This is a genomic window from Streptomyces sp. NPDC049577 (genome assembly GCF_040675635.1).
Taxonomy (GTDB): domain Bacteria; phylum Actinomycetota; class Actinomycetes; order Streptomycetales; family Streptomycetaceae; genus Streptomyces.
In genome coordinates this window covers 1-48402 of record NZ_JBFAPH010000010.1, presented here as the reverse complement: position 1 = coordinate 48402, position 48402 = coordinate 1, and the positions used below count along the sequence as shown (strand labels likewise).

Annotated in this window: 38 protein-coding genes, 1 tRNA gene and 1 riboswitch; of the genes, 29 read left to right on the top strand and 10 right to left on the bottom strand. The window is 72.8% G+C overall.

Going from position 1 to position 48402, the window contains the following annotated elements; translation table 11 throughout:
- Together AB0K09_RS02820 and AB0K09_RS02815 are read left to right on the top strand one after the other, a co-directional pair.
- Positions 1-1916: SUKH-4 family immunity protein (locus AB0K09_RS02820; RefSeq protein WP_366063437.1), on the top strand; the 1916-nt coding region annotated here is incomplete at its 5' end.
- 207 nt (positions 1917-2123) lie between these two features.
- The gene (locus AB0K09_RS02815) at positions 2124-3014 is read left to right on the top strand and encodes a cellulose-binding protein (RefSeq protein ID WP_366063436.1); all 891 of its coding nucleotides are present in this window, start codon (positions 2124-2126) and stop codon (positions 3012-3014) included.
- Positions 3015-3145: 131 nt separating this feature from the next.
- On the opposite strand, the gene AB0K09_RS02810 is transcribed toward AB0K09_RS02815, so the two are convergent.
- Positions 3146-4891 carry a lytic transglycosylase domain-containing protein gene (locus tag AB0K09_RS02810; RefSeq protein ID WP_366063435.1) on the bottom strand — a complete coding sequence of 582 codons (1746 nt, stop codon included), beginning with the start codon at positions 4889-4891 and terminating at the stop codon, positions 3146-3148.
- A 518-nt stretch (positions 4892-5409) separates the two neighbouring features.
- Here AB0K09_RS02810 and AB0K09_RS02805 point away from each other — a divergent pair.
- From AB0K09_RS02805 to mfd, 5 genes are all read left to right on the top strand, one after another.
- A complete protein-coding gene (locus AB0K09_RS02805; RefSeq protein WP_366063434.1) occupies positions 5410-6198 on the top strand; it encodes an ABC transporter ATP-binding protein in 789 nt (262 codons plus the stop codon).
- The gene (locus AB0K09_RS02800) at positions 6195-8756 is read left to right on the top strand and encodes an FtsX-like permease family protein (protein WP_366063433.1); all 2562 of its coding nucleotides are present in this window, start codon (positions 6195-6197) and stop codon (positions 8754-8756) included. The genes AB0K09_RS02805 and AB0K09_RS02800 overlap by 4 nt, the downstream gene beginning before the upstream one ends.
- A gap of 146 nt (positions 8757-8902) precedes the next feature.
- Complete coding sequence (locus AB0K09_RS02795) at positions 8903-9262, top strand: hypothetical protein (protein WP_366063432.1); 360 nt, start codon at positions 8903-8905, stop codon at positions 9260-9262.
- Entirely contained in the window at positions 9255-9518 is a 264-nt protein-coding gene (locus AB0K09_RS02790) for a hypothetical protein (RefSeq protein ID WP_366063431.1), read from the top strand. The genes AB0K09_RS02795 and AB0K09_RS02790 overlap by 8 nt, the downstream gene beginning before the upstream one ends.
- 137 nt (positions 9519-9655) lie before the next feature.
- Complete coding sequence (gene mfd, locus AB0K09_RS02785) at positions 9656-13189, top strand: transcription-repair coupling factor (RefSeq protein WP_366063430.1); 3534 nt, start codon at positions 9656-9658, stop codon at positions 13187-13189.
- A 19-nt stretch (positions 13190-13208) separates the two neighbouring features.
- On the opposite strand, the gene AB0K09_RS02780 is transcribed toward mfd, so the two are convergent.
- Positions 13209-14666, bottom strand: coding sequence for a DUF2079 domain-containing protein (locus tag AB0K09_RS02780; protein WP_366063429.1), 1458 nt, complete (start codon positions 14664-14666; stop codon positions 13209-13211).
- A 191-nt stretch (positions 14667-14857) separates the two neighbouring features.
- Here AB0K09_RS02780 and AB0K09_RS02775 point away from each other — a divergent pair, with 191 nt between their 5' ends.
- The 12 genes from AB0K09_RS02775 to AB0K09_RS02720 all read left to right on the top strand — a co-directional run bounded on the left by AB0K09_RS02775 (position 14858) and on the right by AB0K09_RS02720 (position 28088).
- Positions 14858-15490: a SurA N-terminal domain-containing protein gene (locus tag AB0K09_RS02775; protein WP_366063428.1), complete on the top strand. Its 633-nt coding sequence runs from the start codon at positions 14858-14860 to the stop codon at positions 15488-15490.
- Positions 15491-15574: 84 nt separating this feature from the next.
- Entirely contained in the window at positions 15575-16540 is a 966-nt protein-coding gene (locus AB0K09_RS02770; RefSeq protein ID WP_366063427.1) for a nucleoside triphosphate pyrophosphohydrolase, read from the top strand.
- Positions 16541-16609: 69 nt separating this feature from the next.
- A complete protein-coding gene (locus AB0K09_RS02765) occupies positions 16610-17059 on the top strand; it encodes a DUF6479 family protein (RefSeq protein WP_366063426.1) in 450 nt (149 codons plus the stop codon).
- Between the two features lie 70 nt (positions 17060-17129).
- Positions 17130-18398 (top strand): cytochrome P450, encoded by a 1269-nt coding sequence (locus AB0K09_RS02760; RefSeq protein WP_366063425.1) that lies wholly within the window; start codon positions 17130-17132, stop codon positions 18396-18398.
- 119 nt (positions 18399-18517) lie between these two features.
- Positions 18518-19552 carry a transglycosylase family protein gene (locus AB0K09_RS02755; protein WP_366063423.1) on the top strand — a complete coding sequence of 345 codons (1035 nt, stop codon included), beginning with the start codon at positions 18518-18520 and terminating at the stop codon, positions 19550-19552.
- Between the two features lie 261 nt (positions 19553-19813).
- Positions 19814-20005: riboswitch (cyclic di-AMP (ydaO/yuaA leader) on the top strand.
- Positions 20006-20009: 4 nt separating this feature from the next.
- Positions 20010-20741 (top strand): transglycosylase family protein, encoded by a 732-nt coding sequence (locus tag AB0K09_RS02750; RefSeq protein ID WP_366063421.1) that lies wholly within the window; start codon positions 20010-20012, stop codon positions 20739-20741.
- A gap of 224 nt (positions 20742-20965) precedes the next feature.
- Positions 20966-22246 (top strand): phosphopyruvate hydratase, encoded by a 1281-nt coding sequence (gene eno, locus AB0K09_RS02745; RefSeq protein ID WP_366063419.1) that lies wholly within the window; start codon positions 20966-20968, stop codon positions 22244-22246.
- A gap of 105 nt (positions 22247-22351) precedes the next feature.
- A complete protein-coding gene (locus AB0K09_RS02740) occupies positions 22352-22834 on the top strand; it encodes a septum formation initiator family protein (RefSeq protein ID WP_366063418.1) in 483 nt (160 codons plus the stop codon).
- Positions 22835-22870: 36 nt separating this feature from the next.
- Positions 22871-23398, top strand: coding sequence for a DUF501 domain-containing protein (locus AB0K09_RS02735; protein WP_366063416.1), 528 nt, complete (start codon positions 22871-22873; stop codon positions 23396-23398).
- A 41-nt stretch (positions 23399-23439) separates the two neighbouring features.
- Positions 23440-24381 carry a Ppx/GppA phosphatase family protein gene (locus AB0K09_RS02730; RefSeq protein WP_366063414.1) on the top strand — a complete coding sequence of 314 codons (942 nt, stop codon included), beginning with the start codon at positions 23440-23442 and terminating at the stop codon, positions 24379-24381.
- A 338-nt stretch (positions 24382-24719) separates the two neighbouring features.
- Complete coding sequence (locus tag AB0K09_RS02725) at positions 24720-26099, top strand: NAD(P)/FAD-dependent oxidoreductase (RefSeq protein ID WP_366063413.1); 1380 nt, start codon at positions 24720-24722, stop codon at positions 26097-26099.
- Between the two features lie 675 nt (positions 26100-26774).
- Entirely contained in the window at positions 26775-28088 is a 1314-nt protein-coding gene (locus tag AB0K09_RS02720; RefSeq protein WP_366063412.1) for a cyclopropane-fatty-acyl-phospholipid synthase family protein, read from the top strand.
- A gap of 73 nt (positions 28089-28161) precedes the next feature.
- Here the strand turns inward: AB0K09_RS02720 and AB0K09_RS02715 are convergent, their stop codons facing one another.
- On the bottom strand, positions 28162-30681 hold the full coding sequence (locus tag AB0K09_RS02715) for an FtsX-like permease family protein (RefSeq protein WP_366063411.1): 2520 nt from the start codon (positions 30679-30681) through the stop codon (positions 28162-28164).
- Positions 30682-30717: 36 nt separating this feature from the next.
- A complete protein-coding gene (locus AB0K09_RS02710; protein ID WP_366063409.1) occupies positions 30718-31500 on the bottom strand; it encodes an ABC transporter ATP-binding protein in 783 nt (260 codons plus the stop codon).
- Between the two features lie 404 nt (positions 31501-31904).
- On the opposite strand from AB0K09_RS02710, the gene AB0K09_RS02705 reads away from it, so the two are divergent.
- Both AB0K09_RS02705 and AB0K09_RS02700 read left to right on the top strand, forming a co-directional pair.
- A tRNA-Leu gene (locus tag AB0K09_RS02705) sits at positions 31905-31987 on the top strand.
- 185 nt (positions 31988-32172) lie between these two features.
- A complete protein-coding gene (locus tag AB0K09_RS02700; protein WP_366063408.1) occupies positions 32173-33069 on the top strand; it encodes a Bax inhibitor-1/YccA family protein in 897 nt (298 codons plus the stop codon).
- A gap of 63 nt (positions 33070-33132) precedes the next feature.
- Here AB0K09_RS02700 and AB0K09_RS02695 read toward each other — a convergent pair whose 3' ends face one another.
- A complete protein-coding gene (locus AB0K09_RS02695) occupies positions 33133-33363 on the bottom strand; it encodes a DUF4287 domain-containing protein (RefSeq protein WP_366063438.1) in 231 nt (76 codons plus the stop codon).
- Positions 33364-33461: 98 nt separating this feature from the next.
- On the opposite strand from AB0K09_RS02695, the gene AB0K09_RS02690 reads away from it, so the two are divergent.
- Positions 33462-33788 (top strand): hypothetical protein, encoded by a 327-nt coding sequence (locus AB0K09_RS02690; protein ID WP_366063407.1) that lies wholly within the window; start codon positions 33462-33464, stop codon positions 33786-33788.
- A gap of 19 nt (positions 33789-33807) precedes the next feature.
- On the opposite strand, the gene AB0K09_RS02685 is transcribed toward AB0K09_RS02690, so the two are convergent.
- From AB0K09_RS02685 to AB0K09_RS02675, 3 genes are all read right to left on the bottom strand, one after another.
- On the bottom strand, positions 33808-34560 hold the full coding sequence (locus AB0K09_RS02685; protein ID WP_366063406.1) for a hypothetical protein: 753 nt from the start codon (positions 34558-34560) through the stop codon (positions 33808-33810).
- A 309-nt stretch (positions 34561-34869) separates the two neighbouring features.
- Entirely contained in the window at positions 34870-36090 is a 1221-nt protein-coding gene (locus AB0K09_RS02680) for an acetyl-CoA C-acetyltransferase (RefSeq protein WP_366063405.1), read from the bottom strand.
- A gap of 42 nt (positions 36091-36132) precedes the next feature.
- Positions 36133-37179, bottom strand: a complete 1047-nt coding sequence (locus AB0K09_RS02675; protein ID WP_366063404.1) for an SGNH/GDSL hydrolase family protein — start codon at positions 37177-37179, stop codon at positions 36133-36135.
- Between the two features lie 233 nt (positions 37180-37412).
- Here AB0K09_RS02675 and AB0K09_RS02670 point away from each other — a divergent pair, with 233 nt between their 5' ends.
- The 3 genes from AB0K09_RS02670 (at position 37413) to AB0K09_RS02660 (ending at position 41309) form a co-directional block, all read left to right on the top strand.
- Entirely contained in the window at positions 37413-38807 is a 1395-nt protein-coding gene (locus AB0K09_RS02670) for a cystathionine beta-synthase (protein WP_366063403.1), read from the top strand.
- A 244-nt stretch (positions 38808-39051) separates the two neighbouring features.
- Positions 39052-40401 carry an acyl-CoA synthetase gene (locus AB0K09_RS02665; protein WP_366063401.1) on the top strand — a complete coding sequence of 450 codons (1350 nt, stop codon included), beginning with the start codon at positions 39052-39054 and terminating at the stop codon, positions 40399-40401.
- Positions 40402-40457: 56 nt separating this feature from the next.
- On the top strand, positions 40458-41309 hold the full coding sequence (locus tag AB0K09_RS02660; RefSeq protein ID WP_366063400.1) for a MurR/RpiR family transcriptional regulator: 852 nt from the start codon (positions 40458-40460) through the stop codon (positions 41307-41309).
- 59 nt (positions 41310-41368) lie between these two features.
- Here AB0K09_RS02660 and AB0K09_RS02655 read toward each other — a convergent pair whose 3' ends face one another.
- Positions 41369-42739: an esterase gene (locus tag AB0K09_RS02655; protein WP_366063399.1), complete on the bottom strand. Its 1371-nt coding sequence runs from the start codon at positions 42737-42739 to the stop codon at positions 41369-41371.
- A 202-nt stretch (positions 42740-42941) separates the two neighbouring features.
- On the opposite strand from AB0K09_RS02655, the gene AB0K09_RS02650 reads away from it, so the two are divergent.
- Positions 42942-43550 carry a hypothetical protein gene (locus AB0K09_RS02650; protein ID WP_366063398.1) on the top strand — a complete coding sequence of 203 codons (609 nt, stop codon included), beginning with the start codon at positions 42942-42944 and terminating at the stop codon, positions 43548-43550.
- Here AB0K09_RS02650 and AB0K09_RS02645 read toward each other — a convergent pair.
- Positions 43534-44901, bottom strand: coding sequence for a diaminopimelate decarboxylase (locus AB0K09_RS02645; protein WP_366063396.1), 1368 nt, complete (start codon positions 44899-44901; stop codon positions 43534-43536). The two genes, AB0K09_RS02650 and AB0K09_RS02645, sit on opposite strands and share 17 nt — an antisense overlap.
- 151 nt (positions 44902-45052) lie before the next feature.
- Between AB0K09_RS02645 and hutU the strand changes: the two genes are divergently transcribed.
- The 3 genes from hutU to AB0K09_RS02630 form a co-directional block, all read left to right on the top strand.
- Positions 45053-46717, top strand: a complete 1665-nt coding sequence (gene hutU / locus AB0K09_RS02640; protein ID WP_366063395.1) for a urocanate hydratase — start codon at positions 45053-45055, stop codon at positions 46715-46717.
- Between the two features lie 110 nt (positions 46718-46827).
- The gene (locus AB0K09_RS02635) at positions 46828-48015 is read left to right on the top strand and encodes an allantoate amidohydrolase (RefSeq protein ID WP_366063394.1); all 1188 of its coding nucleotides are present in this window, start codon (positions 46828-46830) and stop codon (positions 48013-48015) included.
- Positions 48006-48402, top strand: a 397-nt coding sequence (locus tag AB0K09_RS02630; RefSeq protein ID WP_366063393.1) for an amidohydrolase family protein, incomplete at its 3' end; no start/stop codon positions are given. The genes AB0K09_RS02635 and AB0K09_RS02630, both read left to right, overlap by 10 nt.

Below are 48402 nucleotides of genomic sequence, written 5' to 3'. Positions count from 1 at the left end.
GCCCGGCCCTCTCCGGCTCCGACACGGACGACACCCCGCCGCCGGGCGTCCGCCCCGACGCCAAGACGGAACTGATGCCGAGCGGCAGCGCGCTGCCGCGCACGGCGATCGCGCCGGCCCTGGACGCCGCGCTGGGCGGCCCCGCCGCTCCCGCTCCCGCTCCGGGGACGCCGGGCGCCGCCCCCGGCGTCCCGGGTGCCCCGCCGGCCCCGGGTGCGTACGGCTACCCGCAGGGTCCGGGTGCCTCCGCCGCCCCCGTGCCCGGTTTCCCGGGTGCGCCGAACGGTCCGGGCGCCGCCCCCGGCGCCCCGCCCGGCACTCCCGGCTTCCCGCAGGGCCCCGGCGCTCCGGGCGCTCCCGCCGCGTACGGCTATCCGCAGGCTCCGGGTGCGCCGGTTCCGCCGGCACCGGTTCCTCCGGCACCGGGCCTTCCCGGCGTCCCGCAGGCCCCGGGTGGCCCGCAGTCGCCGGCGGCCCCTCAGGGTCCGGGCACCCCCGCCGCGTACGGCTACCCGCAGGGTCCCGGTGGCCCGCAGGCGCCGGGCGTCCCCGCGCCCGCCCCGGCCCCCGGCGTCCCGCAGCCGCCGCAGCCGCCGGCCCAGCCGCAGGCGACCCGGCAGGCGACCCCGCAGGGCGACGCCCACCACGCCGCGACCGTCTTCGCCACCCCCGAGGCGATCGGCGCCGCGGGCCGTCCCGCGGCCGGTGTGCCCGCCCCGCCCGGGCCTCCCGGTGTGCCCGGCGCGCCCGCCCAGCCGCAGGCGACCCCGCAGGCGACCCCGCAGGCGGCCCCCCAGGCGCCCGGCGGTGTGCATGCCGCCGCGACGATGCTGGCCGGCGGTCCGGGCGTCCCGCAGCCGCCCGGCGTCCCGCAGCCGCCCGGCGTCCCGGGCGCACCCGGCGTGCCCGGCGCGCCGCCGGCGTCCGGTCTGCCGACCGTCGGTCCCGGCTACATGGCGGTCCTTCGCTACCGGGCCCAGGACGGGTCCGAGCAGCAGCTCATCCGCCGGAGTGCCCCCGGCACCCCGCACCCGGAGTGGCAGATCCTGCACGAGCTGCGTGCGCTCGGCGTGCCGCCGCAGCAGGTGCTGGAGCTGCACACCGAGCTGGAGTCGTGCGACCTGCCGGGCGGCTACTGCGCCCGCATGGTGCGGGAGACGTGGCCGCAGGTGCGGGTCAGTCACACGGCCGCCTACGGCCGTGACCACGCCACCCGTCAGCAGGGCGTGCGCCACCTGGTCGAGCACCAGGGTGAGTTGCACCAGGTCGCGGACGGGCCCGCGCGGCCCGCGCCGAACCGGGTGCCGCTGCCGCCGCCGGGGCAGGTGCCGCCCGCGCCGGCCGTGGCGCCGGACGTGATCGGGCGGGAGCTCGCGGAGTCGTTCGGTCCGCAGGGCGTGTTCCGGTTCGACCAGCGGGCCGTGTCCCGGCAGGGCGTGCCGGACATCGTCGCGCAGACGCTCGTCTGGGCGGGGCTGCCGGTCGACTTCGGGCCGTTCTTCTGGGGGCAGGCGCAGCCCGGGCGGCCCGTGCCGACGCTCGCCGAGCTCGCCGCCGAGCGCGGCGTGACCCCGGCGCCGGACGCCGGTTCGTATCTGGTCATGGGCAGCGACTACGGGCGCCAGCTGTGCGTCCAGTACGGTACGGCGCACATCGTGGCGGTTCCGCTGGAGGCCGGACCCGACGGGCGGCCCTCCGCGCCCCAGTTCGTCAACACGAGCCTTCCCCAGTTCGTACGCTCTTTGGCGCTGCTCGGAAAGATGTGGCGCTGGCGCTACGGGCTGACGCCGGAGCAGGCCGGGCGCTGGACCGTGGATTTCCAGGACCAGCTGGCCGCGCTGGACCCGGCGGCCCTGTCCGCGCCGGAGAATTGGTGGGCCGTGTTGCTGGAGCAGATGTGGGACGGTCTGTTCTAGCGGCCCGCCGACGTGTGGACGGCAGTAGGGCGCTCGACCCGTGGACGGCGGGACGGGCGCCCTGCGCCGTCGTTCGGCGGGTGCCGCTGCCGCAGGGTGGGCGGAGTGTCGTGTCACGGGCGCTTCGCTCGTCCGGGAATGATGTACGCCGGACCGCGTCGCATACCGGATTTCCGGATATAAGGGGCTACAAGGATGAGTTCATCGGTGTCTCCTGACGGTTTCGCTGTTGTCCGAGGCCGTGGCTACCGGCCTGAGCAGGTCGACCGCGCGGTCGCGGAGATCGCTCGCCAGCGGGATTCCGCGTGGGAGCGCGCGGCACGGCTGACGGTCCTGGCGCGGGAGATGGAGGACGAGGTCCGGCGCCTCGCCCAGGTCGTCACCAAGCTGCCCCCGCAGACGTACGAGTCGCTGGGGCCGCGTGCCCAGGGCCTGCTGACCACTGCCGAGCTGGAGGCGGCCGGGCTGCGGGAGCGGGCCGAGGCCGAGGCGGCGGAGCTGCGCGAGGCGGCCGAGGCGTACGCCCGGGAGACCCGGGACGCGGCGCACGAGCGGTCCGTGGCGGTGCGGGCGGAGGCGGAGGAGTGGGCCCGGCAGGCCCAGCTCGCCGCGCAGTCCGTCGCCGACGAACTGCGGGCCACGGTGCACCAGGAGGTCAAGGAGCTGCGTGGCGAGTCCCTGGCCGCCCTCAAGGAGATGAGGCAGCGCTCGGCCATGATCCTGGCCGAGCAGGAGAAGGACCACGCGGAGCGCTGGGACGCGGCGGGTCGTGAGATCGCCGAGCGTGAGGCGGCGATGGAGGCGCGCGTGGCGGCGCTGGAGGAGTACGCGCGCACCGCCCTGAGCGAGGCGCAGCGCCGGTACGCGGACACGGAGGAGTCCGCCCGGCACGGTCAGGAGGACGCCGAGGCGCAGGCGGCGGCGGTCATCGCGCAGGCGCGGGTGCGTGAGGAGCGCATCGTGCGCGACACGGAGCGGGTGCTGCGCGAGCACGAGGAGCGGCGCGAGGAGTTGCGCTCGCACATGGCGCATGTGCGGCACAGTCTCGCGGCGCTGACGGGCAAGCCGGTCGTGGAGGACGCGGGAGCGGAGGGCTAGCCGGATCGATGGCTCTTCACCCGGGCTGCGGGCGGTCCGGCACCGCCGGGCCGGTCGCGGCGGGCTGAGCGCCGTTGCGGCGGGGAGAGGGTCCGGGGGCAAGCCCCCGGACCCTGCGGACCCCGGCCTCGTCAGTTCTTCTTCGACGTCGCCTTCGGGGTGGGGGCCGGGGTCGTCGCCGGCGTCGTCGGCGTCTTCGCCGCCGCCGGCGTCACCGTCAGCGTGACGTCGAGGATCTTGCCCTCGGCCGTCGTCAGGCGGAGCAGGAACGTGCCCGCCTGCTGGTCCGCCGTCAGCTGCGGCACGCTGATCAGCCCGTCCTCGTCGGCCGCCGGCAGGGCCAGGGTCCGTACCGGCTTGCCCGCCGCGTCCTTGAAGTACGGGCCCACGCCGGCCGGCAGGGCCGTGCCGTCGGAGGCGAGGACGGTGGCGGTCGCCTTCGTGCCGGCGACCGGCTTGCCGGACTTGCCGAGGGCCTGGACGACGAGCTTCTGGGCGAAGGCGGTGTTCGCCGTCGCCGTCAGCGGCTCGCCCTTGCCGGGCCGGACGAGCTTGTCGGCCGTGGGGGCCTTGACGGTCGCGGCGAAGTCCACGCCGATGTTCTTGCCCTCGACCTCGGCGCGGATCGTGAAGTCGCCGGCCCGGTCGCCCGCCAGGATCTCCGGCGAGACCGCCTCGCCGTTCTTGTCCACGGTGAGGGTGGCCGTGCGCTTGCCGTCCTCGAAGCGGGCGCCGGTCTTCAGGCCGATGATCTCGAACGTGATGCGGGTGCCGGCCGGGGCCGGCTTGCCGGCGGTGTCGAGGGCGCGCACCTTGGGCCGCTCGGCGAACGTCTCGCCGGCGGTGGCCTCCAGCGACTCCTCGCCGACGCGCTCCAGGCGGTCGACGACGGGCGTCGTCGGCGGCTTGGGCGGCTTCGGCTTGTCCGTGCCGTGGTCGCCGCCGCCCGGCTTGCTCGGGGTGGTCGGCGTCGTCGGGGTACGGGGCTTGCTCGGGGTGCTCGGGGTGCTCGGGGTGCTCGGCCGGGAAGGCGCCGGCGTCGTGCCCGGCCAGGAGGGTGCCGGCGAGGTGGGGGTCGGGACCCCGGTGTCGGGGAGCGAGCCCGCGCCGCCGTGCTGGTAGGTGCGCATCCAGGCGACGACCGCGTTGACGTACTCGCGGGAGGGGTTGTAGCTGAGGATGGCCTTGTCGAGGTCGCCCGCGTCGTCCATGTTCCTGTTGCCGGCGCACAGGTAGCGGGCGGTGGAGGCGGCGGCGTCGAAGATGTTGTTGGGGTTGGCGACGCCGTCCCCGTTGCCGTCGGTGCCGAAGCTCTGCCAGGTGGAGGGGATGAACTGGGTGGGGCCGACGGCGCGGTCGTACTGCGCGTCGTCGTCCCAGCGGCCCTGGTCGGTGTCGGTGACGGTCGCGAACTGGCCGCCGGTCAGGCGGGGGCCGAGGATCTTCCGGTCCGTGGAGCCGTCGGCGTTGAGTCTGCGGCCCTCCATCGTGCCGTGCTCGGACTCGACCTTGCCGATGCCCGCGACGAGCTCCCACTTGATGTGGCAGCCCGGCCAGCGGGAGGCGGCTATGCGCTCGGCGTTGCGGTAGGCGGCGAGGGCGGTCGCGGGGATGCCCGTGCTGCCGTCGGGGGTGTCGCCCGGCGTGCTGCCGGGGACCGTGCCGCCGGGAGGGGGAACCAGATCGGGAAGGGTCAGGTCGGGGGTGCCGTGCGGCCGGCTCTGCGGGTTGTCCGGACCGGGCGAGGGGTCCGTGCCGTCCGCGGCGTTGTGCGGCGGGCTCGCGCCGACCGCGGCGGTGGTCAGACTGGCGACCAGAAGGGCAGTGCACAGTCCCTGACGGGAGACGCTGGCAGCGCGAGTACGGAGTATCTTCACTGAGGCTGCTTCCTTCGGAGACCGGCGGCCGTGCGAAGGGGGGCGCATCAGTCTCCCCCCTCGGCCATAAGACCGAACACTAATTCCCACCGACCCCAATTGTCTTGCCCGGGGACCGGCTTCACGTCTTCTTCGCCACGCGTTCCCCCGCACGAGGCCGCCCCCGAATCCGCGCGCGGACGCGTATCGCGGTTGTGGTTGACGCGGCGTAAGGATGCAGCCTCTACCCCGAGACGGAAGCGGCTCTTCGGGCCCCGTCCCCTAGGGGACGGGGTGTGCGTTCTCCTCCTCGCGTTTCGTACCGCAGCAGGAGGGGCGGCGCCTCCCCCGCTGCCTAGCCTTTTACCGGCGGCTTACGGGCGGCCCGGGGCCGGTGGTGGGGCTGGCCCCACCCCGAAGACCCGGGCGGGCACCATCGCGGCCGCCCCCCGGTTCCCGCAGGCTTGGAGCCCCAGGAGCCGTCACACCGTGTGACGCACTGACGTAATGCACTGACATAAGGCATAGGAGAACTCACCGTGACAACGGCGGTATCGATTCCCAGGACCGGGGGCAGCGGAGGGCATGCCGGCGTCGCGGCGAGGGCCCGGCAGGTCGTGAAGGCGTACGGGTCGGGGGAGACCCGGGTCGTGGCGCTGGACCACGTGGACGTGGACATCGAGCGCGGGCGGTTCACGGCGATCATGGGGCCGTCCGGCTCCGGCAAGTCGACGCTGATGCACTGCCTGGCCGGGCTGGACACGGTCACGGCCGGCCAGATCTATCTGGACGAGACCGAGATAACCGGCCTCAAGGACAAGAAGCTCACCCGGCTGCGCCGGGACCGCATCGGGTTCATCTTCCAGGCCTTCAACCTGCTGCCGACGCTCAACGCCCTGGAGAACATCACGCTCCCGATGGACATCGCGGGCCGCAAGCCGGACAAGGAGTGGCTGGAGCGCGTCGTGGAGACCGTCGGTCTCTCCGGCCGGCTGAAGCACCGCCCGAACCAGCTCTCCGGCGGTCAGCAGCAGCGTGTGGCCGTCGCCCGCGCCCTGGCCGCCCGTCCCGAGATCATCTTCGGTGACGAGCCGACCGGGAACCTGGACTCCCGCGCCGGCGCCGAGGTGCTCGGCTTCCTCCGCCGCTCGGTGGACGAACTGGGGCAGACCATAGTGATGGTGACGCATGACGCCGTCGCCGCCTCCTACGCGGACCGCGTGCTCTACCTGGCCGACGGGCGCATCGTCGACGAGATGCGCGACCCCACGGCCGAGGCGGTCTTCGAGCGCATGAAGAGTTTCGACGCCCGGGGACGGGTGTCGTGACCGTCCTCAAGACCTCCCTGCGCAACTTCCTCGCGCACAAGGGGCGCATGGCGCTCTCCGCCGTGGCCGTCCTGCTGTCGGTCGCGTTCGTGTGCGGCACGCTGGTGTTCACCGACACCATGAACGCCACGTTCGACAAGCTCTTCGCCTCCACCGCCTCCGACGTGGCCGTCCAGCCGAAGAAGGACGACCACGCGCAGGAGACGGGCCGGCCGCCGGCCGTCCCCGCCTCCCTCAAGGAGAAGCTCGCCGGGGTGCCGGGCGTCGCCGGCGTCGAGGCGCGCGTCACGAGTCAGATGCTCACCGCCGCCAAGGCCGGGAACAAGAGCATCAGCCCCGACTCCGGGGCCCCGACCGTGGGTGCGAACTGGACCGAGAGCGAGAAGAAGTCCGTCGAGCTCACCAGCGGCCATGTGCCGCACGGCCCCTCCGAGGTCGTCCTCGACGCCGACACCGCCCGCAAGCACGACCTGACGACGGGCGACAAGCTGCGCGTCATGACGGCGCCGGGCGACTTCTCCGTGACGATCGTCGGCATCGCGACGTACAAGACCACCAACCCGGGCGCGGCCGTCCTCTACTTCGACACCCCGACCGCCCAGGCCCGGCTGCTCGGCAGCACCGACGCGTACACCGGCTACGGGCTGACCGCCGCCTCCGGCGTCAGCGACGAGCAGCTGAAGAAGAACGTCGTCGCGGCCGTCGGCTCCGGCTACACCGTGCACACCGCCGCCGAGACCAAGGCCGAGAACAAGGAGAGCATCGGCTCCGTCCTCGACGTGATGAAGTACGCGCTGCTCGGCTTCGCCGGCATCGCCGTGCTCGTCGGTATCTTCCTCATCGTCAACACCTTCTCGATGCTGGTCGCCCAGCGCACCCGTGAGATCGGCCTGATGCGGGCCATCGGCTCCAGCCGCCGGCAGATCAACCGGTCGGTGCTGGTCGAGGCGCTGCTGCTGGGCGTCGTCGGTTCCGTGCTGGGCATCGGCGGCGGCATCGCGCTGGCCGTCGGGCTGATGAAGATCATGGGCTCGATGGGCATGAAGCTCGACACCTCCGAGCTGACGATCAAGGCCACCACGCCGGTCGTGGGCCTGGCCATCGGTGTCGTCGTCACCGTCCTGGCCGCCTATCTGCCCGCGCGCCGGGCCGGGAAGATCTCCCCGATGGCCGCCCTGCGCGACGCGGGCAACCCCGCCGACGGCAGGGCCGGCAAGGTCCGGGCCACCATCGGCCTGGTGCTCTCCGGCCTCGGCGCCCTCGCGCTGGTGGTGGCGGGGCGGTCCGACGACGCGGGCGCCGGCTCCGGGATGCTGGGTATCGGCGTGCTGCTGACGCTGGTCGGCTTCGTGGTCGTCGGCCCGCTGCTCGCCGGCTTCGTCGTCCGCGCCCTGAGCGTGGTCGTGCTGCGGGTCTTCGGCCCGGTCGGCCGGCTCGCCGAGCGCAACGCGCTGCGCAACCCGCGCCGCACGGGCGGCACGGCCTCCGCCCTGATGATCGGCCTGGCGCTGGTCGCGGCCCTGTCGGTGGTGGGTTCCTCCATGGTCGCCTCGGCCACGGAGCAGCTGGACAAGTCGGTGGGCGCGGACCTCGTCGTCACGAGCGACAGCGGCCCGCTGAACCCCTCGGTCGTCAAGGCCGCGAAGTCCGCCCAGCACCTCGCGCACCTCACCGAGGGCGCGTACGTCCAGGCGCGGATCGCCCTCCCGGACGGCGGCACCGCCGACGAGAGCCTGGTCGCCGCCGACCCCACCTACGCCGACGACCTGCGCATCGAGACGGTCAAGGGCAAGCTGGCCGGCGCCTTCGCCCAGGACGGCATGTCCGTGCCGGAGGGCTACGCCGAGAAGCACAAGATCAAGCTCGGTGACACGCTGGCCGTCACGATGACCGGCGGCAGCACCGCCCGCCTCAAGGTCAACGCCATCACCACGGACGACACGAGCTTCGACAAGGGCGCGATCTACACCGCCCGGGAGACCGCGCTGCGCCATCTGCCGGCGGACAAGATGCCGCTCGACATGATCCTCATGGCGAAGGCGGCCGACGGCCAGGCCAAGGAGGCCGCCGCGTCCCTCAAGGCCGCGCTCGCCGACTTCCCGCAGGCCAAGGTCCGTGACCAGGCCGACTACAAGAAGCTCATCCGGGACCAGGTCGGCCAGCTGCTCAACATGATCTACGGCCTGCTGGCCCTCGCGATCATCGTCGCGGTGCTGGGCGTCGTGAACACCCTCGCCCTGTCCGTCGTCGAGCGCACCCGCGAGATCGGCCTGCTGCGCGCCATCGGCCTCTCCCGCCGCCAGATGCGCCGCATGATCCGCCTGGAGTCGGTGGTCATCGCCCTCTTCGGCGCCCTGCTGGGCCTCGGCCTGGGCATGGCCTGGGGCGTCACCTCCCAGAAGCTGCTGGCCCTCCAGGGCCTCGGCGTCCTGGACATCCCCTGGCCGACGATCACCACGGTCTTCATCGGCTCCGCGGTGGTCGGCCTCCTGGCCGCCCTGATCCCGGCGTTCCGGGCGGGACGGATGAACATCCTGAACGCGATCGCCACGGACTAGCCGACCGGGGGGCCGACGGCCCGGCCCGGTCCCGCCACGGGGGTGCGGGACCGGGCCGGGCCGTCATCGTTCCGGGCCGGGCTCTCCCGACCGGCTGATCCGCGCGCCCCGTTGCCGTACGGTGATCGGGCACCCAGGGAGGACTCATGACGACGCAGCCGCTTCCCGACGGGGAGGAGCTGATCCCCAGGCCGGAGAAGACTTTCCCCGCTCTACGGGCTGCCCTCGCGCAGGTCGCGCCATCCCGGCTCCCGGAGATGACGGCGGAGCGTGACACGGTCTTCACGATGGCGACGCAGTGCAACAGCTTCGGGCCGATCGCCATGTTCCAGCTCAAGTGGGCCACCGTGATCGAGATCGAGCGGTTCCCCGACGTCGCCAGGCGTCTGCACGCGGCCGAGCGCACAGTACAGACGTCGGACCGGAACGACCCTGCATGGCAGTCCGCCATGGCCGAGATCCGCCGGATCACCGAGGCGGCTCGGGCGGAGGTCACCGGTGAGTGATTGGTCCTGGGAATACCACCCGGACGCCCGGCACGTCATCGGCGAAACCCCGAACCTGGCGTTCGTCGCGCAGGTGGAAGAGCGCGCGGACGAACTGGTCCGGGCCGCCGCGGCTCTCTACCTCGGTGGTTCCTCGTTCCAGGGGCAGTCGGCCGGAATACGCGAGGAGATCCTCCCGTGCGGCATGTTCCAGTACCTGACGGTCGTGCGGCACGAACGCCTGTACATCGTGCAGGTCACCCCCTGGCCCCTCTGACGGGAGCGTTTCGCCGCTCGGCGGCGCGGGGCGCGGCTGTCGGTGGGCAGTCGTAGGCTTGATGGCGCACCCGGCCCGTTTTCGCGCGTCGGGCGATTCGTGTTGTCCGCTGGTCACCCGGGACGGGAAAACTCTCCATGAGCCTGCACGGTCTGCTCGACGCCGTCGTCAACGATCCGGCGCTCGCCGAAGCGCTGAAGGCCGCCCGTGACGGCAACCGGCCGCACCTCGATCTGGTGGGGCCGCCCGCCGCCCGGGCCTTCGCCGTGGCCGCGCTCGTGCGGGACGCCGGCCGGCCCGTGCTGGCCGTCACGGCTACCGGGCGGGAGGCCGAGGATCTTGCCGCGGCGCTGCGGTCGCTGCTGCCCGCCGACGCGGTCGTGGAGTACCCCGCGTGGGAGACGCTGCCGCACGAGCGGCTCTCGCCCCGCTCCGACACCGTGGGCCGACGGCTGGCCGTGCTGCGCCGGCTGGCGCACCCCAGCAAGGACGACCCGGCCGCGGGGCCGGTCAGCGTCGTCGTCGCGCCCGTGCGTTCGGTGCTCCAGCCGCAGGTCAAGGGGCTCGGCGATCTGGAGCCGGTCAGCCTGCGCAGCGGGCGGAGCGCGGATCTCGAAGAGGTCGTGGAGGCCCTCGCGGCCGCCGCGTACGCCCGGGTGGAACTGGTGGAGAAGCGCGGCGAGTTCGCCGTGCGCGGCGGCATCCTCGATGTCTTCCCGCCGACCGAGGAGCACCCGCTCCGGGTCGAGTTCTGGGGCGACGACGTCGAGGAGATCCGTTACTTCAAGGTCGCCGACCAGCGGTCCCTGGAGGTCGCCGAGCACGGACTGTGGGCGCCCCCCTGCCGTGAGCTGCTGCTGACCGAGAGCGTGCGCGAGCGCGCCGCCGCGCTGGCCGAGGAGCACCCGGAGCTCGGCGAGCTGCTCGGGAAGATCGCCGAGGGGATCGCGGTGGAGGGCATGGAGTCCCTCGCCCCGGTCCTGGTCGACGAGATGGAGCTGCTGCTGGACGTGCTGCCGGCCGGCGCGATGGCGGTCGTCTGCGACCCCGAGCGGGTGCGTACGCGTGCCGCGGACCTGGTGGCGACGTCGCAGGAGTTCCTCCAGGCGTCCTGGGCCGCCTCGGCCGGCGGCGGCGAGGCCCCGATCGATCTGGACGCGGCCTCCCTGTGGGGCGTCGCGGACGTCCGCGACCGGGCCCGCGAGCTCGGCATGATGTGGTGGTCGGTCAGCCCCTTCGCGGCGACGGACGAGGAGCTGGACGGCGACACGCTCAAGCTGGGCATGCACGCCGCCGAGTCCTACCGCGGCGACACCGCCCGCGCCCTGGCCGACACCAAGGGCTGGCTGGCCGACGGCTGGCGCACGGTCTTCCTCACCGAGGGCCACGGCCCCGCCACCCGCACGGTCGAGGTGCTCGGCGGCGAGGGCATCCCCGCCCGCCTCGACGCGGACCTCGCCGAGCTGACCCCGGCCGTCGTCCAGGTCTCCTGCGGCGGCCTGGACACCGGCTTCGTCGACCCGGCCCTGAAGCTGGCCGTCCTGACGGAGACCGACCTCTCCGGCCAGAAGTCCGCCAGCAAGGACCTGGGCCGGATGCCGGTCCGGCGCCGCAAGACCATCGACCCGCTGACCCTCCAGGCCGGCGACTACATCGTCCACGAGCAGCACGGCGTCGGCCGCTACCTGGAGATGGTGCAGCGCACCGTCCAGGGCGCCACCCGCGAGTACCTGCTCGTCGAGTACGCCCCCGCCAAGCGCGGCCAGCCCGGCGACCGGCTCTACATCCCCACCGACCAGCTGGAGCAGGTCACCAAGTACGTCGGCGGCGAGGCGCCCACCCTGCACCGGCTCGGCGGCGCGGACTGGACGAAGACCAAGGCGCGCGCCAAGAAGGCCGTCAAGGAGATCGCCGCCGACCTGATCAAGCTGTACTCGGCCCGGATGGCCGCCCCCGGCCACCCCTTCGGCGCGGACACCCCCTGGCAGCGCGAGCTGGAGGACGCCTTCCCCTACGCGGAGACGCCCGACCAGCTCACCACCATCGCCGAGGTCAAGGAGGACATGGAGAAGGCCGTCCCCATGGACCGCCTGGTCTGCGGCGACGTCGGCTACGGCAAGACCGAGATCGCGGTCCGCGCGGCCTTCAAGGCCGTCCAGGACGGCAAGCAGGTCGCCGTGCTGGTGCCCACCACGCTCCTCGTCCAGCAGCACTTCGGCACCTTCTCCGAGCGGTACTCCCAGTTCCCGGTCAACGTCCGGGCGCTGTCCCGCTTCCAGACGGACACCGAGGCCAAGGCCGTCCTGGAGGGTCTGCGCGAGGGTTCCGTCGACGTCGTCATCGGCACCCACCGCCTCTTCTCCTCCGAGACGAAGTTCAAGGACCTGGGCCTGGTCATCGTCGACGAGGAGCAGCGCTTCGGCGTCGAGCACAAGGAGCAGCTGAAGAAGCTCCGCGCCAACGTCGACGTGCTGACCATGTCCGCCACCCCGATCCCGCGCACCCTGGAGATGGCGGTCACCGGCATCCGCGAGATGTCGACCATCACCACTCCGCCGGAGGAGCGCCACCCGGTGCTCACCTTCGTCGGCCCCTACGACCAGAAGCAGATCGGTGCCGCGATCCGCCGTGAGCTGCTGCGCGAGGGCCAGGTCTTCTACATCCACAACCGTGTCGAGTCCATCGACCGGGCCGCGGCCCGGCTGCGCGAGATCGTGCCCGAGGCGCGCATCGCCACCGCGCACGGCCAGATGTCGGAGTCGGCGCTGGAGCAGGTCGTCGTCGACTTCTGGGAGAAGAAGTTCGACGTCCTGGTCTCGACGACGATCGTCGAGTCGGGCATCGACATCTCCAACGCCAACACCCTCATCGTCGAGCGCGGCGACAACTTCGGCCTCTCCCAGCTGCACCAGCTGCGCGGCCGCGTGGGCCGCAGCCGCGAGCGCGGCTACGCCTACTTCCTCTACCCGCCGGAGAAGCCGCTCACCGAGACCGCGCACGAGCGCCTGGCCACCATCGCCCAGCACACCGAGATGGGCGCCGGCATGTACGTGGCCATGAAGGACCTGGAGATCCGCGGCGCGGGCAATCTGCTGGGCGGCGAGCAGTCCGGTCACATCGCGGGCGTCGGCTTCGACCTCTACATCCGCATGGTCGGCGAGGCCGTGGCCGACTACCGGGCCTCCCTGGAAGGCGGTGCCGAGGAGGAGGCCGCCCCGCTGGAGGTCAAGATCGAACTGCCGGTCGACGCGCACGTCCCCCACGACTACGCGCCGGGCGAGCGGCTGCGCCTGGCGGCCTACCGGGCCATCGCCTCGGCGAACTCCGAGGAGGACATCAAGGCCGTCCGCGAGGAGCTCACCGACCGCTACGGCAAGCTGCCCGAGCCGGTGGAGAACCTGCTGCTCGTCGCCGGTCTGCGCATGCTGGCCCGCTCCTGCGGCGTCACGGACATCACCCTGCAGGGCTCCAACGTCCGCTTCGGCCCGGTGGAGCTGCGCGAGTCCCAGGAGCTGCGCCTGAAGCGGCTCTACCCGCGCACGGTCATGAAGCCGGCCACCCAGCAGATCCTGGTGCCCCGCCCGGCGACCCGCCCCATCGGCGGCAAGCCGCTGGTCGGCCGCGAACTGCTGGCCTGGACGGGGGAGTTCCTCACCACGATCCTGTCGTGAGGGCCGCGCCGGGGCCGGTTCAGCCGGTGCGCCGGAGCACCGCGTAGCCGCCGCCGCTGCCCAGCAGGGCGTAGTGGGCTCCGGGGTGCATGCGCTGCGCGTCGTCGGCGAGGTCCTGCGGGGCCCGGCCGTCGCCGACGCGCAGGGCGACGTAGTCGGGGCTGATGCCGCGGGTGTCGCCTATCCAGAAGACGCGGCACCGGTTGACCAGACGGCTTATCGGGGCGATGTCCGCCTCGACGGTGGCGCCGTCCGGGATCCGGGCCAGCACCTCCTCGGCCTCGGTGACGGCGGCCGGCACGCGGTAGGTCTCCGGCTTGGTCAGCTCGTACAGCGGCAGCGAGGTGCTCAGCGCCAGGGCCGCCGCCGCGACGGCGGTCGGCACGCGCTCGGCGTAGGCGCGCAGCCGGCGGCGGGGGCCGGTGAGGGCCGGGGGGAGGGCGTCGACGAGCGCAATGAAGACGACCGGCATCAGGACGGCGCTGTAGTGCCAGTCGGTGCCCCAGTAGTGGTCGTCGTGGGAGAGGAAGCGCCAGCCGAGGGTGGGCAGGGCGACGACGATCAGCGGGGAGCGCAGGGCGAGCAGCCCGGTGGTGGGCAGGAGCGTCCACAGCAGGGTGCGGACCGCGGTCTGGAGCGGGATGGTGCCCGGGGCGCCGTCCGCGCCGTCGAGCTTGTTCCAGTAGTCGTAGGAGCCCGTGGTGTTGAACCCGGGGATGATCACGCCGAGGGCGAGCACGGTGGCCGCCGCGCCGAAGGCCACCAGCCCGGCCGCCAGGGCCGCCGCGCGCGGGTCGCGGCCGGTGCGGCGCAGCCGCAGCAGGATCAGCACGCCGATCGCGGCGGCCGTGACGCCCAGGTCCTCCTTGACCAGCACCAGCGGCGCCGCCCAGAGCACGGCCGCCGTCCAGCGGCGGCGGACCACCGCCTCCAGGGAGAACGCCAGGAGCGGCATCGCGAAGGCGATCTCGTGGAAGTCGAAGTCGACCGCCCGCTGGATCCCCCACGACAGCCCGTACGCGACCCCGATCGCCACGCCGCGGGCGCGCCCGAGCAGCCGGGCCGCCAGCCGCGTGACGGGGACGGCGGACAGCGCGAACAGCGCCGCCTGGACGACGAGGAGCGTGACGGGCGTGGGGAAGAGCCGGTAGACGGGGGCGACCAGCGCCGTTATCGGGCTGAAGTGGTCGCCGAGGATGTTGGTGCCGGGCCCCTTGAGGTCCGCTATGGGCGCCCCGAGCCGGGCGTAGCCGCGTATCGCCTGTTCGAAGATGCCCAGGTCCCACGACATGGTGAGCATCCGGCGGTGCCGGCAGACCGACAGCGCGGTGTAGAGGACGAAGAGGACGCCGCCGGTCCAGTACGGGTCGAGCCGGGGTGAGCGCAGTACGGCCGCCCTGCGCCCGCGCGGTGCGGGCCCGGTGGTCGTCCCGGCCCGGCGCGACGCCGGCACGGTGTCGGCTGCGGCCGGTTCCATGGAGAGGTCCTCTGCTCGTCGGGGCTCGAAGCGTGGCTGATGAAAAGATACGTGGAGCGCGCCGGGCGGTTCCGTCCCGCTACGGCGCCCGTGCCCACGGACCCGGGAAATCGTTGGCGAAGGAGTGGCCTCGGTCACTCCGACTCCCTACGATCGATCAACGCCAGGTCGGGACAACGCCGGGAGGCTTCATGATCCGCCGCAGGACCGCGCTCTCCGTCTCCGCCGCCGCGCTGCTCGCCGCGGCGCCCGTGCTCACCGCGTGCGGCCAGACGCCGCACCCCGGGGCGGCGGCCGTGGTGGGGAAGGAGCGGATCACCGTCTCGGAGCTGCAGAGCCAGGTCAAGGACGTCCGCGAGGCCCAGCGGGCCGCGCAGGGCGAGCAGCTCGCGGCGAACAGCGCCCGGCTCAGCCAGGACACGCTGGTGCGGCTGATCCAGTACCGCATCATCGAACAGGCCGGCGCGGACAGCGGCGTCAGTGTCACCCGCCGCGAGCTGCAGGAACAGCGCGCCCGGGTGGAGCGTGCGAACGGCGGCGCGGCGGCCGTGACGGGCCGCTTCCTGGCGCTGGGCATTGCCCCGGACCAGATCGACCGGGCCCTGTCGGTCGACCTCGTGCGGGCCAAGCTCGACAACAAGCTGGGCGCCGCGCGGACGAACGAGCTGCTGATGCGGACGTCGGACGCGCTGCGGGTGGATGTGAACCCGCGGTACGGGACGTGGGACGCGAAGCGCGGCACGGCGACGCCCGCGAGGGAACCGTGGCTGCGGGCGGCCACCCCGGACGTGCCGGGGGCACCACTCGGCCCGTCCGGCGCCTGAGCACCGGGGTGCGGGGGCGGAGCCCCCGAAGGAAACGGGAAGGGGCGGGGGCGGGGAGAATCAAAGCCGCTTAGTCTCGGGGACGTGAACGACTCCCACGGCCGCATCGTCCTCCTCACCACCACCCACCGCGTGGCACCCGGGCTGCTGTCCTGGCCCGCCTGGGACGCCCTGCGCGGTGCGGACCGCGTCGTGTGCGCCGACGCCGCGCACCCGCAGCTGCCGTATCTGCGGGAGGCCGGCGTCGACGTGGAGCACGCGGCGCCGACCGCGCGCGAGCTGGTCGACTACTGCGTGCCCGGGCGCCGCACCGCCGTGGTGATCACCTCCGCCGTCGGCGAGTCCGCGCTCACCGACGGGCTCGCCCGGCTGGCCGGCTCGGGGCGCGAGACCATGCCCGCGCTGGAGCTGCTCCCCGGCTCGTACGACCTCCCGGGCGCGCGGCTGCTCGACCTCGTGCAGGTGATGGACCGGATCCGGGCGGCCTGCCCCTGGAGCGGCATCCGGACGCACCAGGACCTGGGGAAGTACGGCCTGGAGGAGATGTACGAGCTCCTGGAGGCGATCGAGACCGGCGACCGGGACTCGCTGCGCGAGGAGCTCGGCGACGTGCTGCTCCAGGTCGTCTTCCACGCCCGGATCGCGCAGGACGACCCGGACGAGCCGTTCTCCGTCGACGACGTGGCGGCCGTGATCGTGGACAAGCTCATCCACCGCCATCCGCACGTCTTCGGCGAGGAGTCCGCCGAGACGCCGGAGGAGGTCAGGGCGCACTGGATGCGCACGAAGGCGGCGGAGAAGGGGCGCGAGTCCGTCACGGAGGGCGTGCCGCTGGGCCAGCCCGCGCTGGCGCTGGCGGCGAAGCTCGGCTCGCGGGTGCGTTCGGCGGGGCTGGAGGTGCCGCTGCCGGAGGGGGAGGGCGTCGGCTACGAGCTGCTGGCCCTCGCCGTCCGGGCGGAGGCCGCCGGCACCGAGCCGGAGACGGCGCTGCGGGCGGCCGCCCGGGCGTACCGGGACGCGATCCGGGCGGCGGAGCGCGAACGGGAGTGACGGGCGCGTCGTGCACCCGTTCGGCCCACTGGCGGTACTGAGGGGGCTACGGCCGGGTACCCGGAGTCCATGCGCATGAACAGCATGGACAACAGCGTGGACACGGTGACCCTGGCGCTGCCGGACTGGATGGGCGGCATCGCCCCCTTCCTGGTGGGCCTCGTGGTCGTCGCACTGCTGCTCGCCGCCTTCGCCTTCGGGCGCCGCTGGCGGGACGCGGAGCCCCCGCCGCCGAGCCAGCCGCAGCGGCGCTCGGGGGCCTGGGCGACGCCGGAGGAGGCAGCCGGCCCCCCGGCGGCCGACCACGGCCCCGGTCACAACGACAACGACGACGCCGTCGGCTACGTGACCGAGCACCACGAGTACGAGGAGCTGCGCCCCGAGGCCAACGGGGAGCGGGTGCTGCCGCACGAGGTGCGCAATCCGGGCGCCCATCCGGAGGAGCCCTCCGAGGAGCGCAAGAAGTGGCGCCCGGGCAGCAGCGGCTCCTTCGGCAGCGGCGGCGCGGGCGGGCACTAGCGCGGGCGGGCAGCAGGGGGCCGGGGGCCGCCCCGGCGAAGACCGGCCGGCCGCGCGCTAGCGTCGACGTGTGCACGATGAACGGACACCCCCCGCCCCCACCCTCTTCACCTGGGAATTCGCCGCCGACCCGTACCCGGCGTACGCCTGGCTGCGCGAGCACGCGCCCGTGCACCGGACCGCGCTGCCCAGCGGTGTCGAGGCGTGGCTGGTGACCCGGTACGCCGACGCCCGGCAGGCGCTCGCCGACCAGCGGCTGTCGAAGAACCCGGTGCACCACTCGGAGAACGCCCACGGCAAGGGCAAGGTCGGTATTCCGGGCGAGCGCAGCGCCAACCTCATGACGCATCTGCTCAACATCGACCCGCCCGACCACACCCGGCTGCGCCGCCTGGTGTCCAAGGCGTTCACCCCCCGCCGGGTCGCGGAGTTCGCGCCGCGCGTGAAGGAGCTGACCGACCGGCTGCTCGACGGGTTCTGCGAGAGGGGGGAAGCGGACCTCATCCATGAATTCGCCTTTCCACTCCCCATCTATGCCATCTGCGACATGCTGGGAGTTCCTGCCGAGGACCAGGACGATTTCCGCGACTGGGCGGGAATGATGATCCGTCACGGCGGCGGCCCGCGCGGTGGAGTGGCCCGGTCCGTGAAGAAGATGCGGACCTATCTCGCGGAACTCATCCACCGCAAGCGGGAGGATCTCGGCGACGACCTCATTTCCGGGCTGATCAGGGCAAGCGACCACGGTGAACACCTCACCGAGAACGAGGCCGCGGCCATGGCCTTCATCCTGTTGTTCGCCGGTTTTGAAACAACTGTGAACCTGATCGGTAACGGAACCTACGCTCTGCTGCGCAATCCCGGCGAGCGGGAACGCCTCCAGCGGGCCCTCGACGCCGGCGACGAGAGCCTGCTCGCGACGGGCATCGAGGAACTGCTGCGCTACGACGGACCGGTGGAGCTGGCGACCTGGCGGTTCGCCACGCAGGGCCTGGTCATCGGGGGGCAGCGCATCGCCGAGGGCGACCCCGTGCTGGTCGTGCTGGCCGCCGCCGACCGCGATCCGCAGCGGTTCCCCGAGCCCGACGTCCTCGACCTCGCGCGCCGCGACAACCAGCATCTCGGCTATGGACACGGCATCCACTACTGCCTCGGCGCGCCCCTCGCCCGGCTGGAGGGACAGATGGCGATCGCCACCCTCCTGCGCCGGCTGCCGGACCTCCGACTCGCCGCCGAACCGGAGGACTTGCGCTGGCGCGGCGGCCTCATCATGCGGGGCCTGCGAACGCTTCCGGTGGCGTTTACACCTACCGGGAATTCCGGCACCCCGGGGGACTGAGCACCGGCCTTCCGCAGGGTGCGGCCCCGAAGGGGGAAAGGTCACACCCGGGTTGTGACGCGGCAAGCGCGTGGCTATGTTCGTCCGTCAAAATCAGCCGCCGATCGAAAGGTCAACGCATGCTGTCCGGAAATGGCCGACACCGCCGCCCCCGCCAAGCACCTGCTCTCGTGGTCGCGGCGGGGGTGACCGGGGCCGGGATCGCCATGCCGCTGCTCGGGGCGGGCGGAGCGAGCGCCGCCGACACGAGCACGTGGGACCACGTGGCCCAGTGCGAGAGCGGAGGGATGTGGAGCGCCGACACCGGCAACGGTTTCTTCGGCGGTCTGCAGATGACGCAGGACATGTGGGAGCAGAACGGCGGCCGGGCCTACGCCCCCACGCCCGACCGGGCCAGCCGGGCGGAGCAGATCGCCGTCGCCGAGCGGATACTCGACGCCCAGGGGCCGGCCGCCTGGCCGAACTGCGGGGTGTCGTCGGGGCTCGCGAAGGGCAGCGCGACGCCCGAGGTGAACCCCGGGAGAACCGACGACACCCCGGCGCCCGCGCCGGAGCGCAGCGCCCCGGACACGCCGGACTCCACGCATACGCCCGCCCCGGACCACGTGCCGCCATCGCGCACCAGCATGCCCGGCTCCGACACGACGAAGCCCGCGCCGAACACGCCGAACACCCCGTCCGCGCCGGCCACCACGCCCGCGCCGAGCGGCTCCGCCTCGCCCTCGACCGACCCGGGCGCACCGGGAACGCCTACGCCGGGATCCACCGCGACGGACGGAACGGGCAAGCACCGCAAGGACCCTTCGGGCGACCCCGCCACCCCGTCCACGACCCCGTCGGGTACGGCTTCCGGCACTCCGTCGGCCGACCCCACCGCGCCGGAGGGGACCGGTAAGCACCGTGCGGACACGCCGCGTTCCGATGACGCCGGGCACGCCTCGCGCGGCGCGGGCGACGCGCGTACGACCCTCCCGGACGGCGCGAGCAGCGGCCCGGGCGACTACACCGTGCGCCCGGGTGACAACCTGTCAGCCATCGCGCAGCAGCACTCCGTGGACGGCGGCTGGCACGAGCTGTACCAGGACAACCAGAAGGTCGTCGGATCGGATCCGGACCTCATCCTTCCTGGCCAGAAGCTCGAACTGAAGAAGTAGCGACACAGTTCGGGGTGTATGTCCGTTCCCAGCGGAAAATGAGACATGGCTCTCGTTGACCGCTACGCGGAAGGCATCCGTCCAAGCGTCAGGAACCGTCTCCCACCTGCGGAAACAGGAGGTCTCCGCAGGCTTGTTCCCACAACTGTGGCTGAAAAGAGGGGTTTGAACCCGACGGCCGCCTGTGTTTAACGTCGTCACCGCTCGCCACCGCGAGCACCACGGCCGCCACGCCGAATCCTGCCGGCGGCCGGGGGAGTCGTCGCGCAAGCGCCGTTGGCAGGAGCGGGGGAACCAAGGTAGGCGCCGGAACGTCCGGCGGCCGGGGGCCGGAAGGCCTGCGGCCGAGGGGCGGACGGCTAGGGGTGAAGCCCGGTGAGCGAGAGCCACCGGTCCGGGCAACTCACAGTCCGAACCCGACAGCTCACCTCGTAGGCGTCGGTGAGGAAACCGACTTATGTCCAAGGGCAAGCATCGTCGTCCGTCCAAGGCCGTCCGCATCGCGACCCTCGCCGGCGTCGCCGGTGCCGCCGTCGCGGCTCCGCTGATGGCCACGACCTCCGCACACGCCGCCTCCGTGGACACCTGGGAGAAGGTCGCCCAGTGCGAGTCCTCCGGTAACTGGCACACCAACACGGACAACGGCTACTACGGCGGTCTGCAGTTCTCGCAGTCCTCCTGGGCCGCCGCCGGCGGCAAGAAGTACGCCCCGCGCGCCGACCTGGCCACCAAGGGCCAGCAGATCGCCGTCGCGGAGAAGCTCCTCGCCATGCAGGGCCCCGGCGCCTGGGGCTGCGCCGGAGCCGGCGGTCTGACCTCCGGTGGCGCGAAGGCCAAGGTCGACACGAGCGGCGGCAGCGGCTCGTCCGGCCACGTCACCTCCCAGAAGAGCCGTGCCGACCGCGCCGAGCGCCCGAGCACGCCGAAGCACGCCGCGCCCAAGCAGCACAGCGACGACGAGGAGGAGTCGGCACCGGCGAAGCAGTACACGCCGAAGCACGCCGCCCCCGCCCCGCAGCCGGTCAAGAAGGGCGACGGCGAGTACCAGGTGAAGTCCGGCGACACCCTGGCCTCGATCGCGGACGCGAACAAGGTCGAGGGCGGCTGGCAGAAGCTCTACGAGCGGAACAAGGACATCGTCCCCAACGCCGACCTGATCTTCCCCGGCCAGCAGCTGCACCTCCGCTGAGTCCTCGGGGCCCCGGGCCCCGCGTGCAGGACCGCCCCGCTCCCATGCGTCTCTCCCCCCGAGCCGCATCGGAGCGGGGCTCCGCCGTTCCCGAGGGTGTTTGCTCCCGTGATCCAGGCGTTTGTGCCAATTTTCCGCCCGGGAGGCGATCCCAGGACGGGCGGAGCCCCGAGGACCGTTAGGCTCGTGTCGCAGAACCTCAGACACACACGAAGGAGACCCTCGTGCCGTCCATCGACGTCGTCGTAGCTCGCGAGATCCTCGACTCGCGAGGCAACCCCACGGTCGAGGTCGAGGTCGGCCTCGACGACGGCTCCACCGGCCGTGCCGCCGTGCCGTCCGGCGCCTCCACCGGCGCCTTCGAGGCCATCGAGCTCCGCGACGGCGACCCGAACCGCTACCTCGGCAAGGGTGTCGAGAAGGCCGTGCTCGCCGTCATCGAGCAGATCGGCCCGGAGCTGGTCGGCTACGACGCCACCGAGCAGCGCCTGATCGACCAGGCCATGTTCGACCTGGACGCCACCGACAACAAGGGCTCGCTCGGCGCCAACGCCATCCTCGGCGTCTCCCTCGCCGTCGCGCACGCCGCCTCCGAGGCGTCCGACCTGCCGCTCTTCCGCTACCTCGGCGGCCCGAACGCGCACCTGCTGCCCGTTCCGATGATGAACATCCTCAACGGCGGCTCGCACGCCGACTCCAACGTGGACATCCAGGAGTTCATGATCGCGCCGATCGGCGCCGAGTCCTTCTCCGAGGCCCTCCGCTGGGGCACCGAGGTCTACCACACCCTCAAGAAGGTGCTGAAGGGCCGCGGCCTGTCCACCGGCCTGGGCGACGAGGGCGGCTTCGCCCCGAACCTGGGCTCCAACCGCGAGGCCCTCGACCTCATCCTCGAGGCCATCAAGGAGGCCGGCTACACCCCCGGCCAGGACATCGCCCTCGCCCTCGACGTCGCCGCCTCCGAGTTCTACAAGGACGGCGTCTACAAGTTCGAGGGCCAGGACCGCACCGCGGCCGAGATGACCGACTACTACGCCGAGCTCGTCGCCGCGTACCCGCTGGTCTCCATCGAGGACCCGCTGTTCGAGGACGACTGGGCCGGCTGGAAGACCATCACCGAGAAGCTCGGCGACAAGGTCCAGCTCGTCGGCGACGACCTGTTCGTCACCAACCCCGAGCGCCTCGCCCGCGGCATCGAGGAGGGCACCGCCAACGCCCTGCTGGTCAAGGTCAACCAGATCGGCTCGCTGACCGAGACCCTCGACGCCGTCGAGCTCGCCCAGCGCAGCGGCTTCAAGTGCATGATGTCCCACCGCTCCGGCGAGACCGAGGACGTCACCATCGCCGACCTGGCCGTCGCCACCAACTGCGGCCAGATCAAGACCGGCGCCCCGGCCCGCTCCGAGCGCGTCGCCAAGTACAACCAGCTGCTGCGCATCGAGGAGATCCTCGACGACGCCGCGGTGTACGCGGGCCGCAGCGCGTTCCCGCGCTTCAAGGGCTGACGCTTCAAGGGCTGACAAAAGCCTCATAGCCTCACCGCGTCCTCGGCCACGGTCCCGTACCGTGGCCGGGGACGGCTATGCCCACACCAATCCAGGGGAGGCGAAGTGGCGGCGGATCGGTTCTCCACCGCGACCAGACTCAAGGCACTCGGCTCGGCGCTCGTCCAGGGCCCGGCCGCCGCCCGCGTCTACCGCGCCCGGCCCGCCCGTCGCAACCGGCTCACCGGCCGGGCGGCGCTGCTCGCCCTCGTGGTCTGCTCACTCGTCGTCGCCCTCGCCTACCCCATGCGCCAGTGGGTCACCCAGCGCTCGGACATCGCCGACCAGCGGCGCCAGGCCGAGCGCGCCCGCGACAACGTCAAGCGGCTGCGGGAGGAGAAGGCGAGGCTGGAGGACCCGGCGTACGTCGAACAGCTCGCCCGCGAGCACCTGCACTACGTACGCCCCGGCGAGACCGGCTACACCCTGCTGAACGGGGGCGGCGACGCCAAGCGCCCGACGGACCCGGGCACGGCCGACCGGCCCTGGTACAGCAACCTCTGGGACGGCGTGGACTCGGCGGACTCGCCGTCCCCCGCCCGGCCCTGACCATCCACCAGTACGAGCCCCCAGCACGAGCGAGCCATGGACACCCCTCCTCCCCACACCGAGCCCACCGAGCCGACCGACGCGGACATCGCGGCGTTCGAGGCCCAGCTGGGCCGCCCGCCGCGCGGCCTGCGCACCATCGCCCACCGCTGCCCCTGCGGCAACCCCGACGTCGTCGAGACCGCCCCCCGCCTGGAGGACGGCACTCCCTTCCCCACGCTCTACTACCTGACGTGCCCGCGCGCGGCCTCCGCGATCGGCACGCTGGAGGCGGAGGGCGTCATGAAGGAGATGAACGCCCGCCTGGCGTCCGACCCCGACCTCGCGGCGGCCTACCGCGCCGCGCACGAGGACTACATCCGGCGCCGCGACGCCATCGAGGTCCTGGAGGGCTTCCCGAGCGCGGGCGGCATGCCGGACCGCGTCAAGTGCCTGCACGTCCTGGTCGGCCACTCGCTGGCCGCGGGGCCGGGCGTGAACCCCCTGGGCGACGAGGCGATCGCGATGCTCCCGGAATGGTGGCGCAAGGGCCCTTGCGTCAACCCCTGCGGGGAGCAGGACTGACACCCGGGTCCGCCCCCGGCAACCACACTTCGGAGAAGCACATGACGCGCGTCGCCGCCATCGACTGCGGTACCAACTCCATCCGCCTGCTGATCGCGGACTGCGACCCCGCCACCGGCGACCTGGTCGAGCTCGACCGCCGCATGACCATCGTCCGGCTGGGACAAGGCGTCGACCGCACCGGTCGCCTCGCCCCCGAAGCGCTGGAGCGCACGTTCGCCGCGTGCCGTGAGTACGCCGAAGTGATCAAGGAGCTCGGCGCGGAGCGCACCCGCTTCGTCGCCACCTCCGCCTCCCGCGACGCGGAGAACCGCGAGGACTTCGTGCGCGGCGTCGTGGAGATCCTCGGCGTCGAGCCGGAGGTGATCAGCGGCGACCAGGAGGCCGAGTTCTCCTTCACCGGCGCGACGAAGGAGCTGGCCGGGCGCGAGGACCTCGCCAAGCCGTTCCTCGTCGTGGACATCGGCGGCGGCTCGACCGAGTTCGTCGTCGGCGAGGAGCACGTACGGGCCGCGCGCAGCGTGGACGTCGGCTGCGTCCGGATGACCGAGCGTCATCTCGTCGTGGACGGCGAGATCACCGACCCGCCGACGGAGGGTCAGATCGCCGCGATACGCGCCGATGTGGAGGCCGCGCTGGACCTGGCGGAGAAGACCGTTCCGCTCGGCGAGGCGCGGACGCTCGTCGGGCTCGCCGGCTCCGTCACGACGGTGGCCGCGATCGCCCAGGGGCTCGCGGAGTACGACTCGGCGGCCATTCACCACTCACGGGTCTCCTACGACCGCGTCCGGGAGATCACCGGTCGGCTGCTGGCCGCCACCCACGAGGAGCGCGCGGCGATCTCCGTGATGCACCCGGGCCGCGTCGACGTGATCGGCGCCGGGGCACTGGTGCTGCTCGCGATCATGGAGCGGACCGGGGCCCGGGAGGTCGTGGTGAGCGAACACGACATTCTGGACGGAATCGCTTGGAGCGTCGCCTGAAGTTCGTGAAATCCTTCACATGAAAAATCGCCTCCGGCGGCCCGGAAAGGGGTCTTCCGACCCTCTTCCGGGGCCCCGAGGGCCCTGGCGGCCGGAAAGCATCCGTTTTCGGGTGTGTTAAGGATGTGCTTACGCGGCGCCCCGGCACGCCGTGGTCTACTCCTCGCCACCGGCTTCCGGCCAGTTCAGCGGGGGTGATCAACTCCTGGTGCAGTCCATTGGTTCCCCCGGAGGGGTATGGCGTCCGTCACGGGGGCGGCGGAGTGTAGCAGACCCCTCCTCTGTTCTTGTGAAGGGGCTCACGAGCACCCCTCTGTGGCGTGCTGGATACTCGAAGCATGAGCACCACGGAGCGTCCACGGATCCTCGTAGTAGGCGGTGGGTACGTCGGCCTGTACGCGGCGCGCCGCATCCTCAAGAAGATGCGGTACGGCGAGGCGACCGTCACGGTCGTCGACCCGCGCTCGTACATGACCTACCAGCCCTTCCTGCCCGAAGCCGCCGCCGGCAGCATCTCCCCCCGCCACGTCGTGGTGCCGCTGCGACGCGTGCTCCCGAAGGCGGAGGTCCTCACCGGCCGCGTCACCACGATCGATCAGGACCGCAAGGTGGCCACGATCGCTCCGCTGGTGGGCGAGGCGTACGAGCTGCCCTTCGACTACCTGGTCATCGCGCTGGGCGCCGTCTCGCGCACCTTCCCGATCCCCGGCCTGGCCGAGAACGGCATCGGCATGAAGGGCATCGAGGAGGCCATCGGCCTGCGCAACCACGTTCTCGAGCAGCTCGACAAGGCCGACTCCACCACGGACGAGGAGATCCGCCGCAAGGCGCTGACCTTCGTCTTCATCGGTGGCGGCTTCGCGGGCGCGGAGACCGTCGGTGAGGTCGAGGACATGGCGCGCGACGCCGCCAAGTACTACCCGAACGTGAAGCGCGAGGACATGCGCTTCATCCTCGTCGACGCCGCCGACAAGATCCTTCCCGAGGTCGGCCCGAAGCTCGGCCAGTACGGCAAGGAGCACCTTGAGGGCCGCGGCGTGGAGATCTACCTCTCCACCTCGATGGACTCCTGCGTCGACGGCCACGTCGTGCTGAAGAACGGCCTCGAGGTCGACGCCAACACGATCGTGTGGACCGCGGGCGTCAAGCCCAACCCGGCGCTGGCCCGCTTCGGCCTGCCGCTCGGTCCGCGCGGCCACGTCGACACCTCCGAGACCCTCCAGGTCCAGGGCACCGACTACATCTGGGCCGCCGGCGACAACGCCCAGGTCCCGGACGTCGTCGGCCGCAAGGCCGGCAACGAGAACGCCTGGTGCCCGCCGAACGCGCAGCACGCGCTGCGTCAGGCCAAGGTCCTCGGCGACAACGTCCTGTCCGGGATGCGCGGCTTCCCGCAGAAGACGTACTCGCACGCCAACAAGGGTGCGGTGGCCGGTCTCGGCCTGCACAAGGGCGTCGCGATGATCGTCATGGGCAAGATGAAGATCAAGCTCAAGGGCCGTCTCGCCTGGTACATGCACCGTGGCTACCACGGCATGGCCATGCCGACCTGGAACCGTAAGATCCGCGTCTTCGCGGACTGGACCCTGGGCATGTTCCTCAAGCGCGAGGTCGTCTCGCTCGGCGCCATGGAGAACCCCCGCGAGGAGTTCTACGAGGCGGCGAAGCCGGTGCCGCAGCCGGCGGCGAAGACGGAGGAAAAGGCCAAGGCCAGCTGACCTCCGGTCAGGTCCGTTGTTTCTCACGCCAAGGGCGTCCACCAATCCGTGGGGTGGACGCCCTTCGGCGTACCCCGCACGTGCCCGCCGTGCCGGCGGGCAAAAGCCGACCGGCATCCCCCTTTCCCGCCGCGCCGGCGATCGGCCACGACCCCGCTCGGCCTGACGGCCGGGGCGCGCGTGCCGTGCGGGCCCGCACCCTCTTTCCCGCCGCGGCGGTGACCGGCCACGACGTCGGTCTCCGGCGGTGCCGTACCGGCCGGTGGCCGGGCCACTCTGGGGCCGGCCCGGCACCGCCGGGCGGCGCCGCTTCGGTTGAGCGCTGTCGCGGCGGGAAGAGGGTGCGTGCTGTCACGGTGTTGTGCGGCTGCCGCGGCGAGCGGCTTGGCACCGCCGGGCGGCGCCGCTTTGGCTGAGCGTCGTCGCGGCGGGAAGAGGGTGCGTGCTGTCACGGTGTTGTGCGGCTGCCGCGGCGAGCGGCTCGGCACCGCCGGGCCGCGCCGCTTCGGTTGAGCGCTGTCGCGGCGGGAAAAGGGGGCGTGCGGTCGCATCCTTTTCGGCCATACCTCCGCCGGACGTGACCTAGTCTGGCGGAAGTGGACTTCTGCGCGACCCGCTGGTGTTTGGGTGTCAGGTGAATCAATTCCCTGACACTTCATCATGGAGGTGTGCGACATGGCCGAGGCCGCTCGACGGCTCACCGCGCTCGCGGAAGAGGTGCTGGGGGCCCCGCTCCCGGTGCGGATCCGCGCCTGGGACCGTAGCGAGTCCGGCCCGCCCGGCACACCCGTCCTGGTGATCCGCCGGCGGCGGGCGTTGCGCCGGCTGCTGTGGAAGCCGGGCGAGCTCGGGCTCGCCCGGGCCTGGGTCGCCGGTGACCTCGATGTCGAGGGCGACCTCTACCAGGCGCTGGACCTGCTCGCCGGGTACTTCTGGGAGCGCGGCGAGGACGCCGGCCGGCCGTCCGGGCCCGCCGCGATCGTCGCCGCCCTGCGCGATCCGAAGCTGCGCGCGGCCGGCCGGGAACTGTTCAAGCTGGCCGGCCCCTGGGTGCCGCCGTCCCCGCCCGCCGAGGAGGCCCGCAGGACCGGCGGTCCCCTGCACAGCCTGCGCCGCGACAAGCAGGCGATCAGCCACCACTACGACGTCGGCAACACCTTCTACGAGCGCGTCCTCGGCCCGTCGATGGTCTACTCGTGCGCCGTCTGGGAGGGCCCGGAGGCGACCCTGGAGGAGGCCCAGCGCGCCAAGCTCGACCTCGTCTGCCGCAAGCTGGGCCTCCGGGAGGGCCAGCGGCTGCTGGACGTCGGCTGCGGCTGGGGCTCCATGGTGCTACACGCCGCCCGCGAGTACGGCGTCCGGGCCGTCGGCATCACCCTCTCCGAGGAGCAGGCCGCGTACGCCCGCAAGCGCGTCGCCGAGGCCGGTCTGACGGACCGTATCGAGATCCGGGTGCAGGACTACCGCGAGATCACGGACGGCCCCTTCGACGCGATCTCCTCGATCGGCATGGCGGAGCACGTCGGCTCCGCGCAGTACGCGGAGTACGCCGCCGATCTGTACGCCCTGCTCAAGCCGGGCGGGCGGCTGCTCAACCACCAGATCGCGCGGCGGCCGCTGAAGGACGAGGAGAGCTATCAGGTCGACGAGTTCATCGACCGTTACGTCTTCCCCGACGGCGAGCTGGCCCCGGTGGGCCGCACGGTGGCCCAGCTGGAGGAGGCCGGCTTCGAGGTCCGCGACGTGGAGGCGCTGCGCGAGCACTACGCGCTGACGCTGCGGCGCTGGGTGACGAACCTGGAGGCCCACTGGGACGAGGCCGTGCGGCTCACCTCGCCGGGCAGGGCCCGCGTGTGGCGGCTGTACATGGCCGCGTCGGCGCTGTCCTTCGAGCGCAACCGCATCGGCGTGAACCAGGTCCTCGCGGTGCGCACGCCGGAGACCGGCGAGCCCGGCCTGCCGCTGCGCCCGCGCGAGTGGCGCGGCTAGCCGCGCGTACAGGGCGACGGAAGGGCCCGGTCCGAACGGACCGGGCCCTTCCGTGCCTGCGGGGTGCCGCCGGCTATTCGGCCTTGATCGCGGCCAGCATGTTGAGCTTCGCGGCCCGCCGCGCCGGCCACAGCGCGGCCAGCACACCGACCACGGCGGCCAGCAGCAGGAACACGCCCATCCGGCCCCAGGGGAGCACCAGCTCGTAGGTGTTGAGGCCCTTCTTGATGAGGTCGCCCGCGGCCCAGCCGAAGAAGACGCCCAGGCCGATGCCCATCACACCGCCGAAGAGCGAGATGATCAGCGATTCGAGGCGCACCATGCGCTTGATGCCCTTGCGGTCCAGGCCGATGGCGCGGAGCATGCCGATCTCCTGCTGGCGCTCGAAGACCGACATCGCCAGGGTGTTGATGACGCCCAGGACGGCGACGATCACGGCCATGGCCAGCAGGCCGTAGAGCATGTTCAGCAGCAGGCCGATCATCTTGGAGATGCTGTCGGAGATGTCCTGCTTGGTCTGGATCTGGATGGCCGGGTTGTCGCCGAGGGCCTTGGCCAGCGAGTCCTTGACCTTCTCGTCGGTGCCGCCCTTGACCTTGACCATCACCTGACGGTCGTCGATCTCGCTCTGGTGCGGGGCCAGGGTCTTGGTGTCGATCCAGATGCCGCGCATCAGGTCGTTGCCCTTGTAGACGCCGGAGACCGTCAGCCGGCCCTTCTTGCCGTCCTCGAAGGTGACGTCGAAGGAGGAGCCGAGCTTCCAGTGGTTGATGCGGGAGGTGGCGTCGTCGACGACGACCTTCTCGCCGGAGAGCCCGGCGAAGGAGCCCGCCGTGAAGTCGAGGTTCGTCAGCTGCGCGATGGTCTTGCCGTTGACGCCCGTGAGGCTCTGGTGGTCGCCGTCGATGCGGGCCGGGGACGAGCGCAGCGGGCTGGTGGCCGCGACGTCCGGGTGCGCGGCGAGCTTCTTCTCCACATCGGTGGACAGCGGGGTCATGCTGGCCATCGAGACGACGTAGTCGGCCTTCAGGGAGCCGGTGGCCATCTTGTCGATGGCCTGCTGGACGCTGCCGGCGATCACGGTCAGGCCGGTGATCAGGGTGAGGCCGATCATCAGCGCGGAGGCGGTCGCGGCGGTGCGGCGCGGGTTGCGGACCGCGTTCTGCCGGGCGAGCTTGCCGGGCATGCCGAATCCGCGCAGGAGCGGCGCCGCGGCGGCGATCACCGGGCGGGACAGCAGCGGTGTCAGGACGAACATGCCGATGAGGACCAGGCCCGCGCCCAGACCCATCATGGTGGAGCTGGAGGCGGTCAGGACGATGGCGGCACCGAGCGCGGTGATGGCGCCGCCGATGGAGTTGCGGACCACCAGGGACTTGGTGGTGGCCACCGCGTGGACGCTGTTCATCGCGGCGACCGGCGGGATCTTGGCGGCGCGGCGGCCCGGCAGCCAGGCGGCGAGCATGGTGACGACGACGCCGACGACGAGCGAGACCAGGATCGTGTTCGGGGAGATCACCAGCGGGCCGTCCGGGATGGTGGCGCCCGTGCTGCTGATCAGCGCGCGCAGCCCGGCGCCGATGCCGATGCCGGTGAGCAGACCGGCCACACCCGCGACCGAGCCCACGACGAACGCCTCGATCAGCACCGAGCGGGTGACCTGGCGGCGGCTGGCGCCGACGGCGCGCAGCAGGGCCAGTTCCTTGGTGCGCTGGGCGACGAGCATGGTGAAGGTGTTGGCGATGATGAAGACGCCGACGAAGAGGGAGATGCCCGCGAAGACCAGCAGGCTGGTGCGCATGCCGTCCATGCTCTGGGCGATCACGCGGCTCTGCTCGTCGGCGAGTTCCTTGGCCGTGGTGGCCTCGGCGTCCTTGGGCAGGACCTTCTCCAGGGAGGTCTTGAGCGCGGCCTGGGAGGTGCCGGGCGCGGCCTTCACCTCGATCCGGCTGAACTCGCCGGGCTTGGCGTAGAACTTCTGCGCGGTGGCGGTGTCGAAGAGGGCGAGGCTGCCGCCGGCGGCGACGTTGCCGTCGTCGGTGGTGAAGATGCCGGTGAGCTTCTGCTTCAGGACGGGGCCGTCGACGGACATCCGGACGGTGTCGCCGACCTTGTAGCCGGCGCGCTCGGCGGTCCTGGTGTCCAGTGCGATCTCGTCAGGGCCCTGGGGGGCGCGGCCGCTCTTGAGCGGGTAGCGGGGGTCCTTGCCGCCGGCGCCGGGGTAGTAGTTGGCGCCGGTGGAGCTGAAGCCCTCGCCGACGAGTTTGCCGTTCTTGCCGGCGACGGCGGCGAAGCCGCTCACCGAGCCGGTGGCGGAGGCGGCGCCGGGGACGTGGGCGGCCTGGTCGAGCAGGCGCTGGCTGAGCTGGGAGGCCGCGCCGGGGGCGTCGTCGGCGCGGCCGGTGTGGTGGGGCTCGATGGCGACGTCGACGCCGGTGAACCCCTTCTCGGAGCTCTTCTGGAACGCGTCGGAGACGGTCGAGGTGAAGACCAGGGTGCCGGAGACGAAGGCCACGCCGAGCATCACGGCGAGCACGGTCATCAGGAGCCTGGCCTTGTGCGCGAGCACGTTGCGCAGGGCGGTTCGGAACATGTCGGTGTCAGTCCTGGAGATCGGATCCGGCGGAGGTCAGCTCGTGCGGCCCTTGGCGTCGAAACGCTTCATGCGGTCCAGGACGGCGTCGGCGGTGGGCTCGCGCATCTCGTCGACGATGTGGCCGTCGGCGAGGAAGACGACGCGGTCGGCGTAGGAGGCGGCGACGGGGTCGTGGGTGACCATGACGACGGTCTGGCCGAGCTCGCGCACGGAGTTGCGCAGGAAGCCGAGGACCTCGGCGCCGGAGCGGGAGTCCAGGTTTCCGGTGGGCTCGTCCGCGAACATGATCTCGGGCCGTCCGGCGAGGGCGCGGGCGACGGCCACGCGCTGCTGCTGACCGCCGGAGAGCTGGTTCGGGCGGTGCTTGAGGCGCCCGGAGAGGCCGACGGTCTCCACGACCGTGTCCAGCCACTGCTTGTCCGGCTTACGGCCGGCGATGTCCATGGGGAGCGTGATGTTCTCCAGGGCGTTCAGCGTGGGCAGCAGATTGAACGCCTGGAAAATGAAGCCGATCTTGTCGCGGCGCAGCCGCGTGAGCTTCTTGTCGTTCAGAGTGGTCAGCTCGACGTCGCCTATTCGCGCGGAACCGCCGGAAACGGTGTCGAGCCCGGCCATGCAGTGCATGAGGGTCGACTTGCCGGAACCGGAGGGACCCATGATCGCGGTGAACTCGGCCTGCCGGAATTCCACCGAGACGGCGTCCAGGGCGACCACCTGGGTCTCGCCCTGGCCGTACACCTTGGTGAGGTCCGTGGCGCGGGCGGCGACCGCGGAGGCGCGGACGGCGGTCTGGGCGCCGTAGGGGCTGGTGGTCACGGTGGGGGGCTCCTGTCGGGACGGTGATGCGAGCTGACCCTTCAATGATCCGGCCCCCTGGTAGGCCCGCGGGTCAGCCGTAGCTCCGGTTCCGGCACAGCCTCGGGAGGTACGCGGAGGGCGTCCCGTCATCCTTGGGTAGGAGAGGCCCTCCGGTGGGCGGGAGGCGAGATTGCGACAATTCCGCCGGTGCCCGGGGGCGGGGTGGTGAACGGGGGAGATCGGCCCGTGGCATGTGCCAATGGCGCCGTCACGCGGCTGATGGTTCCTCAGTTGCCAATAAAATCAGACAACCTCTGGTCATCGTTCCGCTGTTTGGGGGGCGTTCCCCGGCTAGGCTCGTCCTGCTCTCTTCGAGAGGTGAGGGCCCGCGCACCCCATGTGCCGTGCGCTCCGAGAGCCCCGCCCGGATGGTGGAATGCAGACACGGCGAGCTTAAACCTCGCTGGCCCTTCGGGCCGTGCCGGTTCAAGTCCGGCTCCGGGCACTCCGCCATTCCCCCTTCTCACGCTTCTCCGGCTTCCCGGTTTCTTCCGGAACCGAGTGCCGCCCGACGGCGTTGTCAGGTAGTGGGCAACGTGGAAAAGATCGTCCCGTAGCAGGAGAGCCATTCCTTTGCCCACCTATTACCCTTGAGCGCAAGGCCGCGCAGGGTGGCCATGGAGGAGTGAGATGAGGAGCAGCAACCCGGTCTTCTCGCGACGGGGTTTCAGCCGCACCGGCGGCTACGCGGGCTTCGACGCGGGTCCGCAGGCCGGGGCCGCCGCCCACGGGAACCCCTACGCGCAGCCGTACGCGGGCAACCCCTACGCCCAGCCGACCAACCCCTACGCGTCGAACCCGTACGCCCAGGGACACCCGGGCGGGCCCGACCTCCAGCAGGGATACCCGCAGGCGCCGGCGCAGGCCGCGCCCGGCCGGATGACCATCGACGACGTCGTCGCCCGCACGGGCATGACGCTCGGCCTGGTGGTCGTCGCCGCGATCGCGGGCTGGACGCTCTCGCTGCCCGTCGGCGTCGGTATCGGCGCGGCGATCGTGGCCTTCGTCCTGGGTATGGTCCAGACGTTCAAGGCCAAGCCGTCCCCGGCGCTGATCCTCGCCTACGCCCTCTTCGAGGGCCTCTTCCTCGGCGTGCTCAGCCGGGTGTACAACGAGGTCGCCTACGGCGCCCCGATGCAGGCCGTGCTCGGCACGATGGCCGTCTTCGCCGGTGTGCTCATCGCCTACCGGGCCCGGATCATCCGGGTGAACCGTCGCTTCACCCGCTTCGTCATCGCGGCCGGCATCGGCTTCGTCCTGCTGATGGCGGCGAACGCCCTGTTCGCGGTCTTCGGCGGCGGTGACGGCCTGGGCTTCCGCAGCGGCGGCCTCGGCATCGCCTTCGGCGTGATCGGCGTACTGCTGGGCGCCGCGTACCTGGCGCTGGACTTCAAGCAGATCGAGGACGGTGTCGCCTACGGCGCCCCTCGCGAGGAGTCCTGGCTGGCGGCCTTCGGTCTGACGCTGTCGCTCGTCTGGATCTACACGGAGATCCTGCGGATCATCGCGATCCTGAACAACGACTAGCGGCGCACCCCTGTGGTGTGAAAGGGCCCGGGAAGGCGATGCCTTCCCGGGCCCTTTCCGTTGTCAGCGCAGCTTCCGCGCGGCCCGGCGGAGGTCGTACTCGTGGACGATCGCCTTGGCGTGGCCGTACGCGAGCTGGTGCTCTCCGCGCAACCAGCTGACCTTCTCCTCGAAGCGGGACAGGGCGGGGCCTTCTTCGACCGTGCGGAGCCAGTCGGCGACTTCACGGCCGGTGCAGTGGGGGATTCGGGAGAGCAGGTTCCGGTGGGTCTCGTCGGAGAAGACGTGGGACATCGGCGCCTCCGGACGCGTCGAATGATGGTCCTTCATGTCACCGTGCCTGAGTGTTCAGGCGTTGGCAACAGTCCGGGCCGGGCGCATAGGCTCGTGACGTGACCGATGTGACCCCTTTGCTGGCCGCCGTGGACGGTTTCGCCGACCGGCTGCGTGCCCTGCCCCAGTCCCGCCTGAGCCGGGGAGCGGCGGCGGAAGCGCTGACCCTGGCCCGAGAGCTGGCCGCCCGCGCGCAGCGGCTGGAGGAGCCGGGCGCGGCGGTGCCGCGCGAGATGCCGGAGGCGGGGATGTTCGCGGTGGCGGATCAAGTGGCGGTGGCGGGCCATGACTTGGCCGAAGCCCTTGCCCTTGCCGGGCAGGCCGGGGACGGGGTCCTTGAGGCTGTCCGCCTCGTGGAGGAAGCGGCCGGCCGCTGCGGTCTCTAGACGAGAGGTTGTGGGCGCGTCAGAGCGAGGTGATCACGCGGTCGGCCAGGACGTAGACGTCCCCGTCCGCGCACCGGAAGGTGAGCGCGTAGGCGCCCGAGACCGGGGAGCCGCCCAGGAGCATGGGGGCGTCGCCGTCGCGGAGGGCGGCGGCGAGCCGCTCGGCCGTCTCGCGGTGCCCCGGCGTCATGCACAGCGTCGTGCCGTCCGCGAAGACGTACACGTCGAGCGTCCCGAGCGGCCCCGGCCGCACGTCGGCGAGCGGAATGCCTATCTCCGCGAGCTCGGCCAGCCGCTCCTCGGTGGTCTCGCGGTCGTCGATCGCCGCGGTCGGCACGAAGTCGGGGTGGGAGGGGTGGCGGCGGCGCGCGGCCGCCGGCTCGGCGGAGTCGGCGGCATCGGCCTCGTAGAGGCCGTAGGGCGGCTCCATCGCGGCGAGCTCGTCCGCGAGCCCGGCCGGGAGGCCGGCGCCGCCCGGGTCACGGGCCTCCTGCGCGGCCCAGAACGCCCGCGCCTCGGCCAGCTCGCGCTCGCGCTCCTCGGCCAGCGCGTCGGCGACGGCGGCGCGTATGTCCGACAGCTCGGCGGCCGGCGCGGTGCGGGCGGCGGGTACGGTCGCCCGGTCCCGTGCGAGGTCGACGGTGGCGGCAGCGAGGTCGGCCCGCAGGGCCGTGATCTGCCGGCGCAGACCGCGAGTGCTGTACAGGGCGGCGGCGCCCGCCGCCGTCGCGGCGGCAGCGGCCAGCAGCAGGGCAAGGGACATGGCGCTCACTGACGTACTCCCGGTTGCTATGGATCCCCCGAATTCCTACCTCAGCTTCGCGTGGCCGTCCTGCCGTCCCCAGTGCGAAACGTCGCGAACCGGGCGGGACTTTGGGCCTGGAGGTTGCCTCTTCAACTTCCTGACCTGGGGAAACGAATCTCCCCCAGGAGATTGGTCACATCCTGGGGGAGATTCGGTCACGGTTGTGAAGCCGCGGCTCGGCTCAGCCGCTCGGGTCTTTGGTCGCGCTGGGCTTCGCCTCCGCTGCGGGCAGGTGCCGCCCTCGTCCCTCGGGCGACCCCTACCCTCCGCTGCGGCTCAGCTCAGCCGCTCGATCACCATCGCCATGCCCTGGCCGCCGCCCACGCACATCGTCTCCAGGCCGAACTGCTTGTCGTGGAACTGGAGGGAATTGATCAGCGTGCCCGTGATGCGCGCGCCCGTCATGCCGAAGGGGTGGCCCACCGCGATCGCGCCGCCGTTGACGTTGAGGCGGTCGAGGTCGATGCCGAGGTCGCGGTAGGAGGGGATGACCTGGGCCGCGAAGGCCTCGTTGATCTCGACGAGGTCGATGTCGCCGATGGTCAGCCCGGCCCGCTTCAGGGCCTGGCGGGACGCCTCGACCGGGCCGTAGCCCATGATCTCGGGGGAGAGGGCGGAGACACCGGTGGAGACGATGCGGGCGAGCGGGGTCAGGCCCAGCTCGCGCGCCTTGGTGTCCGACATGATGACGAGGGCCGCGGCGCCGTCGTTGAGCGGGCAGCAGTTGCCGGCGGTGACCAGGCCGTCGGGGCGGAAGACCGGCTTGAGGCCCTGGGTGCCCTCCAGGGTGACGCCCGCGCGCGGGCCGTCGTCCTTGGAGACGACCGTGCCGTCGGGCAGCGTCACCGGGGTGATCTCGCGCTCCCAGAAGCCCTTCTTGATGGCCTCCTCGGCGAGGTTCTGCGACCGGACGCCGAACTCGTCCATCTCCTGCCGGGTGATGCCCTTGAGGCGGGCGAGGTTCTCCGCGGTCTGGCCCATCGCGATGTACGCGTCGGGGACGAGGCCGTCCTCGCGCGGGTCGTGCCAGCCCTCGCCGCCCTGCTCGGCGCGCGCGGCCGTGCGGGCCTCGGCGTCGGCGAAGAGCGGGTTGTGGGTGCCCGGCATCCCGTCGGAGGAGCCGTTGACCGAGCGGGAGACCGTCTCGACGCCCGCCGAGATGAAGACGTCGCCCTCGCCCGCCTTGATCGCGTGCAGCGCCATCCGGGAGGTCTGGAGGGACGACGCGCAGTAGCGGGTGATCGTGGTGGCGGGCAGGTGGTCCATGCCCATCTGCACGGCCACGATGCGGCCCAGGTTGTGGCCCTGCTCGCCGCCGGGCAGGCCGCAGCCGAGCATGAGGTCGTCGATCTCGCGCGGGTCGAGCTCCGGCACCTTGGCGAGCGCGGCCTGGATGATGGTCGCGGTCAGGTCGTCCGGGCGCAGGTCCTTCAGCGAGCCCTTGAAGGCCCGGCCGATGGGGGAGCGAGCGGTAGAGACGATCACGGCTTCGGGCATCACGGCTCCAAGGGGCGCGGGAAGACACATTCCTCCGGGAAGTTACCCGTCCGTAGCTTGTCGGTCACGGTCTCCCGGCTGTGACGCGGGACTCATCCCCAGTGTCGCGCGGCCGGCCGCGGCGTCCGGCAGCCGGCGGCGCTTGCGGTGCTTGAGCAGCGCCCAGCGGCCGCGGGCCGCGGTGACCTCGGTGCCGCCCTCGGCCGCCGCCTCGGCGGCCGCCCGGGCCACCGGCAGGATGCCCTCGCGGCGCGTCGCGTCCGGACGCTCCTCCTCGGGCCACAGGCCCAGCGCCGCGCACAGCGTCGGCAGGACGGCCATGGCGGCGGTCGCGTAGCCCTCGGCGGAGGGGTGGTAGTTGTCCGGGCCGAACAGCTCGCGCGGGTTCGCCGCGAACTCCGGGCCCAGCAGATCGCCCAGCGAGACCGTGCGCCCGCCCGCCTCCAGCACCCCGATCGTCTGCGCCGCCGCGAGCTGACGGCTCAGCATCCGCGCCAGCCAGCGCAGCGGCTGGTAGACCGGCTCGATCGTGCCCAGGTCCGGGCAGGTGCCCACGACCACCTCGCACCCCGCGTCGCGCAGCCGGCCCACCGCCTCGGACAGCAGCCGCACCGAGCGGGCCGCCGGCACCCGGTGGGTGACGTCATTGGCCCCGATCATGATCACGCACACGTCCGGCGTGGGCCCCGGCATGGCGAGCAACTGGGTGACCTGCCGCTCCAGGTCGTAGGACTGCGCGCCCGACAGGGCCACGACGCGCAGGTCCACCGGCCGCTCGGCGACCGCCGCCAGCCCCGAGGCCAGCAGCGCGCCCGGCGACTGGCTGGGCCGGTGCACCCCCTGCCCGGCGGCCGTGGAGTCCCCGAGCAGGCCCAGCACCAGGGCCGGCCGCGCGGGCCCGTCCTCGAACACCGACCCGTAGCGGCCGTCCGCGCGCGGCGGCACCGCGCCGAGGCCGCCGACCACCCGTCTGGCCAGCGCGACCTCCGTCACCAGCAGCCCCAGGGCCGCCCCGCCGAGCAGGCCGACGCCCCCGCCCCCGTACGCCGCGGCCGACGCGATCCGCCGCGCGACCCTCGCCCTCGACATCGACACAGGCGGCCTCCTCCGTACACCCGGATACAACCGGAACCGCTCCCGCGCGGCAGTTCACAAACAGTTCATGAGAGCTTCACGAACAGCGTGCGCCCTTGCGCGGGCGCGCTATCAGCAGGTTGCCCCGGGCGCGGGCGTCCGCAACGCGCCACTCGTGCGGTCGGACGCGCAATAGGCTGGCAGTACGGGCACGCGACGACGGCTGCCCCCTGACCGCGGAGATCACCGTGCAGTTTCACGACTCGATGATTGAGCTTGTCGGCAATACCCCGCTGGTGAAGCTCAACAACGTGACCGAAGGCATCCGGGCGACCGTGCTGGCCAAGGTCGAGTACTTCAACCCCGGTGGTTCGGTGAAGGACCGGATCGCCCTCCGGATGATCGAGGCCGCCGAGAAGTCCGGCGAGCTCAAGCCGGGCGGCACCATCGTCGAGCCGACCTCGGGCAACACGGGCGTGGGCCTGGCCATCGTGGCCCAGCAAAAGGGCTACAAGTGCATCTTCGTCTGCCCGGACAAGGTCTCCACGGACAAGATCAACGTGCTGCGTGCCTACGGCGCGGAGGTCGTGGTCTGCCCGACCGCCGTCGACCCCGAGCACCCGGACTCCTACTACAACGTCTCCGACCGGCTCGTGCGCGAGACGCCGAACGCCTGGAAGCCGGACCAGTACAGCAACCCGAACAACCCGCTCTCCCACTACCACTCCACCGGCCCGGAGCTGTGGGAGCAGACGGAGGGGAAGATCACCCACTTCGTCGCGGGCGTGGGCACCGGCGGCACGATCAGCGGCACCGGCCGCTACCTCAAGGAGGTCAGCGACGGCAAGGTCCAGGTCATCGGCGCCGACCCCGAGGGCTCGGTCTACAGCGGCGGCTCCGGCCGCCCGTACCTGATCGAGGGCGTCGGCGAGGACTTCTGGCCGACCGCCTACGACCGCACGGTCGCCGACGAGATCGTGGCGGTCTCCGACAAGGACGCCTTCCAGATGACCCGCCGCCTCGCCAAGGAGGAGGGCCTGCTGGTCGGCGGCTCCTGCGGCATGGCGGTCGTCGCCGCGCTGCGCGTCGCCGAGCGGCTCACTGAGGACGACGTGGTCGTCGTCCTGCTGCCGGACAGCGGCCGCGGCTACCTCTCGAAGATCTTCAACGACGAGTGGATGGCCGACTACGGCTTCCTGGAGGAGGGCCCCGCGACCGCCCGCGTCGGCGACGTCCTCCGCCGCAAGGACGGCGGCGCCCTGCCCTCGCTCGTCCACATGCACCCGGAGGAGACCGTCGGCGAGGCCATCGAGGTCCTGCGCGAGTACGGCGTCTCCCAGATGCCGATCGTCAAGCCGGGCGCGGGCCACCCGGACGTGATGGCCGCCGAGGTCATCGGCTCGGTCGTCGAGCGCGAGCTGCTCGACGCGCTGTTCACGCAGCGGGCCTCGCTGACCGACCCGCTGGAGAAGCACATGAGCGCCCCCCTCCCGCAGGTCGGCTCCGGCGAGCCGGTCGCGGACCTGATGGCCGTCCTCGGCCGGGCGGACGCGGCGATCGTCCTCGTCGAGGGCAAGCCGACGGGTGTGGTGAGCCGTCAGGACCTGCTGGCCTTCCTGGCGGAGGGCAACGGCACGAAGTAGTCACGTGCGCGCAGCACGGGCTTAACAACGAGCCGCCATAGTTGACGCAGTCGGCGGGATCTCCGGAGCGGCTCCCGGACCCCGGCCGTATTCCCCGGCGGAGACCGCCGCCGTCCCGGCCCCACGCCCTCCGGGCGGGGGTGCGACGGTCTCCGACCGGGGGCTTGCCGTGACCGGGGGCGGAGCCCCCGGAAAAACGGGGAGGGGCGGGATCGGGGAGGAAACCGCCTGTACCGTCGGCACCGTGACCGACCGCCTGCTCACCGCCCTCGGCGCCGGGGCCGACACCCCGGACGCCCTGACCGTCGCCGGCAGAGCCCTCTCCCGCGAAGAACTGCTCGGCGCCGCGAACGCGGTGGCGAACCGCATCGCCGGCGCCCGCTCCGTCGCCGTGCGGGCCGACGCCTCCCCGGAGACGGTCGTCGCCGTCGTCGGCGGGCTCCTCGCCGGCGTCCCCGTCGTGCCGCTGCCCCCGGACGCCGGCCCCGCCGAGCGGGAACACATCCTGCGTGACTCCCGCGCCGAGCTGATCCTCGGTCAGGACGTGCCGCTGGACGTGCGCGAGCGCGCCGACCGGTCCGCGCCCGAGCCCGATCCCGGGGCCGCCGCGCTGGTGCTCTACACCTCCGGCACGACCGGCGCCCCCAAGGGCGTGGTCATCCCGCGCTCGGCGATCGCCGCGGGCCTCGACGGCCTCGCCGACGCCTGGCAGTGGACGGCCGACGACACGCTCGTCCACGGGCTGCCGCTCTTCCACGTGCACGGCCTCGTCCTCGGCGTCCTCGGCGCCCTGCGCACCGGCTGCCGGCTCGTGCACACCGGCCGCCCCACCCCCGAGGCGTACGCGGCGGCCGGCGGCAGCCTGTACTTCGGGGTGCCGACCGTCTGGTCCCGTGTCGTGCGCGAACCCTCCGCCGCCCGCGCGCTGAGCGGCGCCCGGCTCCTGGTCTCCGGCAGCGCGGCCCTGCCCGCGCCCGTCTTCCGCGACCTGGAGGCGCTCACCGGACAGCGGCCCGTCGAGCGGTACGGCATGACCGAGACCCTCATCACCGTCTCCACCCGGGCCGACGGCGACCGCCGCCAGGGCTCCGTCGGCCTCCCGCTGCCCGGCGTGCGCACCCGGCTGGTGGAGACCGGCGGCGGCATCGGCGAACTGGAGGTCCGCGGGCCGACGCTCTTCGCCGGCTACCTGGGCCGCCCGGAGGCCACCGCCGCCGCGTACACCGCCGACGGCTGGTTCCGCACCGGCGACATCGCCGCCGTCGAGCCCGACGGCACCCACCGCATCGTCGGCCGTGCCTCCACCGACCTGATCAAGTCCGGCGGCTACCGCATCGGCGCGGGCGAGGTCGAGAACGCGCTGCTCGACCACCCGGCCGTCACCGAGGCGGCCGTCGTCGGCCTGCCGCACGAGGACCTCGGCCAGGAGATCGTCGCCTACGTCGTCGCCGACGGCGTGACCGAACAGGACCTGATCGACTTCGTCGCCGGCCATCTGTCCGTCCACAAGCGCCCCCGCCGCGTCCGTTTCCTCGACGCGCTCCCGCGCAACGCGATGGGCAAGCCGCAGAAGAAGCTGCTGCCACCCGCCTGACCGTCCTGCATAATTCCATGCAGGACAGGCGTCGGATGAATGGTCGAGGAGGGTCGATGGGCGACACCGGGGGCGAGCCGGAGGTCACCGCGCGGCTGCAGAAGCTGTTCGAGGGGCACCGGCTGACGCCCACGCAGCGCCGCATCGCCCACTGCGTGGTGCGCCGCGCCGCGGACGCGCCCTTCCTCTCCAGCGTCGAACTCGCTGAGCTGGCCGGCGTCAGCCAGCCCTCGGTCACCCGCTTCGCCGTCGCCCTCGGCTTCGACGGCTACCCGGCGCTCCGCCGCCATCTGCGGGACGTCGTGCCGGCGGCGGCCGCGGAGGGCTCGGATTCGTACAACGAGTACCAGCAGGCCGTGCACGCCGAGATGGACAACCTCCGCCACCTCGCGTCCCTGCTCGCCGACCCCGAGCCCGTCACCCGGGCGGGCCGGATCCTCGCCGGCTCGCGCCCCCTGCCCGTGCTCGGCCTCCGCGCCGCCACCGCCCAGGCGGCCGGCTTCTGCTACTTCGCGCGCAAGGTTCATCCCGACGTGCGCCTGCTCGACGAGGGCGGCACCCTGCTGGTCGACCGCATCGACGCGGCCGTCCGGGCGGGGGCGAGCGCGCTGTTGTGCTTCGCGCTGCCGCGCCATCCGCGGGAGGTCGTCGAGGCCCTGGAGTACGCGCACGGCGCGGGCCTGACGGTCGTCACGGTCGCGGACTCCACGTTCGCGCCGGTGGCGCGCCACAGCGACCTCCTCCTCCCGGCCGCCGTCGGCACGGGCCTGGCCTTCGACACGGCGTGCGCGCCGATGCTGCTGGGGAGGGTGCTGCTGGAGGCGATGTGCGATGCGTTGCCTGATGCTCAGGCGCGCTTGGAGGAGTTCGACGTTCGGGCCGCCGCCCGGGGGCTGTTCGTGGAGTGAGCCCTGGGGGCCTCGCCCCCGGACCCCGGCCCCCGGACCCCCGGCCCCCGGACTGGCCCCTAGCCGAACCGCATCTCCGGGAAGCGGGACGACGGGCCGTCCAGCAAGCCGTCGTCCCGGCCGCGCAGAAAGCGATCGAGGAAGCTCACGACATACGCCCGCGTCACTCCCACCGCCCGCTCCCCCCGCACCGAGCCGATCGCCTCCCCGACCGTCTCCCACCCCACCACGCCCCGCCGCGCCAGTCCCGTCAGCAGCGGTGCCGCGTCCGTGTAGACGGCGTGGCGGGAGCCCGTCAGGGTGAGGTCCGTGTGCCAGCCGCGGGAGTGCCGCCACAGGGACAGCCACGACGGCTGGCGGCGGTAGTCGCCGGAGTCGGGGCTGTCCGTCCCCATGAGCAGGTACGGCCGGTCGACGCCGCTCCGCGCCAGGTCGCTCAGCTGCGTGCCCCCGCCGGGGGTGGGGTATTCGAGCGTGCCGTCCATGTTGACGGCGGCCGACACGCGCCGGTCGTCGTGCAGGGTCTGCAGGGCCGTGAAGCCGCCCGCCGAGTGCCCGGCCATGCCCACGTGCCGCAGGTCCATCGCGTCCGCGAGCCCGCGCGGCAGGCTGCCCGGCGCCTTGCCGTGGTGCCGCCGCAGGTCCTCCAGGCGGTCCAGCACGAACCGCGCGTCGGCCACCCGTGCCGCCATCGCCTTGCGCAGCACCGCGCCGACGTCCGTGCCGGACCGGCGGGCCAGGTCCGGCAGGACCGAGGTGGCGAGGCGGCCGTCGGGGAAGCGGACCTCGGAGGAGTCGTACGTGTGGTCCATCGTGACCACGACATAGCCGCGCGAGGCCAGTTCCTCGGCCAGCGAGGTGTTCCAGGTGCGCGGGTCGCCCAGGCCGGAGGAGTACAGCACGACCGGCCGGATGCCGGTGCCCTGGAGGGCGGGCGCGTTCACGCGGGCGTGCGTGCGGGTGGCGGACCAGTCGACGCGGCCCGCCGGGATGCCGTAGTTGAAGCTGCCGGCACCCAGGGGCGAGCCGAAGTGGGCGGCCGAGCGGGGGTCCATCTGCGGCGCGGTGGCGCGCCGGCCGGTGCGCGGCGCGGCCTCGCGCCACCCGGCGCGCGCCGCCGGGTACCAGAAGCTGACCATGACCTCGCGGTGGTGGCCCTTCCGGGGCCGCCAGGGGTCCTGCCGCTTGGTGTCCACCAGACGCCGGGTGAGGGTGCCGACGCGGTACGGGCCCGTCGGCTCGGGCAGCTCCAGCGCCCCTGCCGCGCCGCCCGGCGCGCCGTCCGTACCCGCCGCGGGTGCCGTGTGCGCCGCTTGCGCCGCGTGTGCGCCGGGCGCGAGCGCGCCCAGTACGCCGGTCAGGGCCAGCACCCCGGCCGCGACCAGCGCCCGCCGCCGCAGCCCCCGCAGTCCCTGCTCCTTCACCGGCATCCCGGCTCCTTCCGCCGCCACCGCGCCCGCTCGGCGCCAGGACGAGCGTAGGGACCGCGGGCCCCGCGACACGTCATACGACGGAGCCAACTCGCAGGCGGTACCGGGGTATGACCCCAGTGGGCTACACGGCTCTCAGCTCGTCCTCAGATTCGTTGGTTAACGTGCCAGGGCAGGTCAGAAACGACAAGGAGGTCTCGAGGTGGGGCGCGGAGCGTATGCGCTGGCCCGCGTGGCCGTGATCGTGCGGGCGCCGGCCCGCCGGCTGTGGTGGCTCGGGGTGTTCGGCGCCGGGATCGGCGGGCTGGTCCCGGGGCTGACCGGGCGGCGGATCGGCGTCCTGGCCGGTGCCGCCCTGTTCGTGCTCGCGGCCGGCACGGCCTTCGCCGTGCGCCGCAAGCGGTACGCGCTGCTCGCGCGCGGCGCGTCGCGGGCCGGCAAGACGGTCTTCCTCCAGGACCGGGCCGTGACCATGCGCAACTGGCGGCGCGCGCGGCGCTGGTGGCTGGCGGCGGCCTTCCTCGCCGCCGTGGGGTCCTCCTTCGCCGTCCCGGCGGCGCTCGGCATGGCGCTGGCCGGCCTCGGCGCGGGCCTGTGGGCCAAGGCCCTGTGGCTGGGCGCCCTGGAGCGCCGGAACGACGTCCTGCTGTGGGTCCGGGCGGAGTGGGCGCGCTCCAGCCCCGCCGCCAAGCAGGTGCCGGGCTATCTGACCACCGGGCTCGGCGCGGGCGACGCCGTGGCCGGCGGCGCGCGGCGCAGGGCCGGACGGTCCGCCCGGGGCGGTGCGGCCAAGCTCAGTACAGCCCGCTGAGCCCGGCGGCGTGGCCGGCGCCGCCCTCGGCCACCAGCTCCGCCGTCGTCTGCGCGGGGCGTACGGTCGCGAACCGCACGCCCCCGGCGTCGTCGGCGGCGTACCCGTGGACCGCCACGCGCGGCAGCGAGTTGTAGCCGTAGGGGTGGGCGAAGTAGTACGCGCCCGTGTCGAGCAGCGCCACGTGGTCCCCCGCTTCCAGCAGCGGCAGCGGCCGGTCCGTTGCCACCAGGTCGCCCGCGAAGCAGCACGGGCCCGCGACGTCCTGCGCCACGACCGGGGCCGTCTTCGGCAGCCCCCGCGCGTCGTACGCGGCCACGCGCAGCGGCCAGGACGCCGGTGCGAAGACCGTACGGGCCGCGACCTGCGCGCCCGCGTGCGTCACCGCGATCCGGCGCCCCCCGGCCGACTTGGCGTACTCGACGCGGGCCAGCACCATGCCGCTCTTGGCCAGCAGTGACCGGCCGAACTCGGTCACCAGCGCGTACCGCCCGTCGAACAGGCCCGGCACGGCGGCGGCGAGCACCGCCGCGTAGTCGTCGAAGGTCGGGGTGATCTCGTCGGACGCGAAGTTCACGGGCAGCCCGCCGCCGATGTCGAGCGTGGTCACCTGCCGTCGTCCGGCCGCGTGGTTGATCTCCTCGGCCAGCTCGTACAGGACCCGCACGCCCTCGGCGATCAGTGACAGCGGGCAGCCCTGCGAGCCGACGTGGGCGTGCAGCCGGGTCAGCCAGGGCCGCTCGCCGTAGGCGCGTACGACCCATGCGCGCGCCCCCGCGTCGCGCAGGGCGACGCCGAACTTCGAGGTGTCCGTCGCCGTGGACAGTGCCTCGATGCTGCCCCCGCCGACCTGCGGATTGACCCGCAGCCCGAGCGAGGGTGCGGGCGGGCCGCCCGCGCCCTCGCTCGGGCCGCCCCGGCCGGTTCCGGCGAGCAGGGCGTCCAGGCGGGTCAGCTCCTCGCGGTTGTCGGCGTTGACCGCGATGCCGAGGGCGAGTGCCTCACGCAGTTCGGTGACGGTCTTGGCGGGGGAGTCCAGCACGATGTGCTCCGGCGCGAGGCCCGCCGCGCGCGCCAGCGCGAGCTCCCCGGGGCTCGCGACCTCGCACCCGAGCCCCTCGTCGGCCAGCAGCCGCAGCACGGGCACCAGGGGGGCCGCCTTCACCGCGAAGGCGTGCAGCGCGACGCCGCCGAGTGCCGAGCGCAGCGCCCGCGCCGCCTCGCGGATCGTCCGTACGTCCAGCAGCCCCACGACGGGGCACGCATCGCTCAGCAGGCCCTGGGCCACCGCCGCCCGTACGGCGGCGTCCCGGCGGCGGCCGAGCGCGTTCTCACCGGCTCCGCTGTCCACGCTGCCACTCCACCACTCCGGCCGCCCGGCCGCGAGAGGGCCTGGACGGCTCGGCCCGACCTGTTGACTAGTGCTATTCAGCGCCCCAAGATGTGCAGTGTTCTATTCAGGACGGTGGTGGAGCCGTTCCGGAACCAGGGAGGCAGGGCCCATGTCAGGACCGCGACCCGTGCGGGCACCGCGAGGCACGCAGCTGAGCGCCCGGGGATGGCAGCAGGAAGCCGCACTGCGCATGCTGCAGAACAACCTGGACCCGGAGGTCGCCGAGCACCCCGACAAGCTCGTCGTCTACGGCGGCACGGGCAAGGCCGCCCGCGACTGGCGCTCCTTCGACGCCATGGTCCGCACCCTGCAGTCGCTGAAGCAGGACGAGACCATGCTCGTCCAGTCCGGCCGCCCCGTCGGCGTCATGCAGACCCACGAGTGGGCCCCACGCGTCCTGATCGCCAACTCCAACCTCGTGGGCGACTGGGCCAACTGGGAGGAGTTCCGCCGCCTGGAGGCCCTCGGCCTCACCATGTACGGCCAGATGACGGCCGGCTCCTGGATCTACATCGGCACCCAGGGCATCCTCCAGGGCACCTACGAGACCTTCGCCGCCGTCGCCGCGAAGAAGTTCGGCGGGACGCTGGCCGGGACGATCACCCTCACCGCCGGCCTCGGCGGCATGGGCGGCGCCCAGCCGCTCGCCGTCACCATGAACGACGGCGTCGCCATCTGCATCGACTGCGACCCGCGCGCCATCGAGCGCCGCATCGAGCACCGCTACCTGGACGTCAAGGCCGACTCCCTCGACCACGCCCTCCAGCTCGCCGTCGAGGCCCGCGACGCCCGCCGCCCGCTGTCCATCGGCGTCCTCGGCAACGCCGCCGAGCTCGTCCCGCAGCTGCTCGCGATGAACGCGCCCATCGACATCGTGACGGACCAGACGAGCGCCCACGACCCGCTGTCGTACCTGCCCGTCGGCGTCTCCTTCGACGACATGGCCTCCTACGCGGCCGAGAAGCCCGCCGACTTCACGACCCGGGCGCGCGAGTCGATGGCGCGGCACGTCGAGGCCATGGTCGGCTTCCAGGACGCCGGTGCCGAGGTCTTCGACTACGGCAACTCCATCCGCGGCGAGGCCCAGCTCGCCGGCTACGAGCGCGCGTTCGCCTTCCCCGGCTTCGTCCCCGCCTACATCCGCCCCCTCTTCTGCGAGGGCAAGGGCCCCTTCCGCTGGGCCGCCCTCTCCGGCGACCCCAAGGACATCGCCGCCACCGACCGCGCCATCCTCGACCTCTTCCCGGAGAACGAGTCCCTCGCCCGCTGGATCAAGATGGCCGGCGAGCGCGTCCACTTCCAGGGCCTCCCCGCCCGCATCTGCTGGCTCGGCTACGGTGAGCGCGACCGCGCCGGCGAGCGCTTCAACGACATGGTCGCGAGCGGCGAGCTCTCCGCGCCCGTCGTCATCGGCCGCGACCACCTCGACTGCGGCTCCGTCGCCTCCCCCTACCGCGAGACCGAGGCGATGCTCGACGGCTCCGACGCGATCGCCGACTGGCCGCTGCTCAACGCCATGGTCAACGTCGCCTCGGGCGCGTCCTGGGTCTCCCTCCACCACGGCGGCGGCGTCGGCATGGGCCGCTCCATCCACGCCGGCCAGGTCACGGTGGCCGACGGCACGGCACTCGCGGGCGAGAAGATCCGCCGCGTACTGACGAACGACCCGGGCATGGGCGTCATCCGCCACGTCGACGCGGGCTACGACATCGCGGAGTCGGTGGCCCAGGACCGCGACGTCCGTATCCCGATGCGCGAGGGTGACGGCGAGTGACCGGCCCCGACGCGGTTGTGCCCACAACCGCACCCGCGGGCGGCGACGGCGCGCCCGTCCCCCCGGGGGCATCCGGTCCGGGTGTCCCCCGCGGGGCCTCGTTCCACGAGATGTGGCGCGACCTCGCGTCCATCGGCCGCAACGCGGCCACCGGCGGATACCGCCGCTTCGCCTGGACCGGCGCCGACACCGACTGCCGCGCCTGGTTCCGGGCGCAGGCCGAAGCCCGCGGTCTCACCCACGAGGTGGACCGCAACGGCAACCAGTGGGCCTGGCTCGGCGACCCCGCCGCCGGTGACGCCGTCGTCACCGGCTCCCACCTCGACTCCGTCCCCGACGGCGGCGCCTTCGACGGCCCCCTCGGCGTCGTGTCCGCCTTCGCCGCGCTCGACGAACTCCGCGCGCGCGGCGCCGCGCCCACCCGCCCCCTCGCCGTCGTCAACTTCGGCGACGAGGAGGGCGCCCGCTTCGGCCTCGCCTGCGTCGGCTCCCGCCTCACCGCCGGAGCCCTCACCCCGGACGCCGCCCGCGAGCTCCGCGACGCGGACGGCGTCACCCTCCCCCGGGCGATGGAGCGCGCCGGATACGACCCCGACGACATCGGCGCCGACCCCGAACGCCTCGCCCGCATCGGCGCGTTCGTCGAACTCCACGTCGAACAGGGCCGCGCCCTCGCGCACACGGAACACCCCGTCGGTGTCGCGTCCGCGATCTGGCCGCACGGCCGCTGGCGGTTCGACTTCCACGGCGAGGCCAACCACGCCGGCACCACCCGCATCGAGGACCGCCACGACCCGATGCTCACCTACGCCAACACCGTGCTGGCCGCCCGCAAGAAGGCCCGCCTGGCCGGGGCCCTGGCCACCTTCGGCAAGGTGAGCGTCGAGCCGAACGGCGTCAACGCCATCGCCTCCCTCGTCCGCGGCTGGCTGGACTCCCGCGCCGCCGACGAGGAGACCCTGGCCGCCGTCGTCGCCGACATCGAACGCGCCGCCGCCGAACGTGCCGAGCGCGACGGCGTCACCGTGCGCGTCACGCGCGAATCCTTCACGCCGGTCGTGGAATTCGCCCACGACCTGCGCGACGAGCTCGCCGGACTCCTCGGCGGCGTGCCCGTCCTGCCCACCGGCGCCGGCCATGACGCCGGTATCTTGTCCGGCGTCGTCCCCACCGCCATGCTCTTCGTCCGCAACCCCACCGGCATCTCCCACTCGCCCGCCGAGACCGCCGCCGAGGGCGACTGCGTGGCCGGAGTGACCGCACTCGCCGACGTACTGGAGGACCTCGCGTGCAGGTGACGTACTGGGCGGAACACGCGTGGCTCGGCCCCCGGGTCGAGCCGGGCGTCGCCATCGAGGTGACGGACGGCCACGTCACGGCCGTGCGCACGGCCGTACCGGCCCCGCCGCCCGGCGCGGTCACCCTGCGCGGCCTGACCCTCCCCGGCCTGGCCAACGCCCACAGCCACGCCTTCCACCGAGCCCTGCGCGCCCGCACCCAGGAAGGCAGCGGCACCTTCTGGACCTGGCGCGACGTCATGTACGGCGTCGCCGACCGGCTCACCCCCGACAGCTACTACACGCTCGCCCGCGCCACCTACGCCGAGATGGCACTGGCCGGCATCACCTGCGTCGGCGAGTTCCACTACGTGCACCACGCCCCCGGCGGCACCCCCTACGCCGACC

Coding starts and splice junctions, on each gene's coding strand:
- AB0K09_RS02725 (WP_366063413.1), top strand. CDS start 24,720: ATGAGCACCACGGAGCGTCCACGGATCCTCGTAGTAGGCGGTGGGTAC.
- AB0K09_RS02750 (WP_366063421.1), top strand. CDS start 20,010: ATGTCCAAGGGCAAGCATCGTCGTCCGTCCAAGGCCGTCCGCATCGCG.
- AB0K09_RS02715 (WP_366063411.1), bottom strand. CDS start 30,681: ATGTTCCGAACCGCCCTGCGCAACGTGCTCGCGCACAAGGCCAGGCTC.
- AB0K09_RS02695 (WP_366063438.1), bottom strand. CDS start 33,363: ATGTCCCACGTCTTCTCCGACGAGACCCACCGGAACCTGCTCTCCCGA.
- AB0K09_RS02735 (WP_366063416.1), top strand. CDS start 22,871: ATGGACACCCCTCCTCCCCACACCGAGCCCACCGAGCCGACCGACGCG.
- AB0K09_RS02795 (WP_366063432.1), top strand. CDS start 8,903: ATGACGACGCAGCCGCTTCCCGACGGGGAGGAGCTGATCCCCAGGCCG.
- AB0K09_RS02755 (WP_366063423.1), top strand. CDS start 18,518: ATGCTGTCCGGAAATGGCCGACACCGCCGCCCCCGCCAAGCACCTGCT.
- AB0K09_RS02730 (WP_366063414.1), top strand. CDS start 23,440: ATGACGCGCGTCGCCGCCATCGACTGCGGTACCAACTCCATCCGCCTG.
- AB0K09_RS02655 (WP_366063399.1), bottom strand. CDS start 42,739: ATGCCGGTGAAGGAGCAGGGACTGCGGGGGCTGCGGCGGCGGGCGCTG.
- AB0K09_RS02720 (WP_366063412.1), top strand. CDS start 26,775: ATGGCCGAGGCCGCTCGACGGCTCACCGCGCTCGCGGAAGAGGTGCTG.
- AB0K09_RS02780 (WP_366063429.1), bottom strand. CDS start 14,666: ATGGAACCGGCCGCAGCCGACACCGTGCCGGCGTCGCGCCGGGCCGGG.
- hutU (WP_366063395.1), top strand. CDS start 45,053: ATGTCAGGACCGCGACCCGTGCGGGCACCGCGAGGCACGCAGCTGAGC.
- AB0K09_RS02660 (WP_366063400.1), top strand. CDS start 40,458: ATGGGCGACACCGGGGGCGAGCCGGAGGTCACCGCGCGGCTGCAGAAG.
- AB0K09_RS02675 (WP_366063404.1), bottom strand. CDS start 37,179: ATGTCGAGGGCGAGGGTCGCGCGGCGGATCGCGTCGGCCGCGGCGTAC.
- AB0K09_RS02765 (WP_366063426.1), top strand. CDS start 16,610: ATGCGCATGAACAGCATGGACAACAGCGTGGACACGGTGACCCTGGCG.
- AB0K09_RS02775 (WP_366063428.1), top strand. CDS start 14,858: ATGATCCGCCGCAGGACCGCGCTCTCCGTCTCCGCCGCCGCGCTGCTC.
- AB0K09_RS02700 (WP_366063408.1), top strand. CDS start 32,173: ATGAGGAGCAGCAACCCGGTCTTCTCGCGACGGGGTTTCAGCCGCACC.
- AB0K09_RS02635 (WP_366063394.1), top strand. CDS start 46,828: ATGTGGCGCGACCTCGCGTCCATCGGCCGCAACGCGGCCACCGGCGGA.
- AB0K09_RS02680 (WP_366063405.1), bottom strand. CDS start 36,090: ATGCCCGAAGCCGTGATCGTCTCTACCGCTCGCTCCCCCATCGGCCGG.
- mfd (WP_366063430.1), top strand. CDS start 9,656: ATGAGCCTGCACGGTCTGCTCGACGCCGTCGTCAACGATCCGGCGCTC.